Source organism: Pseudomonas sp. NBB (assembly GCF_032701105.1).
In the GTDB taxonomy this organism is placed as follows: Bacteria; Pseudomonadota; Gammaproteobacteria; order Pseudomonadales; family Pseudomonadaceae; genus Aquipseudomonas; species Aquipseudomonas asiatica.
The window spans coordinates 4,546,756-4,603,934 of sequence record NZ_CP103994.1 but is presented as its reverse complement, the minus strand read 5'-3'; the positions used below and the strand labels follow the sequence as shown (position 1 = coordinate 4,603,934).

Sequence of the window (57,179 nt, the reverse complement as noted above, 5' to 3'; positions counted from 1 at the left end):
AGGTGTCTTTTCCTTGTTCAAGGCCGGCCGATGAAGACCACATTTTTACGCTGGCTCCCTAACCTTCTGGTAGGATAACTCCTTGACCAGAAAGACAATCATCCCTAGAAACGCTGAAGTCAAAGTTAGCTAAATCAAGGTACATGGGAAGCTTTGGCACGTTCATCTGATGATTCACAGAGCGCACGGCGCGATCTGCCTGCTCCTGTTGGAGTAGATACTCAAGCAGCCATTTCGAGGATGCCGTCGAAGCTTCTCCCTTCGCCGCCAACTCTTCCCAAGCTTGAGCTATGCCACGTAGACGCAGTTCTTTAAGTTCTGCCATCAATCACGCATTGCGGCTCTCCTCATCTGTTGTACGGAATTGGTCAGATCGGGCCGTGTTGGCAACGGGACTCACCCTGAGTTGCAGGCTGGTTTCTACGGAAGGCGGCTGTGCAGTAGCGGTGAGCCGGACGAGAACATTTAAGATGTGATCGGCGCTCAGACTTCCCGAGTCAAGCACCAGTTCTACGCTACTAGCACCGGATCAAGACCGGCGATGGGCGCGGCAGTGTGCACCTGCGTCATGATTCGTTCACCGTTGCTATGAAGTCTCAGGTCCCGTTTTAAAAGCCGCAACGGCTGGGGCAGATAGGTAAACGGTGCGCCATTGGTAAGCGTCCGCCCAACTCACCTTGCGTAAGTCAGGCCGGTACCCACTGATGCGGCAACAGTTGCCCGATCTCACTGGCTCGCTGTGTTGGCAACCGCGTCAGCACATCTTTGAGATAGGCATACGGATCATGCCCATTCATGCGCGCCGACTGGATCAAACTCATGATCGCCGCCGCCCGTTTGCCGCTGCGCAGCGACCCGGCAAATAACCAGTTCGAGCGCCCGAGTGCCCATGGCCGTATCTGGTTCTCGACCTGGTTGTTGTCGATAGGCACAGCTCCATCGTCCAGATAGCGCGTCAGCGCTACCCAGCGTTTCAGGCTGTAATCGAGGGCTTTGGCCGTGGCTGATCCGTTGGGCACCAAGTCGCGCTGGGCTAGCATCCAGTCATGCAATGTTTTGCTGATCGGTACTGCCATTTCCTGACGTATTCGCCAACGGTCTTCGTTGCTCATGTCCCGAGCCTGGCGTTCAACCTCGTACAAACCGCCAATTGAGTGCAGCGCCTGTTCGGCCAGCTGGCTTTTGTTCGCCACGTGCAGATCGAAAAACTGTAAGGGATCCATCATCCCCACATTCCAACCGTCCACCTGATTCCCGATGCTGTGCTCCCGATTTCTTTCTGGAGCCAGCCCGCCATGATGCGCCCCGACAGCAAAGTCGAAAAAGTCTACCTCTACCCCAAGCCCGTGGACTTTCGAAAGTCCATCGACGGCCTCACTGCCCTGGTCGAACTGGACATCAAGGTCGCCGTGTTCGACCCGGTACTTTTCGTCTTCCTCAATAAAGCCCGTAACCGCATCAAGGTGTTGTATTGGGAGCGCAACGGCTTCTGCCTTTGGCTCAAGCGCCTCGAAGCCGAGCGTTTCAAAACTTCACCCGACGCGACCGACGAAGCTATCGTACTGACCGTCCAGGAACTGAATTGGCTACTCGACGGTTTCGATCTCTGGCGCAACCGTCCGCATCAGGTTTTGACTCCTCGTTTCGTCGCCTGACCGGGTATAATCCGGGCCATGATTTCAGTGCCCGATAACCTTCCTGACGACCCTGCCGCGCTCAAACTACTGCTTGCGCAGTTGTTGGCCGAGCGCACGGTCGACAAAGGTCAGATCGTCGACCTTAAAGAACAGGTCAAGCTGCTGCGTGACCGATTATTCAATCGCAAGTCCGAGCAAACCGTCGAGTCCAACACGCCCCAACTGGCGTTGTTCAATGAACCCGAAAGTCAGTGGGTACCTACCGCTGATGATGCCGACGAAGAAGTTGTTGCGCCAAGCAAGCAGCGCGGCAAACGCAAGCCACTGTCGGCTGACCTGCCACGCATTGAAGTCATTCATGACTTGCCCGAGCACGAACTGACTTGCGCCTGTGGTTGCCGCAAACACGTGGTTGGCGAGCAAACCAGCGAACAACTCGACATCGTGCCGATGCAGATCCGTGTGCTTAAACACGTACGCAAAATCTATGGCTGCCGTGGCTGCGAAACCGCGCCGGTCACCGCTGACAAGCCGGCCCAATTGATTGAAAAGAGCATGGCCAGTCCCAGCGTGCTGGCGATGTTGCTAACCACCAAGTACGTCGATGGCCTGCCGCTGCACCGCTTCGAAACGGTGCTGAACCGACATGGTATCGAGATCCCCCGGCAAACCCTGGCCCGCTGGGTCATCCAGTGCAGCGAACACTTTCAGCCACTGCTGAACCTGATGCGTGACCGCCTGCTGGAAAGCCCGGTGATCCATTGCGATGAAACTCGCGTGCAGGTGCTCAAAGAGCCGGATCGTGATCCGACCAGTCAATCCTGGATGTGGGTGCAGGCCAGTGGCCCGCCTGATCGACAAGTCGTGCTGTTCGATTACACCACCAGCCGCGCGCAGGAGGTGCCGCTGCGCCTGCTGGAGGGCTATCGCGGTTACGTGATGACCGATGATTACGCCGGTTACAACGCGTTGGCGCTACAGCCGGGCGTTGAACGACTGGCGTGCATGGCGCATGTCCGGCGTAAATTCGTCGAAGCGCAGAAGGTGCAGCCTAAGGGCAAGACCGGTCGCGCCGATGTTGCGCTGACGATGATCAACAAACTGTATGGCATCGAACGCGACCTCAAGGATGCCAGCGATGAACAGCGATTCATCGGTCGTCAGGAACGAAGCCTGCCGATCCTTGAGCAGTTGAAAAGTTGGCTCGACAAGACGCACTCACAGGTGACACCGCAAAGCGTACTGGGCAAGGCGGTGCTTTACCTGGCAAACAACTGGAACCGCTTGGAGCGGTATGTCGAGGCGGGCCACCTGCCGATCGACAACAACCTGGCAGAGCGGGCCATAAAGCCGTTTGTGATCGGGCGCAAAGCTTGGCTGTTCAGTGACACGCCCAAGGGAGCCACGGCTAGCGCGCAGATCTACAGCTTGGTCGAAACCGCCAAGGTCAACGGCCAAGAGCCCTATACGTGGCTGCGCCACGTCCTGGAGCGACTGCCGCACGCCTCATCGGTAGCAGCCTACGAAGCGCTGCTGCCATGGAACTGTTCGCCAGAGATGCCACGGTAACCTTGGCTTCCACCTTGTGGTAGGTGGGGTTTATGGATCGGTTACGAAAAACTTGCGACGGGCGTGAGCCATGCAGCCGATTTCAGTGATGCCTTGTTCAAAACCGGCCTTGTATCCTGCGAAGTCGTCGCAGACCAGCTTGCCGTTCCAGTCGCCCAGGAAGTTGCGTGCATGTTCTCCGGCACGGCTTGGGCTGAAGTCGTAAACCACCGCTTTGAGTGCCGAAAACGGCGTGGTGCTGTAGGCCCAGACATAGGCCCGGTGGGTTTTCTTCTCGCCTGGTGCAAGCATTTGCACCGGTGTTTCATCGGCGTGGATCACGTCCTGGTTCAGCACGGCTTCACGCAGTGCATCGACCAGTGGCTGAAGCCGCACGCCAGTTTGTCCGACCCACTGCGCCAGGGTCGAGCGGGCAATTGGCAGCCCGGCGCGGCCAAAGATTTTTTCCTGTCTGTACAGCGGCAAGTGATCGGCAAACTTGGCCACCATCACGTGGGCCAACAAACCTGCGGTCGGGATGCCTTTATCAATAACCTGGGCTGGTACCGGCGCCTGGATCAGGGTTTCGCACTGACGGCAGGCCCATTTTCCCCGCACATGTTGCTCGACGGTAAACAGGCCCGGCGTGTAATCCAGCTTCTCGCTGACGTCTTCGCCGATGCGTTGAAGTTGGCAGCCACAGGCGCACTGAGTATTTTCAGGCTCGTGGCGAATCACCGTGCGCGGGAACTGCGGCGGCAATGGCGAACGTTTCGGGGATTGCCGTGGCTCGGCTTGTGGCGAAGCTGGAAGGAGTTGTTTCAGCTCGGCCTCGATAGCTTCAAGGTCGGTGTCGAGCAGGTCATCCAGCAAGCTGCCTTGCGCCGGACTGATTTGCTCGCTGCGCTTGGCAAACTTGTGGCGTTTGAGCAGAGCGATCTCGTAAGTGAGCTGCTCGATGATGGTTTCATTGTTGTGGATTTTCCTGCTCATCGCCTCGACCTGGGATTGTAACTGCAACGCCTGTGCCGCCAAGGCACGAAGCTGTTCCGGGGGCATCTGGTCGAGGTTGGGCGAGGAAGTCATGCCGCCGATTGTGCCAGAGCAGGCGCGATGCGACGACAAGTAGACCGGCCAAATGGCCGACGTTTACAGCATGCTGATCACACCGCCTGTGCCGACGCGCTGCCACGGCAGGCCCAGCACCAAGGCCTGGAGTTGTTCGCTGTCGAGTTCGACCTCGCAGCCATGGCGAATGCCGGGCCAGTGGAACTTGCCTTGGTTCAGTCGACGCGCGGCAAGCCAGATGCCCACGCCATCGTGTACCAGCACTTTCATTCGGTTAGCCCGGCGATTGGCGAACAGGTAAGCGCAGTGCGGCTTCGCCGCACCGAACACCGCAATCACCCGGGCTAATGCGGTTTCGGTGCCGGCGCGCATGTCCATCGGCTCGGTGGCCAGCCAGATCGCATCGATGCGGATCATCGAGCGACAGCCCGGATAAATTGCGCGCAGCCCTCGGGATCCGAGGTTGGCCATTTCACCGTGATCATTTGGCCGGTCATGGGCAATTCAATTGTCACTGACGTTTCGGTGGGCCGTTTAGGTGCAGCCTTCAGCGGGACAAATGCCGGCAGCGAAGGTGTTGCGGGCAGATCTCGATAGAGCGGCAGCCACTTGCGGATAACATTGGCGTTGATGCCGTGGCTGATGGCGACACTGGACACGGTTGCACCAGGTTGCAGGCATTCCTGAACGACCTGGGCTTTGAACGGTTTCGGGTAAGAGCTTCGTTGGCGCATGGAAATCCTGGCGATAAGGGTGATCGCGTCCGCTTAAAAATACGCGGACACCATCGCCCTTATCGTTGGGATTCTGAAGGTGTGTTCGCTGGCCGCTTACCGCCATTGCGCAGTGCACCCGGCTGCGCTCGATGAGTGGGATGTAATGCTGCCAGTCAAAACTGACCTGATCTCGATCAAAGAGACGCTCGTGGCTGGCGATCATCATGTCATCGGCGATGACCACGATCCGGGATGTGTAAAGACGGCTGCTCACTCACTGGCCGACTTGCTCACAAGACACCGAGTGGCGATTTCGTGCGACACTGATGAGGCAGGTGCTGGAGACCCTCACGGTGCGCTCTACGAAGCCATCAAAGGCGGTCGGCATCGGCATCATTTCGACGCGCTCCAGCTCCAAAACTTCCGCCACCGTCAGCCCGTTGTAATGCGGATGCAGCAGCTCTTTCTAGGGCGCACGACAGCGTGGGCCGAGCCAGGCACTCAGTTCCTCAAAGGTGTGGAGCATGCAGTTTTGAGTGTCAAGCCAAATGCGCCGGCGACCGTCTTAAACGTTATTTTCGACAATGCCCTTTTCCCATCCAGAGACTACGTTGCAGAAATCCGGATCGAACAGGTAGTGCGCGGGTATCCCGGAAAACCGAGCATTGACTATGCGGACCTTGCCTTTATAGACGTCATCGACAACCGTTTTCAGGTTGTCGTAGATGCCGCGACGCGGCACGCCACCTAACGCTCCGAACGAGCGTATATGGGCATCGACCAGCATCTCGTGACCTTGGCGGGTACGCAACCAACCGCAATGCGCGATTGGCGCACAGCTTCATGTGGGAGACCTGGTTTCTTTGAAACAGACCACCGATCAGCAGCCCTTCTTCGCTCCAGTCAAATTGAAAGGCTTCACCGAGCGCAAACGTCAGCGGTGCTAATAGCTCGTAAAGACTTGCCTTGCTCACCTCGCCAAGAGCTTACAAACGCCGTGAGCTGCCTATAGCAGCCTTCATAACCCTCGGTGTTGACCTGCTCAAAAAGTGCTTTCGCACTTCTGCGATTGTGCTTTGCTCCGAACGAATCGACTGTCAGCATCTGTTCCAACGTGTCGTGGAAAGGGCTGAGGTTGTTGAAGGTCGAGCACCGCTGGTACGCTGGCCGAGTAGCTTCGGGCGCTTTGATCCATTTTCGGATAGTGTTTCTCGACAACCCGGTACGCTTGGCTATCTAGTGCAGCGAGAGCCCGCCGCGGAAGTACATCCGCCGGGTTTTTTCCAACATTTCCCATGCTGATCACCCCGTATTCTCATACACGGAAAGTGAGCAGGAGCAGTTGAACACCTGGGTCAGTTTTCAGTCGGCAGAAATGCCTTTACTGGGTCAGTTCTCGCTCAGCGGCAACAGCGAAGGCGAAGCGGTGCGCCTGGCACGCGGCTCGGCTACGGCCATTGGTGAAATCGAGGAGTTCTGCGAGGCCCATGGGATATACGCTCACTTCCGACGGGCTGGCTGGTCGTCAACGGCTACCAGCGATGCCCTGCGGGGTGCATGAAGGACGTTTTGCAGACCTGCCAGCGACTCGGCGAAGCCCTGTCCATGCCCTTGTCCAACCGCGAAATCGCCCGTCGCACTCGCCAATGCATCTGGAAGGCGTGTTGGAAATCAGTAATGCCACCGCGCGCCCGGCGCGGTTGGTACGCGGGCTACGCCGTGTGGCGCTGGAGCATGGTGCAAAGATTTCGCGAACACGCCTTAATTGGTCTGGAGCGTGGCGAGCCTGCCGTGCTGCAGGTAACAAGAGGACAGCTCACAACTTAGAACGTCGTGCTGGAGAACAACGTGTTGGCGGCGGCGATCCCCTGCGCTACGCCGCACCGTCTTGCCAGTAACTGGAACGATAATCGATATCGCGCCTATTCCCGAAAGTTTGGAAGCGATTGGCTGGATAGGCGAGGAGGCCATTACCGATTCGCAACTGATGGTCGATTACTACCGCACCACCCAGGACGGGTGAATTGCGTTCGGTAAAGGCACCCGGATGATCGGCTACGGCAGCCGGATATATGCTAGCTACGACGATAATATTCAACTCAGCCAAGACATCAAACAGGATTTTCGACGTCCTTATACGCATCTCAGTAACGTGACGATCACTCATTCGTGGTGCGGTCCCGTCGATCGAACGTTCGATAGCCTTCCGGTGGTTGGTCACCTGAAGGGAGCGACGAACATAGAGTACGGCATTGGTTGGAGCGGCAATGGCGTGGGGCCGAGCCGTCTGGGCGGACGCATTCTCGCCAGCCTGGCGCTAGGGCTGGAGGTGAGTGAGGCCACTGCGGATTGGTCGGTCGTAAACCGAAACTGTTTCCACCCTGCCGGCGGATTGATGGTGCGCAATGCAGCGCAAGGAGGCGGCAGAAGCGGACAGTCGCAGCCTCGTTCGACTGGACCCTGCGGTCGCTGGCCTGGAGTCGGCGGGGCTGGAAGACAAGAATCGTTAGAATAAAGAAAGGGTCATGCTGCAACCGATTGTATTAGCGAGTACCGCCGATTTGGTCCTTCCTGTCGCTGGCCCGGTAAGTGACCATCGACAAACCTGTGATGAGCACCGACACCCATGCTGGAGAGGGGCCAGTCGGCCTGCAGGCCGGTATCTGGGAGTGATCGCCTAAGCGCTGGCTTTGCAAGGTGCTGGCGCGTGAGTTTAGTCATTTTATTGCCAGTCATTGCATTTTCATCCGGGCGGAGGCCAGCCATTGAACGTCACGTGGGTGACGCATTGTTGTTTCCTGTGAACTGTCACGGCGTCTGGGATATCCGCGAAACCGTGCGCAAGAGTTTCGTGATCATGCCCTAAATCTGGTGACTGCCGTTGCGAGTAGAGTTTGAGCAGTGACGATCTCCCCGGGGGGGATCCAGTGCAGCGCCCGTTATGGTTCCTGTAATTTAGCAGAATCGGTGTACCGGTGATGCCGATATCATCTAGCTTGAGTGTTTAAGATGAGTGCGTCTGTGCATAAAAGGATAAGTAGCAGTTAATTGGCGCGCAGAGTCAATGTAAATGACATCTATTGTCAATTCGAGATTCTCATGGTCTGTCATAGTGGTTATCAGCATATTTATCATCCTATTGCGTGCGTTATCTGGTCGAGGTGGTGGCAGCTGTGTTGCCGCGTTGCGAGCGTCGTTGCCGTTTCATGTTGCTTAAATATTTGATTGTTAGCACATGTCTTCCCGCGGAGAGGTAGGGTGGGTATCGAACTGGTAATTTAGTAAGATGGGGCGCAGAGCTATGCAGCATATTGATCTACAGGTTATTGAGCATGCGTTAGCTTGGTCTCTTGCGGGGGAGGTTGTGTGGCTGTGCACTGTCTTGGGTACTTTTGGCTCGTCACCGCGCGAACCCGGATCGATGTTAGTCGCGCGGCGAGATGGCGGGCATATTGGTTCCTTGTCGGGTGGTTGTGTCGAAGAGGATTTTATCGAGCGACTTCAAGCTGGTGAGTTTAATCATCCAACAACTATTCTGCGCTATGGTGACTCTTCAGGACCACAAGGTCCACGGATATCACTGCCATGTGGCGGCATCCTCAAAGTTTTGGTGGAGCGTTTTTCGGCTGTCCCTGAAAGTTGGTCTCAAATGGAGTGTTTACTTGCAACTTTGCGAGGGCAGCTCCGCGTGACTCGCCACGTTGATTTGCGCGACGGTAAAGTACACTTGAGTGAGGATGTTGGTTTGGGTCCTCGCGTGATTGAGGGGCCGGATGGTATGTCTCTGCAGATCCGATTCGGTCCATCTATTCGTCTTATAATTGCCGGTATCTCGCCTGTTTCTGTGGTCTGCGCAGACTTTGCGCGTACTCTAGGTTTTGAGGTTATAGTCTGTGATCCGCGAGAGGAGGCTCACATAGGTTTCAACGTGTCTGGCATTGAGGTTCGCAAACAACTGCCCTCACAATTCATTGCTGCCAACGGTTGTCATCAAGCCACAGCCGTCGTGGCATTAACCCACGACCCCCGTATTGACGACCTTGCCATTATCGAAGCGGTACGTACGCCAGCATTTTATATCGGTGTTATGGGATCTGTACGCACTTCAGCAGTCCGAGCTCAGCGACTGCGACGCTCTGGGGGGTTGAGTGAGGCGGATATCGCCCGCTTGCATATGCCTATTGGTTTGGCGCTGGGTAGCAAGACCCCTGCTGAAATTGCGTTGGCTGCGATGGCCGATATTATTCGCGTATACCGGGCACGGCCGCGCGATGAGCTCTGAGGCTTCCTATCGGATTGTAGATATACGAGGCAGGCGATTTCGCAGCCTCCAGCTAAGTTCGATCAGTGCCTGCAATTGCGCGCGCTTGCGTTCTGAAAACGGTGCTCTGCCGCTTGAAAAATTTTTGACAGCAGTGGAGTACCTTAAGCAGGTTCATGACCTACGTACCTTGCGTCTCGCTGGGGGTAAGCCTTCGATCAGTCCGCTGTTTGATCGCTTGGAAGTGGCACTCGGGTCTCTTGACTTTGAGGGCGTGTCACTGACCAATAATGATCAATTACTGTCTCGTAAGGTTGGCATGTTGCGCGACGCCGCAATTAAGCGCATCAACGTCTCGCTGGAGACCCTCAATCCACGAGACTTTCGTCGTATCGCCCGTGGAGGGGATTTGAGTGAGGTGCTCAGTGGCATCGAAAAGGCACTCGGCGCTGGACTGCAGTTAAAGATTAACATTGTCCCCATGCGTGGACATAACTACGAGCAAATTCTGCTTGACTTCTGCCTCGCCCTGGGAGCTGGGCTACGTTTTATCGAGCTAATACGGATGGGGCATCTAGCGAGCGATTGCGAGTCCTTTTCGCAGCAATTCATTGGTATGCAAAAGATCCTTGCTCTTGTATCGCAGAGGCATTTCTTCGCACCATTAGCAGGTACGACGGATGCCACTACGCAGCGTTCCGAGATCCCTGGTCGAGGTTGCTTTGGCATAATCGCAAATGAGAGCGCTCCGTTCTGCGTCAGTTGCACTTGCCTACGACTTACCTCAACAGGCTGGCTTTATAGATGCCTTTCGTTTAGTCGCAGCCGTTATTTTTGCAGCCTACTGGATCTACCCAAGAATGAGGCGTTGACGGCGATTAGAGAGTCATCTAAACGTGCCTTGGCGGATAAGCAGAGGCAGGAGCTTACTGGCGATGTTCTGTTGATGAAATTAATCGGTGGTTGATCGACATAGCGACAGAAGGAATCTTGCGGGACCGGTTTGTGGTGTAACTTACTCTAGTTTAAGTCTTTTCAACCGCTCGCGACAACACGCGCACTGCAAACGAGCGAAAGTTATAATGTGCATTGTTTCTATCAACGGCAACGTCGTATTCAATACAGCAGGCCCCGTCAGTTCTTAGCGATTAAAACGTATCTGAATCACAATGATTTGAATGACCAATTTTTACAGGCGTTTGCTATAGATAAACAGTTGATGGCGTCGGAACTTCTCGCTTCTGGTCTCCTTCACAAGTGGTTATTTCAAAGCTTTAGACTTGGATGGTTGGTGCTTCGATTGCGGTTCTATTGCTCTGTAGAGTCTATCGTAAGAATGGATTGCCTATTTATTTTAATGGGTTCATCTACATTGCTAGAGAGGTTACTCCTTGTTCTTCGGTGTCGACAAAAAAATTCCGTATCCGATAGGTAATGATTTGTAGAAGAAGTGATCGGCTAACATAAGCGATGGCTACCATAAAGGTGCGGGGGTGAAGGGTGATAAAGTTTAGATCAGTTCAGACTTTTTTTGTCGCTCAGTCGGGAGTGGCAATGGTGTTAATTATAGCAACCTTGTTAGGCTTAAGTTTTTTGTTTGGCAAAACCAATACCGAGGAGATTAAAAAGGCTACAAACATTTTGGCTGCGGACAAGGCTCAGGCGGAACTCACCAATCTTGCAAAATCCAAAGCGACCGAAATAAGCGCCAAACTTAAATCATCACTACAAGTGGCAAAAGATCTCGCCGTAACTAACTCTTTGCTAGGAAAGAAAAATCCCTCAGGCGATCCTCTTGCAACCTTATCTAGGGAGCATCTTTCCAACTTGATTAAAGAGATGCTGATTGCGAACTCGGACCTGTCAAGTGTCTACCTTGCTTGGGAACCTGGAGCATTTGACAATGAAGATGCGCTTTATTCAGGCGAAGTATCAAATGGTTACGATGGCTCAGGTAGATTTCTAACCACTTGGTACCGTGACGCCAAACAACAGGTGAAAATTATGGCCGCCCCCTCTGTTGATAGTCGCACCAAGACGGGGACTGGGGATCGGGAAGGTGAATATTATCTTTGCGCTAAAGAAAGAAAGTTGCCATGTGTTACTGATCCAGCTGTATATGACATGGGGTCAGGTAAAAAAGAATTACTTTCCTCTTTTACGGTTCCGATTATCATAGATAATGCTTTCTTTGGTGTGGCGGGAGTCGACGTACCGTTATCGTTTATTCAGCGTCTGTTGGTTGAAAGCAATAGTGCTCTTTATAAGGGCGTAGGAACCATGACCTTGCTGTCAGCAAACAATCGTATTGTGGCAAGCACAGCTAATGAGGAAGAAATGGGGAAGCTCGCCTCTAATATTCTTTCTCCAGATGATATCTCTTTATTACAAACTGCTAAAAACCAATTTGTACGTTACGAGGTTGATGAAAAAGCTGGGGTTGTCAAGTTGTCTATGCCCTTAGAGGTCACTGATTCGGGATTATCTTGGACGTTATTTGTGAAAATTCCGCTTGAAGTTGTCATGAAGCAGGCGTGGGATTTGCAGCAGGAACTGGTGAGTAATAGCGTGCGGGATCTTCGAGCAATGGCGTCGATTAGTACATTTGTCGCAGTGGCAGGCGTTTGCCTGTTGTGGTTCATCAGCTTAGGAGTTGGGCGCCCGCTTAAGCAAGCAGCAAATCGACTTTCAGATATCGCTGATGGTGAGGGGGACCTGACACGCTCTCTGAACATTGATCGTCGTGATGAACTAGGTGCAATCGGTGCTGGATTCAATAATTTCTTAGTCAAGCTTAGGCTTTTGATAGGTCAAGTTGCTTCGCTTACTGCGGATATCGCTGATACTGCGAACACTATGCGCGCAAACTCTGACGTAACTGTGACCAAAGTAGAAAAGCAACTGGAAGCAGTCGAGCTTATCGCGGCGGCGGCCCAGGAAATGGCTGCTACTGCTCACGAAGTATCTCAAAGTGCAGGTAGGGCCGCCGATGCAGCAAACAATGCTGACCAATCTGTAAGGTCAGGTCAGGCTGTTGTGTTAGCAAGCGCTCTAGCTACGCAAAAGCTTCAAGAGGATCTGGTTCATGCTTCTGACATGGTCCAAGCACTGGCTGCGGGAAGTTCTGAGATCAACAAAATACTCCACAGTATTCAGACTATAGCAGGGCAAACAAACTTGTTGGCGTTAAATGCTGCAATCGAAGCAGCTCGGGCCGGAGAGCAAGGTCGGGGTTTTGCTGTCGTTGCGGACGAAGTTAGAAGTCTTGCAATGAAGACTCAAAGTTCTACGTTGGAAATCAACGCTATGGTTGAGAAGCTAAATATAGGTATTCGAGAGGTTGTAGTGGCTATGGAGCATAGCGGTAGTCGAATGAATGAGAGCATTCGCCACTCCGACGATACGACTACGGCGTTAAGTAGTATAGCGGTTGCTGTATCGCTTATTAATGATATGAATTTACAAATCGCTAGTGCGGCTGAAGAACAAAGTATGGTCGCTGAAGATATTAGCAGGAACATTGAGAGTATTAATAGTGCTGCTGCAGAGGTGGCGCGAGAGGCGCAGAACAGTGCCTCTGTGAGTGCGGGGCTTACCAAGCTGAGTACTCAGCAAAGGCTATTAATAAAGCAGTTTAAATATTAAGTGGCGTTGGGCAGTAACGATGGTGGTGTGTTGCCGATTTATCTATTCGATACGAGATCGAAGCCCTAAGGGCGTGCAAACGAAACCGCCAGTCGAAACTGGGAGGGTGATAGGTGCATTAGACGTTCTTCAAAATCTTGCAGGTATAAGTGGGTGGCCAGCACCCCCTAGGTGATTATTTGCTACATCCGGGACCGTCGTGTGACCGGCGTCACTGCGATTACTCTTCTTGTCGCTGATCAAGAGCGTGTCACGTCGGTTGCCTTCATAGCTTCGCCAGAGGCGCTCGACGCGAGGCCTAGCAAGGTGGGTTTGAAGTCGCGCTACCGCTCCATCTTTCGGTCAAGGCTGCGCCCGGATCGGCGCGCTGGTCATGCCGTGAGGTAAGGCGGTGAGCGCACCGATGACTACATCAGTTTTGAGTTGACAACTATATGTACAGCCATATAATTGTTTTTGTATCGTCTGGAGCCCAAGGTGTCGGCGCCCTTAAGTGCCCACGCCTAAGCGCATAACAAGGCATTCGCCCAAAAAATGAGGAAGCACAATGAGCATGAAACAGCGCGTAATTATCGTAGGAGGGGGGCCGGTAGGGCTGCTGACTGCCTTGGGCCTAGCAAAGGCGGGGACAAATGTGGTGGTGCTGGAAGCTGAGAGCCAACCCAGCGATAGTCCGCGCGCGCTCGTTTATCATTTTCCGGTACTGCCACACCTGAAGCGGTTGGGCGTGCTTGATGACTGCGTCGCGGCTGGTTTAATGAGGCAGAATTTTGCATGGCGCGTTCACTCTACCAGTGAAATGATCTTCTGGGACCTCAGTTGTCTTGAGGGCGATGTTGAATTGCCTTACGCGCTGCATTTGGGTCAGGACAAGCTTTCCAGGATACTAATCGAGCATCTCAAAGCCTTGCCGAATGTTGAAGTGCGATACTCATCGCCAGTCGTTGATTGCGAAGTGGGCCCGCGGTCTGTTCGGGTAGTTCTTGGGGGCGAGTCGCCGGGCGTGATTGTCGAAGGGGATTGGTTAATCGGAGCTGATGGCGCTAATAGCTTCGTGCGTCGAGAGGTTTTGAATCAAAATTTCTTTGGCATAACTTGGCCGCAACGATATGTAGCTACAAATACCAGGTTCGACTTTGACAAGCTTGGTTTTGGAAAAACTACTATGCAAGTGGACGACGTGTATGGATCTGTAATATGCAATATCGATGCTGATTCTCTATGGCGGGTCACTTTCATGGAAGATCCGAACTTGCCTATGGAAGGCATTCGTGGGCGCATCGATCAAGTGTTTAAAGAGTTGTTGCCGACGAACGATCCATACGAAGTAGTCGCCTTCTCACCATATAGAATGCACCAGCGCGTTACGGATAGAATGCGCAATGGTCGTGTGATCCTTATAGGTGATGCTGCACACGTAACCAACCCAACTGGAGGGCTTGGTTTGACGGGGGGCATGTTCGACGCCTTTGCACTAACATCGGTGTTGAATCAGGTCATACACGACGGTCGTAGTGAAGACATTCTCGACGTGTTCGAAGCCGACCGCCGACGGAAATTTATTGAACTGGTATCACCTAGAGCAAGCGACAATTTGCGTAATTTATATCATCAGAAGCCTGGTGAAGGAAAAAATGACTGGGTAAACAACACTAGAAGCATTTCAAAGGATATAGATAGGATGCGCGATGCTTTACGTTTTCCAGAGACTATGGAAACCTTTCTGTAGACGGCTGATTAGTTGGTGGGATTCTGATTGCTATAGTTCAATAATAAAATTTTGCGAGCCTGTCATCTGTTGATGAAGCAAGGTTTTCAATGGTTGTTTAGTGGTCTGTTTTATTAATTGTTCTATACGTTATTGGGTCCCGCCCAACAGGCGTGAGTAAGTGTCACTCTGGTATCCGGTCGGCACGGACAACGTCTTCTTGCTCAGTGGTGGTGGCAATATGTACTACAAACTTACCGATTTTGGCGGAAAGTTTCTGACTAGTCCTCCGCACTTTAGTGCGGGTAAAAGCTATCCAGGTGTAAGCGCCTATGTTCAATGGTTTATGCCTGCTAATCCCCTGCCAGTATCGGTGACATTTATACATGGTGGTGGAGGGCAGGGTTCAGAGTTTTTAACTACTCCAGATGGGCGTCCAGGATGGGTTCATAATTTCCTGCAAGCAGGTTTTCCAGTATTTATATTAGATAGGCCTGGTCATGGACGAAATAGTTGGAACAGTGAGATTTTAGGGGCTCACGTACCGCATCCAGACTATGAAACGCTTTATCCAAGGTTCGTAGAGCCCAAAATCAAGAATCTCTGGCCGGAGTCGAGGCATCATGATCAGTGGCCGGATCATGAGCCAATCGCTGGAGACAGATTCATGGCAAGCCAAGGAGTAATGGCAACAACGCTGGCCGCAGCTCAAAAGCATGTAGAAGCGATTGCACCTCAGTTGTTTGAAGTAACTGGAGACACGATTTTAGTCTCGCACTCGGCAGGTGGGCCATGTGGCTGGGCATTGGCAGCAATAGGGGGGGCGAGGGTAAAAGCTGTAGTCGCGGTCGAGCCGTTAGGCTATCCGGGCCTTCAACACTCACTAGGAGATTTTGAAAATGGTTTATGTGCAGTTGAATTCTCTGGCTCGCATGATCCTTATGAGCGTCCAGTCGCATTGGTGACCGGGCATGCTAGTTGGATGCGAGAAGCAAATTTGAAAGCCGCAAAGTATTTACAAGACCAAAATTACGACGTCACTCATTTTCTCCTTGAGGATTACGGGGTTTTAGGTAATGGGCATATGATGATGTCTGAGAAAAATAGTAGCGATATCGCAGCAATTATAATTGATTGGGTCAATGAGTCGGTTTTTTGAGTTATATAACTGCGTGGTATATGTGAGTGCTGGTAGGGCCACACTCATAAGACCTTTATGTTCGTGGTCAAGGTGATTCTATCCATGCATAGGATGGATTATCTAGGAGGGCTGCGGCGGGCGGTAGTCTGGTACAAATGGCTTTGGAAGGTAAATAAATAATTCAAATCTTGGTTTATGCGCGGTACTGAATATTAACTTCGTCTAAAGGTGGAAGCTATGAAGGTTGTACGCGTTGGTCAAATTGTCCCAAGCTCTAATATCACTATGGAAACGGAGATCCCGGCGCTGCTTAAGGCGCGGGAGCTGGTAGCTCCTGAGCGATTCACTTTCCATTCATCTCGTATGCGTATGAAACATGTAACGAAGGAGGAACTAGCTCGAATGGATGGCGACAGTGATCGTTGTGCACTCGAACTATCAGACGCTCGCGTCGACGTGATGGGATACGCTTGCCTGGTCGCGATTATGTCCATGGGGCATGGTTATCACCGAGTATCGGCGGAGCGCTTACGAAATGTGACCGAGAATAATGATGCAGCAACACCAATTATTACCTCGGCGGGGGCGCTTATAGATGGCATCCGTGCTCTTGGTGCGAAGCGCGTGGCTGTGGTTACTCCTTACATGAAACCGTTAACAGAATTGGTAGTTGATTACATTCGACATGAAGGTATCGAAGTAGGTGACTATCGAGCACTAGAAATCTCGGATAATCTTGCGGTTGCGGCCCATGATCCAATGAATTTGCCTGGAATAATTGCGAGCATGCGCACGGACGACGTTGATGCAATTGTTATTTCTGCATGTGTCCAGATGCCATCATTAAATGCCATCACAATGGTTGAGGCGCAAACCAGAAAGCCAGTTATTTCAGCCGCAGTTGCTACTACTTGGGCGATGTTAACTGCATTAGATCTCCCTACACGAGTTCCTGGTGGTGGAACTCTTCTTTCAGGTGCCTACTAATGAAAGGGTACAACGTTTATGCAAATGGCATTCGTCAGCACATCATTCATTTTCCGGGAACGGGTTCACCGCTGCTGTTAATCCCAGGTATCACCTCTCCTGCAGTAACATGGGGGTTTGTGGCCGAGCGTCTTGCCAAATATTTTGATGTCCACGTGGTAGACGTTCGAGGCAGAGGTTTGAGTGAATCGGGTGATTTAGATTACTCATTGGACGCAATGGCTGATGATTTAGTTGCGTTAGCCCAGCGGATGGAAGGAGTGGTAGTTTTAGGACATTCAATGGGTGCGCGAATTGCCATTCGAGCAGCTAGGAAAGATTCTCAGGTGTTTTCTCGATTGATCTTAGTTGATCCACCTGTTTCTGGCCCAGGTAGACGTCCTTATCCTGCAAAGTGGTCATGGTATGCGGAGTCCATTCGTTTAGCACAAAGAGGCTGTACGGCGATGGAAATGCGGTCTTACTGCCCGACTTGGACGGACGAACAGATCGAGCTCCGGGCTGAGTGGCTACATACCTGCCAGTACACAGCGGTCAAAACCGCATTCGATGGCTTCCACACAGATGATATTCATACCGACTTGGCGCAATTGACGCTTCCTATTCAACTCGTTGTAGCTGGTGGAGCAGAAGTTATTCAGCCTGATGATATCGCGGAGATTATTAGTTTAGCTCCTCAAACTACGACGTATGTTGTTGAAGAAGCTGGGCACATGATTCCGTGGGATAATTTAGAAGGCTTCATAACTGCAGTCAGCAATCGATAGAGAGGCGCGATATGGACCATGTGAGTTTTACCGAGATATGCCTACGTCAGTTGAAAATGTCAGGTGTACATGAAGGGGAGCGACTGATCGTTCTAACCCAGGGGCATGAACGTCTAGCGTACGCCGACGCATTTATGGCCGCAGGCCAGCGACTTGGAGCCGAGATGTATCATATGAGGCTACCTTCGCCATTGCCTTCTAATGGCTGGGCTGTCGGGGTTACGGGACTTGCCGATTTACCCGGTGCTGTGGAGGCGCTTAAGAACTGCGACATGTTGATTGACTGCGTATTCCTTTTGTTTTCTGCTGAACAGTTTGAAATCCAAGCGGCAGGTACGCGTATTTTAACTGCGGTGGAACCTCCTGAGCTTCTGGCCCGTATGCTGCCATTTCCAGAGCTGCGAGAGAAAGTTTCTATTGCAGCGGAGTTAGTTGAAAACGCTAAGGATATGCGGATCACATCCCCGCATGGGACAGATATTACATACAAGCTGAATACCTATCCTACTATAGCAGAGTACGCTTGTACAGATACACCAGGTCGTTGGGATCATTGGCCTTCGGGGTTTGTATTCACTGGCGGTGACGATGACGGTGTGGATGGAACCATAGTTGTCGCCCCAGGTGATGTTCTTTTACCGCAAAATCTCATGGTTAGGGAGCCAATAACTTACACTATAGAAAAAGGTTGGATAGTCGATATTCGCGGCGGTCTTGAAGCTCAGATCGTTAATTCCTATATGGACTCATTTAATGATCCCCGTGGTAAAGGAATGAGTCATGTAGGCTGGGGAATGAATCCACATGCTAAATGGCACAACTTTGTTCCGGGGCAATTTACAGGTGGAATGGGAATGGAGCTCAGAAGTTTTTACGGCAATGTAATGTTTTCAACCGGTCCAAACAATGAGCTTGGCGGATCGAATGATACCGCCTGTCATCTTGATATTCCAATGCGTAACTGTTCATTGTTCCTTGATGATACGCCAGTGGTCATTGATGGCGACATTGTTGTTAAAGAAATTCAGCTAGTGCAAAGGTAGACGTGCTGCTAAATTGTGCGGACGCAAGGAGTATTATATGTCACAAAAAGAAGTATATGACGCTGCAGGTTTCGGTAATCCGGTGTCTAGAGGCGTGCACCCAGCTATCATTGTTGTTGATTTTTCGTATGGATTTACTGATCTTCAATATCCAACTGCCTCTGATGCCTCACTCCAGATGTCCCGCACAAAAGAAATTTGTGACTTGGCAAGGGCATTAGAATTTCCGGTGATATTTACCACAATCGCATATCATCCAGGGGAGATTCCGATGCTTCCGTGGTTGGAGAAATCTTCTGGTATGGCTGCATTGCTCTATGGGTCCCGATTAGTTGAAATAGATATGGCAACAGGTATTCAGCCAAACGATGTAGTTGTTGTAAAAAAAGGAGCCTCGTCTTTTTTTGGGTCGACGTTATCCAGCCTGCTGGCAGGGACAAATACTGATACAGTTGTGGTGACAGGTGCAACGACCTCGGGTTGCGTCCGCGCTACTGTTGTAGACGCTGTACAATCCGGGTTCAAAGTGCTTGTGCCAGCGGACTGCTGTGCGGATCGTGCGAAAGGGCCACATGAAGCGAGTCTGTACGACATACAGCAAAAGTATGGTGATGTAACCGATTCCGACGACATTTTAAAATGGCTGCGATCGGTTGCGGGCTAGTCGATTTATTAATTGTAGTCCTTAATTTGGTGCGTCTCGGCACATATAATGGGCGCCGAACGCACATTTCTACTTTTTAAGTACGCATGTAATTTCAGATGCTTCGCTGAGTCAATTATTTAAGTCATAGTGTTATCGCGATTTCTGTTTTATTTGTCTCGATGACGCAGTTTTTGATTCTGTATTCGGTTGAGAATTTTGGTGATCTGTCCGTGAGTTAATTGAATTTTAGGTTTGGTGTGTGATGGATAGAGTACTTTGCAAATAAGTGTGGCAAGTAAGGCTTATATGCGTGTTCGGGGGGTATTTAATCTCATCGCTTTCAGGGCTGATCCATAATTAGACGATCCTAATTTCTTGTCGCGGGTTCATTGAGCAGCCGACTCCCTAGTCTTCTATATCGTTGGAAGCTAACACATTGAAGAGCTTCCATTTCTTCTGTAATGCCGTTCTGGTGGCAAGTTTGGGCGAGCCGCAACTGTGATGGAAATAGCAATGATCTGGACCTGGTTTCATAAGCTCGGCTCACCCAAGTGGTTCTACGGCATCAGCGGCAGACTGTTGCCCTGGCTGAGCGTCGCGGCCCTGTTGCTGATCGGCATCGGCCTGGTCTGGGGCCTGGCTTTCGCGCCGCCGGACTATCAGCAGGGCAACAGTTTTCGCATCATCTATATCCATGTCCCCGCGGCGATGCTGGCCCAGTCGGTCTACGTGATGCTGGCGATCTGCGGTGTGGTCGGCCTGGTGTGGAAGATGAAACTGGCCGATATCGCCCTGCAATGCGCAGCGCCCATCGGTGCCTGGATGACCGCCGTGGCGCTGGTCACCGGGGCGATTTGGGGCAAGCCGACCTGGGGTTCGTGGTGGGTCTGGGACGCACGACTGACGTCGATGCTGATCCTGCTGTTCCTGTACTTCGGTCTTATTGCGTTGGGCAACGCCATCAGCAATCGTGACAGCGCCGCCAAGGCCTGCGCGGTATTGGCGATTGTCGGCGTGATCAACATCCCGATCATCAAGTATTCGGTGCAATGGTGGAACACCCTGCACCAGGGCGCGACCTTCACCCTCACCGAAAAACCGGCGATGCCGGTCGAGATGTGGCTGCCGCTGCTACTGACCGTGTTGGGTTTCTACTGCTTCTTCGGCGCAGTGCTGCTGCTGCGCATGCGCCTCGAAGTGCTCAAGCGCGAAGCCCGGGCCAGCTGGGTGAAAGCCGAAGTACAGAACAGCCTGGAGGCCGCTCGATGAGTTTCGCGTCATTCGGCGACTTCCTCGCCATGGGCCATCACGGCCTGTATGTCTGGTCAGCCTATGGCATCTGCCTGGCGGTGCTGGCCCTCAACGTGGCGGCGCCGATCCTGGCTCGCAAGCGGTATCTGCAACAAGAGGCGCGTCGTCTGCGCCGGGAGAACGGTCAGTGAATCCGCTGCGCAAAAAACGTCTTGTCATCATCCTGGCGATCCTGGTCGGCGTCGGCGCGGCGGTCGGCCTCGCCCTCAGCGCCTTGCAACAGAACATCAACCTGTTCTACACCCCGACCCAGATCGCCAATGGCGAAGCACCCATGGACACGCGCATCCGTGCCGGCGGCATGGTGGAGCAGGGTTCGCTGGTGCGTTCCGGCGATTCGCTGGATGTGAAGTTCAACGTCACCGACTTCAACAAGACCGTGACCATCACCTATCGCGGCATCCTCCCCGACCTGTTCCGCGAAGGGCAGGGCATTGTCGCCCTGGGCAAGCTCAACGCCGATGGCGTGGTGGTGGCCGACGAGGTGCTGGCCAAGCACGATGAGAAATACATGCCGCCGGAAGTGACCAAGGCCCTGAAAGACAGCGGCCAGTCGGCGCCCGCTCCCGCTCCCGTGAAGGAGGGTTGATCGATGAATGCCGGTCTGTTTATTCCTGAGCTGGGCCATCTGGCGATGATCCTGGCGCTGTGTTTTTCCCTGGTCCAGGCCGTTGTGCCGTTGCTCGGTGCCTGGCGTGGCGACCGCTTGTGGATGAGCCTCGCCCAGCCTGCGGCATGGGGGCAGTTTGCATTCATGCTGTTCGCGTTCGGTTGCCTGACCTATGCGTTCATGGCCGACGACTTTTCCGTGGCCTATGTTGCCAGCAACTCCAACAGCGCCTTGCCCTGGTACTACAAGTTCAGCGCGGTGTGGGGCGCGCACGAAGGTTCGTTGCTGCTCTGGGCGTTGATTCTTGCCGGCTGGACCTTCGCGGTATCGGTGTTCTCCCGACAGTTGCCGCAAGTGATGCTGGCCCGGGTGCTGGCGGTGATGGGCATGATCAGCATCGGTTTCCTGCTGTTCCTGATCCTCACGTCAAACCCGTTCGAGCGCATCCTGCCGCAAGTGCCGATGGACGGCCGCGACCTCAACCCGCTGCTCCAGGACATCGGCCTGATCGTCCATCCGCCGATGCTCTACATGGGCTACGTCGGCTTTTCCGTGGCCTTCGCGTTCGCCATCGCCGCGTTGCTCGGTGGTCGCCTCGACGCCGCGTGGGCGCGCTGGTCGCGGCCATGGACCATTGTCGCCTGGGCCTTCCTCGGCATCGGCATCACCCTCGGGTCGTGGTGGGCCTATTACGAACTCGGCTGGGGTGGCTGGTGGTTCTGGGACCCGGTGGAGAACGCCTCCTTCATGCCATGGCTGGTCGGCACCGCGTTGATCCACTCCCTGGCCGTCACCGAAAAACGTGGGGTGTTCAAGAGCTGGACCGTGCTGCTGGCGATCGCGGCGTTCTCGCTGAGCCTGCTCGGGACCTTCCTGGTGCGCTCCGGCGTGCTCACCTCGGTGCATGCCTTCGCCTCGGATCCCGAGCGTGGCGTGTTCATCCTGATATTCCTGCTGTTCGTGGTCGGCGGCTCGCTGACGCTGTTCGCCCTGCGTGCACCCGTGGTGAAAAGTCAGGTCGGCTTCAACCTCTGGTCCCGGGAAACCCTTCTGCTGGGCAATAACCTGGTGCTGGTGGTGGCGGCGTCGATGATTCTCCTCGGGACGCTGTATCCACTGGTGCTTGATGCGTTGTCCGGCGCCAAGCTGTCGGTCGGCCCGCCATATTTCAACGCACTGTTCATTCCGCTGATGGCGATTCTGATGGTGGTGATGGCGATCGGTGTGCTGGTGCGCTGGAAGGACACGCCGGTCAAATGGCTGCTGGGCATGCTCACGCCGGTGCTGCTTGGCACCGCCGCCCTGGCCGTGGTGGCGGGCATCGCTTATGGCGATTTCAATTGGGCGGTGCTGGCGACGTTCGTGCTGGCGGCGTGGGTGTTGCTGGCGGGCGTGCGGGACATCTTCGACAAGACTCGCCATAAAGGTCTGGTCAAAGGCCTGCCGACCCTGACCCGCAGTTACTGGGGCATGCAGCTCGCCCACCTGGGGATCGCCGTCTGCGCCCTCGGTGTGGTGCTGTCCAGCCAGAACAGCGCCGAGCGCGACCTGCGCCTGGCGCCCGGCGAGTCTATGGACCTGGGCGGCTACCAATTCTTTTTCGAGGGCGCTAGGCATTTCGAAGGTCCGAACTTCACGTCCGACAAAGGCACCGTGCGGGTCATTCGCGACGGCCGGGAGATCACCGTGCTGCACCCGGAAAAACGCCTCTACACCGTACAGAACTCGGTGATGACCGAACCCGGGATCGACGCCGGTTTCACCCGCGACCTCTACGTGGCGCTGGGCGAACCCCTCGGTGATGGCGCCTGGGCGGTACGCGTCCACGTCAAGCCGTTCGTACGCTGGATCTGGTTCGGTGGCTTGCTCACCGGCCTGGGCGGCGTCCTCGCGGCGCTGGATCGGCGTTATCGGGTCAAAGTGAAAACCCGGGTGCGCGAAGCCCTGGGCGTGACGGGAGCCACTGCATGAAACGTTGGTTGATGGTGTTACCGCTGGCGCTGTTTTTGGTGATGGCAGTGTTCTTGTACCGCGGGCTTTACCTGAACCCGTCCGAATTGCCCTCGGCGATGATCGGCAAACCGTTCCCGGAATTCTCCCTGCCCTCGGTGCAAGGTGACAAGACCCTGACCCGCGCCGACCTGCTGGGCAAGCCGGCGCTGGTCAATGTGTGGGGCACCTGGTGCATCTCTTGCCGGGTCGAGCACCCGGTGCTGAACAAGCTGGCGCAGAACGGCGTGGTGATCTACGGCGTCAATTACAAGGACGTCAACGCCGACGCGCTGAAATGGCTCGCCGAGTTCCATAACCCTTACCAGTTGGATATTCGCGACGAGGAGGGCTCCCTGGGCCTGAACCTGGGGGTCTATGGGGCGCCGGAAACCTTCTTCATCGATGCCAAGGGCATCATCCGCGACAAGTTTGTCGGGGTGATCGACGAACAGGTCTGGCGCGAGAAGCTGGCCGCCAAATACCAGGCACTGGTTGACGAGGCCAAGCCATGAGGCGCTGGCTGGCAGCCGCCATGCTCGGATTGAGCCTGGTGGGAGTGGCCCATGCCGCCATCGACACGTACGAATTCGCCAACGAGGGCGAGCGCGAGCGGTTTCGCGAGCTGACCAAGGAACTGCGCTGCCCCAAGTGCCAGAACCAGGACATCGCCGACTCCAACGCACCGATTGCCGCTGACCTGCGCAAGGAAATCTTCCGCATGCTCGGCGAGGGCAAGGACAACCAGCAGATCATCGACTTCATGGTGGACCGCTACGGTGAGTTCGTGCGCTACAACCCCGCCTTGTCCTCCAAGACCGCGCTGCTCTGGTTCGGCCCCGCCGGGCTGTTGCTCGGTGGCTTCGTGGTCATCGCCGTGATCGTGCGTCGTCGTCGGGTGCAACGTACGGCTGCTCCGGACACGCTTTCCGTCGAAGAGCGCCAGCGCCTCGACCAACTGTTGGATACAACCAAGCATGATTGATTTCTGGCTCGCCGCAGGTCTGCTGCTCCTGATTGCCCTGAGTTTTCTGTTGATTCCTGTGTTGCGTGGTCGCCGTGCCCAGCGCGAAGAGGACCGTACCGCGCTCAACGTGGCGCTGTACCAGGAGCGCGTCGCTCAACTGCAGGCCGAGCGGGAGGAGGGCGTGCTCAACGCCGCGCAGTTGGACACCGGCCGCGCCGAAGCCGCCCGTGAGCTGCTGGCCGACACCGAGGGCGCCGAGGCGCCGCGCGAGTCGCGCCTGGGCAAGCCCTTGCCGTTGCTCGCCGCCGTGCTGGTGCCGTTGCTGGGCTTGGGGCTGTACCTGCATTTCGGTGCCAGCGACAAGGTCGAACTGACCCGTGAGTTCGCCCAGGCGCCGCAGTCGATGGAAGAAATGACCCAACGCCTGGAGCGGGCGGTGGCGGCGCAACCGGACAACGCCGAGGGCCTGTATTTCCTTGGCCGTACGTACATGGCCCAGGACCGGCCCGCGGATGCAGCGAAGATCTTCCAGCGCACCGTGGCGGTGGCGGGCCGCCAACCCGAACTGCTGGGCCAGTGGGCCCAGGCGCAGTACTTCGCCGATGGCAAGAAATGGTCGGACCAGGTCCAGGCCCTGACCGACGAAGCGCTGAAGCTCGATCCCAAGGAGGTCACCAGCCTCGGCCTGCTGGGCATCGCCGCGTTCGAAGGCGAACGCTACCAGGACGCGATTGATTACTGGAGCCGCCTGTTGGTGGAGCTGCCGGAGGGTGACAAGTCCCGCGAGGCGTTGCAGGGCGGTATCGCCCGCGCCACCGAGAAGCTCCAGGCTGCTGGCGGCCAGGTTGCGCCGGTGCAGGCCCAGGCACCCGCCGCCAAGACGGCCGCCGTGCTCAAGGTGCGTGTCGAGCTGGCGCCGGCGCTCAAGGCCAAGGTGCAGCCAGGCGACAGCGTGTTCATTTTCGCCCGCGCCGCGTCCGGCCCGCCGGCCCCGCTGGCGGCCAAGCGCCTGACCGTCGCCGACCTGCCGGTGACCGTAGAGCTGGGGGATGCGGACGCGATGATGCCGCAACTGAAACTGTCGAACTTCCCTGAAGTCCAACTGGTGGCGCGGATCTCCCGTGCCGGTCAACCCACCGCCGGTGAATGGATCGGCCGCAGCCAACCCCTGGCGAGCAGCACCACCGCGCCGCAGCACCTGACCATCGACAGCCCGGACCAATAACAGGAATTCGCACAATGACCGCCATCGCTCGTATCACTTTGCTCACGCTCGTCCTGGGCCTGAGCGCTTATGCGGTCCAGCGCTACCCTCGCCGTCATTCTTTCAACTTATGATCGTCAGGGGGGGGCGCCAATCATAGCCGGTTAGTCTCGATACATAGCACGTTCGTCGGGATTCACGCTTGGGTGGCTGGAGGTTGAGCATCTTGGTCGCATATGGGCTCGTCGTCCAGATTGTTATTTCGACTGCGCACTAAGCCTCCAAAGAGGAGACCTATCTCGAACAGGAGCCACATCGGTACCGCCAGCAGGGTCTGGGAGAAAATGTCCGGCGGAGTCAGGATCATGCCGACCACGAAGCAACCGATGATCACGTAGGGGCGGATCCTCTTTAGGTAGGCCACGTCGACCACGCCGATCCACACCAGCAACACCACGGCCACGGGGATTTCGAACGCCACGCCGAAGGCGAAGAACAGCGTCATGACGAAATCCAGGTAGCTGCTGATGTCGGTCATCATCTCCACGCCCGCCGGGGTGGCGGCGGCGAAGAACTTGAAGATCAGCGGGAACACCAGGTAATAGGCGAAGGCCATGCCGGTGTAGAACAGCAGGATGCTGGACACCAACAGCGGCACGGCGATGCGCTTTTCATGCTTGTACAGGCCCGGTGCGATGAAGCCCCAGATCTGGTGCAGGATCACCGGGATCGCCAGGAACAGCGAGACCGTCATCGTCAGCTTCAATGGTGTCAGGAACGGCGACGACACGTCGGTGGCGATCATTGTCGCGCCTACCGGCAGGTACTGGCGCAGTGGTGTGGAGACGAATGTGTAGATCTGCTGGGTGAAGGAAAACAACCCGGCGAAAATGGTGAAGACCGCTGCCACGCAGACCAGCAGTCGTGAGCGCAGCTCGGTGAGGTGCGATACCAGCGGCATTGGTTGGTCGTTCTCTGGGGTTTCGCTCATGAGGCTCGCGGTAGCAAATTAGGGAGATTTGAATTGTTAGGCGCTGGAGTCGCTGGAGGCGGCGTATCGACCGCAGATGCAGATTCATCCACCGCAGGCGTCTGAGGCACGATCTTTTGATCGGTAACGTGCGCCACCAAGGTCAGTTCCTGGTTGGTTGGTGCGAAGATTTTTCGCGCCTCATCCTCTAGGGAAATAATGCGTCCGCTGTGTAGCCGCCGACGAATTTCGTCAGCGCCGATTTCACGTGCAAGTTCCTCTTTGATGGCATTAAAGCTGCGTTTGAGGCGGCCTACCCACATACCGGCCGCACGTGCAGCACCTGGCAAGCGCTCGGGGCCCAGCACTAACAGGGAGACTAGGGCAACGAGCAACAATTCAGTGAAGCTGATCCCAAACATTAGTCAGTGCTCACGCGTTGTTACGAGTTGGCTCTTCAACTCTTTGCGCCTGCACGTCTAAGGTGCTTGGCCCATTCACAGGCTGGGTGGTCTTCGGTGATATCGATTCGGTCGGTTGCTCCGCAGACATGTTGGGGGCGGATGGTGGTTCATCATCGTTCATGGCTTTGCGAAAGCCTTTAATCGATTCGCCGACATCGGTGCCGAGGTTTTTCAATTTCTTGGTGCCAAACACCAGCACCACAACGACTAATATAACAATCCAATGTTTCCAGTCAAAAATACCCATATGCCTGTTCTCTTTAAGTTGAATTAGCTAAATTTTTAATTGTATTAAAACAGATCCAATAGTTCTGCGATCGGCTATCTGAGCTATTACATCGTCATCACTATGACTTGGCCTTTCAAACTCCAATTATTTCTGAGTATTCTCCCCGTAAGCTGACGGCTCGAGGCGAACCGCCATTCCTTACGAACTGCCAGTGTCTCATTTTTGATACCATATAAACTATAAGGCTCAACCTTGAGATACTTTAAATTCAAAAAAATTCAAATGGGTAGGAGATAATCAGTCGAGTTCGAGTGATCCTACCGCCTGTACTGATGTCGCCTGAGTGCCAAGATTGTATTAATTTAGTCGTCAATGCCTTAGCCGGACCGCTCGGGATGATATACTGAGCAATCAAATCGGTCTCCCGCTCTTCTTCAGACTTCCCATAAAGTCCAAAATAAGCTGAGTCTGCGTTAACTTTACTGCCGTCGATGTCCGTCCCACGAATATGCTTGGCTGTTAAAGTCGAACCCGGTACTCCAAACGATTGCATGTCCAGCTCATAGCGAAGCTGAACTGACTGCTCATTTGGTGCATTAAAGTCTGACAATTCAGCGGCGTTTGCTAGGTATAGACCGTCGCTAAAAACACCTGCTGCCACTCCGGGACTGACGCTTCCTATCGCTGCGTAATCGTGGGGCTGGTCACCATCATTGCGCTGAAACGCCAGTGCGAATGTGTGAGGACCCGTTGCAAGTGCTGCTGAAATTGACGCTGCTGTGACATTAATATCACCTGCCTTTGCTTCTCCCGAGTTGAGGCTGCGGTATAAGTTAAAGTCAAGCGTTAATGATTGTGATTCGGATAATGCGATAGCTTGGTTGATATTGGTATAATACTGATCCATGAGGTTCTCATACCGAGAGCCATAAAACGATATAGATGTCTGATCACTGAGCGCGTACGTACCACCAATATATCCCACCTGTGGGGTGCTGACCCTTGCGAAAGCCAGTCCGAGATCGCCGCTTCGATTGGTAGAAAGGTAACTTGTACCTGAGGTGAAAAGTCCAGCGGATAGGACGATATCCTTTAGCTCTCCGCTATCGAGCATCCAGCCAGTTGCGGTCTGGTTCAGTAACTTAGAGCTGCCGGTAGCGAACACAGGAACTTTTGGTTGTAAGTCACCGTATCTTAGTGTGGTATTGGACAGTTGAACCTTGATGCTGCCCCCCGCTTTACTATAGCTATCCGCCGGCTGACCGTTGTCGCGAACAGGGAGCGTCACAGAGCCTGTCCGTTTGCCGCTTCCGTCGAGCTTTATGGCTCCATAGGCGAAAGCATCGATGCCGAAGCCCACCACACCCTGGGTAAATCCAGAGTTGAAATCAAGCATTTCACCCTGTGTCCAATCACGCTGTGTACCCAAATCGCCAGTCTGATGCCAATAGTGATTGCGGGAAAGGAGGTTGAGATGACTGTCTTCTAAAAATCCAGCAGACTCCGATTGGGAGTTTGCATAACAAATGCCTGTAGGCATTAGTACTAGTACGGCCCCTGCAGCTAAACCTTTATGGTAGATTTTGTTATTCATTAGCTGATCTCGAGAGGAGAGTTTAGTTGGGTGTAGCGTAAAATTCGCTTGCTGGTTATATTTATTTAAATAAAGAGTTGGTTGTTATTCTGGTTGGATAATTTGCAGGGTGCAGCCAGCATGATCGGATTTCATAGCATGTTAGCTTCCAGTTGGGTATAAAATCATTATACTTTTGGAGCTGTTATCCTATCTTAATTTTTTTGGCTTGTTTTACTTGCTAGGCGATATTGCGCTGGCGACTATTGCTGGATTTAGTCGCGTCCTTATGTATTATTTTTTTGATGAGGATAATGAGTGTTCCTGGTTATTAGTGTCAGGCCGAATTAAGCGGTCACTTCCCCAGGTACGCCACTGCCGTTATTTCAATGAGCGCACTATCGCTGGCAAAGTCAACTACTCTCACGCCGGACGCACTTGGCGCTACCAATCCTTTATAAACGGCTGCTCTGGTCTCTAGGGCCTTAAAGTAAATGTCATTGTCTGTTTTATAGTAAATAGTTTCGCTTACAACATTGCTAAAGTCCGCGCCATGGGCTTTTAGGATAGCTGCCATTCGCTCGTAAATTAGCTGCATCTGCTTTGTAGCATCGCCGGCATAGACCTCTTTTCCGTCCTTGTCAACGGAGGTGACGCCTCCAATGCGTAGAAAATCCCCAGCTTTGACTGCAATTGAAAAGCTGTACTGCTTCTCAAATTCAGCATTCAAATGAAACGCTGCTTTGGGCTCCATTGCAAACAATTGCGTGGATAAGAATGGCAATAGAGCTAGTAATAGAATTTTACGCGTTCTGAACTTGTTGAAATGAGATGGATGCGGGGTAGGTGTTGTTAGAGTGGTCATACATGTGCTCCTTTTTGTTTTTTCTTAAGCTACTCTAGCTTGTGCTTCAGGTGTTAGACATGAGCCGCCATATGCTTATACATTTTGCGCCACGGGGCCAGCCATCGCCGGGATTCTGAATTTTAAGGTGCCTTCTTGAGGAAATTGCAAAACCTGGGTTGGAAAGAGGTTTGCGCGTGCTCTCGGGGCGAGTTAAATTTATATTTCTTTTTACTGGTTGCATGTGCGATGACTCAATGCTGCAGAGCAATCCTCCCGTTGGAAATGCCGGTGTTCTCGCTCGATGCAACTGATCAAGCGTCCTTGAAGATAGTCCAGAGCCGTGAACAAGGTGACGGTGCCGTGGCGCGCATAATTGTGTGACTACGTACGGATGTGACCGATCGTCAGGGCAAACCCCGGTTGGGTCCGCTCAAGTGCTTGAACTTGGCTATTTTCATCGCAACAGAGCACCAGCGCTTTGTCCGGCGGATCCAGGTAGAGGCCGATGACGTCCCAAAACTTCTCTTCGAAATGCGGGTCATTGGGCCGTTTGAAGGTGCGGGTTAGGTGCGGCTCCAAATCGTTGGCAGCCCAGATCTTGTCCACACTGGTGGCTGAAATTCCAGCCGCCCGGGCCATGCTTCGGCGGCTCCAGCGACGTTCACGGATCCGGGGTTGTGTGACTTGCTCAAGCACGCGTTGTACAGTGTCAAGGGGCAGGAAGGGTTTACGACCGCGACCTGGCTTATCGATCAAACCGTCTAGCCGCTGATCCTGAAAACGTCGACACCAACACGTGACGACAGGAAGCGAGAACCCGGTCAGCCGGGCAATTTCTACCCGCGTGCAACCTTGGGCCGCCAACAGAATCACTCGTGCCCGACGACCGTCGCGCTGGCTGATGGTGGCCGAACGGACACGCCGGCTCAGTTCGGTGTGCTAAGCTATGCAGTTGCTGTCCCAGGTCGACGCGATGGGCCTCACTGATTCTGTTTCCCATAGAAATGGGCCAGATGGGCGGCCTCTGTACCCCTCAAGGTATGCCAATGAGCGCTGCACTGACAGAGTCAGGGGTTGAGCTGGAAGGGTGTTGTAGGATTTTAGGCGTGGCGGAGCTTGGAGCGACGATGAATACCAGATTCAGAATAACCATTGAGGATTGGGACGGAGACGGAGCAATCCGCATACCCGACCAAGCCTTGCAAGAGCTTGGCGTTGACGTCGGGGACTCCCTCTATCTGATTGAAGAGTTCGCCGGAACAAGTCGCTGTTTGGTCCTCTCCACAACGCCGAAAATTCCTGATCGGGTGGACGAGCTGTTTGGTTCTTAAGTACTTTACATATTCCGGCGTGGTCGGGTGCTCCTGATAGGCTAGTGGATTCGACAAAGCAGATTGTTAGTTGTTTATCCAGGAGGTAAGGAATGAGCAATGAAGAACTTTATATTTCTGTAGACATCGAAGCTTCAGGGCCGATCCCTGGAGAGTACAGCATGCTCTCACTTGGGGCATGTGTTGTCGGGCAGCCCAAACAAGCTATCTACCTGGAGCTAAAGCCAGACAGCCCCAAACATGATCCTGAAGCGGTAGCTGTAACGGGATTCGATCTGCAGGAACTGGCAGTTACAGGGGTTGTCCCCTTACAAGCGATGCAGAGCCTTGCGGAGTGGCTGGAAAATGTCAGCTCGCCCGGCCAAAGAATCGTATTTGTCGGTCTGAATGCACCTTTTGATTGGTCGTTCGTGAACTATTACTTTCATAAGTATATGGGTGAAAACCCCTTCGGGTTTGCGGCTCTCGATATAAAGGCGTATTACATGGGGGCTTTCAATCTCGATTGGAAGCAAACCAAGTCATCACACATGAGTGAAAGTTTACTGCCGCAGTCATCTGCCACACATAACGCGCTGGACGATGCACGCTACCAGGCAGAGCTTTTCCAATTGATGCTGCAGCGCAGGGCTGCGCTGGTCTGATCAGTTGGCGAAGGCGGCCTCCACGCACTTACCATCGCGGAACAACCACGCCTTAATGCCGTCGGGGTTTGGGGATAGGCCTACGATCACGGCGATCGGGTGGGGGAGTTCCTGCCTATAGCGTGCTGCGAAACGAGAGAAGCTTGCTATGTCTGTGGGTGAAATAGCCGGTACGGTTTGTGGGTGAGTATGCCAATACCCCACTAGCCTGAGCCCTCGTGCGTTGGCCGATTCGATTTCCTTCCGACAGCGGTCAGCGTCGAGTTCCAGCCAAGTCCATCCAGCGCGGTCTCTTGCATGTGGTGGTGTGGCGAGGCTCATGATCAAACCATCGGGGTTGGCGAGGTCGACAAACAGTTGACCACCGCGTTCAGTTTTCCACGTCCGTTGCCTGTACTGATCCAGCACATCGGCAACAGCTTGCGAAACAGACAAGCGAACATCGATGCCAGCCCATTGCCATGTCCACGCGATGGCACTCACTGCTTACCACTCCCTACATTCGGCCACTCGCGCTCCAGCACGATGTGTTGGACGCCATCTGCTAAAGCTGGCCCGCTGTAAATGCCGTCATGTTTAGCAATGTCCTGAGGCCGATAGATACTTGTGCTCCACACAGGTATGTCTATCTGCCCAGTCAGCCCCCTCAATGCTAGTTGCGTAACCATGGACGCCACGTTCGCCATCCCTGAGGCGCCTCCAGGGATGAATGTCTGGCCACACGCCGGCAGTGGAACTACTCCGCCACCGTTCGGCCATTCGCTGTATTTGAAGTCGAAATTCCCAGTGTCATCGAACAAAGGGCGTCCATCATGCCCCCCTTTGGGTGCTAAGAGCGCATGCCCTACAAACGAGTGCGGTTCACTCCACGCTTGCAGGAGATTCCAGCCTGCACCTAGCGCTTTGCGCAACCAGAGGGCTGCTTCCGATGACCAATCTGCAGTGGTGACAATCACCATGTCTGCATTTTTGAAAGTTTCCGGTATCTCGAGCAGCATGAGCTCGGCGAAATCCATGAAGGCCGTAACTGTCGGCGCTGATTGAAAACTGACCCACCCTGCCGATTGAAAAATGACCCAGGGCTGCTTGCCGATTTAGACCCCGGCAATTGTGGATAAGCCTAGCAGTCGACAGCGTCGTGAAAGTGCTGACCCTGCACTCAGCAAGGCCAGCCCAAAGAGGTCAAAACGGGTCGTCCTCCGATTCCTCGACATCCTGCCGTCTGCGCTCCCTCGCCTGGATCTTGGTCTTGGCCACCAAGGTGCTGTTTTGCAGGCGGTATGATTCATTCCCCGTCTCGACGATGTGGCAGTGGTGTGTCAATCGGTCGAGCAAGGCCGTGGTCATCTTGGCGTCGCCAAATACGCTCGACCACTCGGCGAAGCTGAGGTTGGTGGTGATGATCACGCTGGTGTGCTCGTAAAGCTTCGAAAGCAGGTGGAACAGCAGGGCTCCGCCGCTCTGACTGAAAGGTAGGTAGCCAAGCTCATCAAGGATTACCAGATCTGCACGCAGTAGTCCTCGGGCGATACGCCCTGTCTTGCCCTCATGTTTTTCACGCTCCAGCAGGTTGACCAGATCGACTGTGGAGTGAAAACGCACACGCTTGTTATGTTGGGTGATGCCGGCCACTGCCAAGGCAGTAGCGAGGTGCGTTTTACCGGTGCCAGGGCCACCGATGAACACCACATTTTGCGCTGTGTCGGTGAAGGCCAGAGTGGACAGTTCCCTGATCAATCGGACATCGGCGCTGGATACACCGAAGTCGAAGCCAGCCAGGTCACGGTGCATGGGCAGTTTCGCCATGCTCATCTGATGATGCACCGAGCGTACTGCTCGGTCGGCGTGCTCTTGATCAAGGAGATGCTCGATCAGCCATTTCGATGACGCAGTGGAAGATTCGCCTTGTGCGGCCAGCTCTGCCCAGGCATCGGCCATGCCGTGCAGGCGTAAGTCTTTGAGTTCCTCTGTGAGATCACGCATTGCGCACCTCCTCATCCGTGCTGCGCAACCGGTCATAGCGTGCGGTATTGGCAACAGGGGTAACGTTCAGTTGCAGGTTGGTTTCGACCGAGGGTGGTGCTTCACGAGCGGTCAGACGGGCCACGATGTTGAGGATGTGGTCAGCGCTCAGGCTGCCAGACTCCAAAACCAGCTCAACCGCTACGAGAACAGCATCCAGGCCAGCGATGGGCACGGCGGCCAAGACCTGGGTCATAACCCGGTCACCCTGTAGATTCCGCAGCAGCCCGCGCCTGAGCAGGCGTAGTGGCTTAGGCAGATCGGCAAACGGGGCACCATTGCGTAGGGCCCCCGGTTTGCGTTCAATGAGGGGGATGTAGTGTTGCCAGTCGTAGCTGACCTGATCGCGATCAAACAGGCGCTCATGGCTAGCAATCACACCCTCATCGGCAATCACGACGATTCGCGAGGGATAGAGCCGACTGCTGACCCACTGGCCAACACGCTCACAGGGTACTGAATAGCGGTTGCGAGCCACGTTGATCAGACAGGTGCTGGAAACGCGAACCGTGCGTTCTACATATCCGTCGAAAGGCGTCGGCATCGGCATCATTTCGACGCGCTCCAATTCCAAGACTTCTGCGACGGTAAGGCCGTTGTACTGCGGATGAATCAGCTCATGCCAGAGAGCCCGGCAGCGCTGGGCAAGCCAGGCATTCAACTCTTCGAAGCTATGGAAAGTATTGTCGCGGGCGGACAGCCAGATGCGGCGCCGACTGTCTTGGACATTCTTTTCGACGATACCTTTTTCCCAGCCGGACGCTACGTTGCAGAAGTCCGGGTCGAACAGGTAGTGCGAGCACATCACCATGAAGCGAGCATTGACCGTGCGGCCTTTACCCTTGGAGACCTTGTCGACCGCAGTTTTCATGTTGTCGTAGATGCCGCGACGCGGCACGCCACCTAAGGCGGCGAATGAGCGGGTATGGGCATCGAACAGCATTTCATGCCCTTGGCTGGGATAGGCCACTAGCCAGAAAGCTCGGCTGGCACATAGCTTCATGTGCGCGACCTGGACGCGCCTGAAAACACCGCCAACCAGCAGGCCTTCCTCGCTCCAATCGAACTGGAAGGCCTCGCCCAAGGCGAATGCCAACGGCACAAATGCCCGTACCGCCTTGCCTTGCTCTCCGCGCCAATGACGAACGAAGGCAGTGAGCTGGCTGTAGCCGCCGTCATAGCCTTCAGCGCGGATCATGGCCAGCAGCGCCTTGGCACTGCGACGATGTTGCTTGGCCCTTAAGGCATCAGCCCGCAGCGCTTGCTCCAACATCTCGTGAAAGGGACTGAGCTTGTTGAACACGGCTCGACGCTGATAAACCGGCTGTTTGGACTCCGGCGCTCTGACCCATTTTCGGATGGTGTTGCGCGACAGTCCGGTGCGCTTGGCTATCTCATGCAACGACAGCTTGTCGCGGAAATACATCCGCCGAATTTTGCCCATCATTTCCATGCTGATCACCCTGTGTTCTCCTGCTCAAAAATTGAGCAGGTGCAGTGGAACACCTGGGTCAGTTTTCAGTCAGCACAACGGGCGAAACTGGGTCAGTTTTCGGTCAGCGGCAACACCGTTCATCCTCGATGAGTTGGGCGATCTCTCCGGCAAGAGCTTCGCACTGTTGATCGACGAGGCGCATTCCAGCCAAGGCGGCAAGACCACAGCACGGATGCACGAAGCCCTTGGCGGCAAGGTGGCCGAGGAGGAGTTCGAGGAGGACAGTACGCAGGACGCGGTAAACACGGAAATCGAGAAGCGAATCGCCTCGCGCAAGCTGCTGGTCAACGCCAGCTACTTCGCCTTCACTGCCACGCCCAAGAGCAAGACGCTGGAGTTGTTTGGCGAGAAGACCCTCGTTGGCGACAAGGTACAGTTCCGCTCGCCCGAAGAACTGACCTACACCACCAAGCAGGCCATCCAAGAGGGGTTCATCCTCAATGTGGTGGAGAACTACACCACCTACGACAGCTTTTACCAAGTGGCCAAGACGGTGGCGGACGATCCGGAATTCGACAAGGTGAAGGCGCTGAAGAAGATCCGCCACTACGTCGAGTCGCACGACAAGGCTATCAGCCGCAAGGCCGAGATCATGGTCGATCACTTCATCACACAGGTCGCGGGCAAGCAGAAGATCGGCGGTAAGGCGCGGGCGATGATCGTGTGCAACGGCATCGCGCGAGCCATCGACTACTGGCGCGAGGTGTCGGACTACCTCACGCAGATCAAGAGTCCGTACAAGGCCATCGTGGCGTACTCGGGTGACTTCGAAATTGGCGGCCAGAAGAAGACCGAGGCTGATCTCAACGGGTTTCCGAGCAAGGATATTCCGGCCAATCTCAAGCAAGACCCATATCGCTTCCTGATCGTAGCCAACAAGTTCGTTACCGGCTTCGATGAGCCATTGTTGCACACGATGTACGTGGACAAGCCGCTGGCGGGCGTGCTGGCAGTCCAGACGCTTTCACGCCTGAACCGGGCCCATCCGCAGAAGCACGACACTTTCGTGCTCGACTTTGCCGACAACGCCGAGGCGGTGAAGGCGGCGTTTCAGGGCTACTACCGCGCCATCATCCAGAACGGCGAAACCGATGCCAACAAGCTGCACGACCTAAAGGCCGAACTCGACGAGCAGCAGGTGTATAGCTGGCAGCAGGTGGTAGATTTGGTGGCGTTGTACTTGAGCGGCGCAGACCGGGACAAACTCGACCCCATCCTCGATGCTTGCGTGGTCGAATACACGGACAAGCTCGGCGAGGACGATCAGGTTAAGTTCAAGGGTAAAGCTAAGGCCTTCGTGCGCAGTTACGGCTTTCTTGCGGCGATCCTGAGCTACGGCCACCCGACGTGGGAGAAACTGTCGATCTTCTTGAACTTCCTCATCCCCAAGTTGCCCGCTCCCAAAGAGGAAGACCTCTCCAAGGGGGTGCTGGAGACCATCGACATGGACAGCTACAGGGTGGAGGCCAAAGCGGCGCTGAAGATGGCGATGGCCGATGCCGACGCCACGGTCGATCCAGTACCGCCTAGCGGCGGTGGCGGCAAGGGCGAGGCAGACATCGACAAGCTCTCCGCGATCATTAAGACCTTCAACGACCTATTCGGCAACATCGAGTGGAAGGACGAGGATAAGATCCGCAAGGTTATCGCGGAGGAAATCCCGGCGCGGGTGGCGCAGGATAAGGCCTACCAGAACGCGCAGGCGAACTCCGACAAGCAAAACGCCAAGCTGGAGCATGACAAGGCTCTCAACCGCGTGGTGCTGGAGCTGCTGTCCGACCACACCGAGCTGTTCAAGCAGTTCAGCGACAACCCTAACTTCAAACGTTGGCTGACAGATATGGTTTTCAACGCTACATATCAGACTCCACCTAAAGTCACTTCACAACCCTCTGTTGGTTTGTAACCGTCTTACAGGAAAGCAAAAAGGCCCGAAAAAATTCTCGGGCCTTTTTTCTATTACAACACCGTCAAGTCACTTAACCCTGGTTCAACCACTCAACTTCGGCCGAAAGGGCAAATAACTTTGTCCTCCTACATCTACGCGGTAGGCTGCCAAGCTATTGGGGCTCCGTTTGTTCGATGAGCACACGGGAGGGCATCATTGACTCGCCCATCAGGCGAGGGGAAGACTTCCAAAGCTACCCGTGCGAACGCTCACTTTCCCACCAGGGCTAGAAAAAAAGGCTGCCAATTGGCAACCCTTTTTTGCAAAAGCTCTTTCGCGCTTCGCGAGAGCGAAGAGGGCTGCCTAAGGGCAGTCCTCTTCAGTGTATCCATTTCACGTTTAGTGAGAAGGTTACGCGGATTAGCGATTATGAGCGCTCGGATTATCAATCCCAGCTCAACGCCCCACCAGTCTGATACTCGATCACACGGGTCTCGAAGAAGTTCTTCTCTTTCTTCAAGTCCATGATCTCGCTCATCCACGGGAACGGGTTGGTAGTCCCTGGGTACTCTTCCTTCAGACCAATCTGGGTCAGGCGACGGTTGGCGATGAACTTGAGGTAGTCTTCCATCATCGCTGCGTTCATGCCCAGCACGCCGCGTGGCATGGTGTCACGGGCGTATTCGATCTCCAGCTGGGTCCCTTGCAGGATCATCTGGGTCGCTTCTTCCTTCATCGCCGCGTCCCACAGGTGCGGGTTCTCGATCTTGATCTGGTTGATCACGTCGATACCGAAGTTCAGGTGCATCGACTCGTCACGCAGGATGTACTGGAACTGCTCGGCCACGCCGGTCATCTTGTTGCGGCGGCCCATGGACAGGATCTGGGTGAAGCCGCAGTAGAAGAAGATGCCTTCCAGTACGCAGTAGTAGGCGATCAGGTTGCGCAGCAGCTCTTTGTCGGTTTCGACGGTGCCGGTGTTGAATTCCGGATCGGAGATGGCGCGGGTGTACTTCAGGCCCCAGGCGGCTTTCTTCGCTACCGACGGGATCTCGTGGTACATGTTGAAGATCTCGCCTTCATCCATGCCCAGCGACTCGATGCAGTACTGGTAGGCGTGGGTGTGGATCGCCTCTTCGAAGGCCTGGCGCAGGATGTACTGGCGGCACTCCGGGTTGGTGATCAGGCGGTACACGGCCAGGGCCAGGTTGTTGGCTACCAGCGAGTCGGCAGTGGAGAAGAAGCCGAGGTTGCGCATGACGATGCGACGCTCGTCTTCGGTCAGGCCGTCCATGCTCTTCCACAGGGCGATGTCGGCGGTCATGTTGACCTCTTGCGGCATCCAGTGGTTGGCGCAGCCGTCCAGGTACTTCTGCCAGGCCCAATCGTACTTGAACGGTACCAGCTGGTTGAGGTCGGCGCGGCAGTTGATCATGCGCTTTTCGTCAACACGCACGCGGGCGCCGGAGCCTTCCAGCTCGGCCAGGCCTTCGGCGATGTCGAGGTCGTTCAGGGCAGCCTTGGCGCGCTTGACGGCGTCGGAGTCGTCGGCGGTGGCGGCACGGGCTTCCAGGGCGGCGGCACCACCGGCGCTGTCGAGCTTGTCGAGGGTGGCGGCAGCAGCGGCCTGCGCAGGGGTGTTGCCTTTGGCGGCTACTTCGCCGTCTTCTTTATCGAATTCGTCCCAACTCAGCATGGTGAGATTCTCCTGCTTGAGGGCCATCTATCAAGTATGGCCGGTGGATCTTGGTTGCGGTGCGGTGCACGCAAATCTGAGGTGCCCGAAAAGGGCTGGCCGCGGCTTTGCAGCCACGGCTTGTTGTGTCTGGCTGTGGAGAGGCGGCGGGAGTGCCGGCCTCATCGCGGGTGAACCCGCTCCCACAGGGTCCGCAGTGATGCGGAAAACGCATCGAGGCTTCCCGCAGGAAGCCTCGGCCTGGCCTTACTGGCAGGCTTCGCAGTCAGGCTCGTCGATCGCGCAGGCCTTCGGCACTGGCGCAGGGCCGGCTGCCTGGACCGGGGCGCTGTCGCCACCGCTGGAAACGGCGTTGAGCTTGCCGGTGTTGATGGTCGACTTCTCGGTGCTGGTCGCGGCCAGGGCACGGAGGTAGTAGGTGGTCTTCAGACCACGGTACCAGGCCATGCGGTAGGTCACGTCCAGCTTCTTGCCCGAGGCGCCGGCGATGTACAGGTTCAGCGACTGGGCCTGGTCGATCCACTTCTGGCGACGCGAGGCGGCATCGACGATCCACTTGGTCTCGACTTCGAACGCGGTGGCGTACAGGTCCTTCAGCTCTTGCGGGATACGCTCGATCTGCTGCACCGAACCGTCGTAGTACTTCAGGTCGTTGATCATCACCGAGTCCCACAGGCCACGGGCCTTCAGGTCGCGGACCAGGTACGGGTTGATCACGGTGAACTCGCCCGACAGGTTCGATTTCACGTACAGGTTCTGGTAGGTCGGCTCGATGGACTGCGACACGCCGGTGATGTTGGCGATGGTCGCGGTCGGCGCGATGGCCATGATGTTCGAGTTACGAATACCTTTCTTGACGCGCTCGCGCACCGGGGCCCAGTCCAGGGACTCTTCCAGGTTGACGTCGATGTACTTGGCGCCACGGGCCTCGATCAGGATCTGTTGCGAATCCAGCGGCAGGATGCCCTTGGACCACAGCGAACCCTGGAAGGTCTCGTACGCACCGCGCTCGTCGGCCAGGTCGCAGGACGCCTGGATGGCGTAGAAGCTGACCGCTTCCATCGACTTGTCGGCGAACTCGACGGCAGCATCGGAGCCGTACGGAATGTGCTGCAGGTACAGCGCATCCTGGAAGCCCATGATGCCCAGGCCGACCGGGCGGTGCTTGAAGTTCGAGTTACGCGCTTGCGGCACCGAGTAGTAGTTGATGTCGATCACGTTGTCGAGCATGCGCACGGCGGTGTTCACGGTGCGTTGCAGCTTGGCGGTATCCAGCTTGCCGTCGACGATGTGGTTCGGCAGGTTGATCGAGCCCAGGTTGCAGACCGCGATCTCGTCCTTGTTGGTGTTCAGGGTGATCTCGGTGCACAGGTTCGAGCTGTGGACCACGCCCACGTGCTGCTGCGGCGAACGCAGGTTGCACGGGTCCTTGAAGGTCAGCCACGGGTGGCCGGTCTCGAACAGCATCGACAGCATCTTGCGCCACAGGTCTTTGGCCTGGATGGTCTTGAACACCTTGATCTTGTTGTACTCGGTCAGGGCTTCGTAGTACTCGTAGCGCTCTTCGAAGGCCTTGCCGGTCAGGTCGTGCAGGTCTGGTACTTCCGAAGGCGAGAACAGGGTCCACTTGCCGTCATCGAAGACACGCTTCATGAACAGGTCAGGGATCCAGTTGGCGGTGTTCATGTCGTGGGTACGACGACGGTCATCACCGGTGTTCTTGCGCAGCTCGATGAATTCTTCGATGTCCAGGTGCCAGGTTTCCAGGTAGGCACACACGGCGCCCTTGCGCTTGCCACCCTGGTTGACGGCAACGGCGGTGTCGTTGACCACTTTCAGGAACGGAACCACGCCCTGGGATTTGCCGTTGGTGCCCTTGATGTAGGAGCCCAGTGCACGCACAGGGGTCCAGTCGTTGCCCAGGCCACCGGCGAATTTCGACAGCATGGCGTTGTCGTGGATCGCGTGGTAGATGCCCGACAGGTCGTCCGGCACGGTGGTCAGGTAGCAGCTGGACAGCTGTGGGCGCAGGGTGCCGGCGTTGAACAGGGTCGGGGTCGAGGCCATGTAGTCGAAGGACGACAACAGGTTGTAGAACTCGATGGCACGGGCTTCTTTGTCTTTCTCTTCCAGCGCCAGGCCCATGGCCACACGCATGAAGAACACCTGTGGCAGCTCGAAGCGCACGCCATCCTTGTGGATGAAGTAGCGGTCGTACAGGGTCTGCAGGCCCAGGTAGGTGAATTGCTGGTCACGCTCGTGGTCGATGGCCTTGCCCAGGCGCTCCAGGTCGTAGCCTTTCAGGGCCGGGTCCAGCAGCTCGAACTCGACGCCTTTCTCGACATAGGCCGGCAGGGCCTTGGCGTACAGGTCGGCCATTTCGTGGTGGGTGGCGCTCTCGGCCACGTTCAGGAAGCCCAGGCCTTCGGCACGCAGGGTGTCCATCAGCAGGCGGGCGGTCACGAACGAGTAGTTCGGCTCGCGCTCCACCAGGGTACGGGCGGTCATCACCAGGGCAGTGTTGACGTCCTTGATGGCCACGCCGTCGTACAGGTTCTTCAGGGTATCGCGCTGGATCAGGTCGCCATCGACTTCGGCCAGGCCTTCGCAGGCTTCGCTGATGATGGTGTTCAGGCGGGCCATGTCGAGCGGCGCCAGGCTGCCGTCGGCCAGGGTGATGCGAATGCTCGGGTGCGGCTCGACCACGGACTCGGTGTTGACGCGGGTGGCACGCTCCTTGGCGCGCTGCTCACGGTAGATCACGTAGTCACGGGCGACCTTCTGCTCGCCGGCGCGCATCAGGGCCAGTTCGACCTGGTCCTGGATTTCTTCGATGTGGATGGTGCCACCCGATGGCATGCGACGTTTGAACGTGGCGGTGACCTGCTCGGTCAGGCGCGCGACGGTGTCGTGGATGCGCGACGAAGCGGCGGCGGTGCCGCCTTCAACTGCGAGGAACGCCTTGGTGATGGCCACGGTGATCTTGTCGTCGGTGTAGGGGACGACAGTGCCGTTACGCTTGATCACGCGCAGTTGGCCGGGAGCGGTGGCGGCCAGATCCTGGTTGGAATCGGCGGCCTGCGGCACCTTGGCCTGCGGGTTCTCGCGAGTTGTGTCGGTTTGCATGGGTGGGTGTCTCCACAGTTTCTATATTGTTCAGGCGCCTTTTGGGCGCCCACCGTTCCGTCCACTTGCTCGATGGCCTGGCGGGGATGGGCAATGCATGCGCATCCGCCCGCGCGGGCGTACCAACTTCGGGACAGACTCAGGAATAAGGGGCAATGGCTCGCCGCTCCCTGGCCGAAGTCAAAGGTTCTGGGCCGGGCCCAAAAACTGTTGCTGATGGATGTCAGGCCTGGCCTGCAACACCCATACCCGAACAAGGCCCTGGAGGGGCTTGCCTCGGTCGCCCTCCGCAGGAGCGGTTTGGCTGCTGGAATCACTTGAAGTTCACCCGAAAAATCGCCTGATTTTGCGGGTTGACTTTTGTGTGTGATTTTGCACGAAACCCTATATCTAGTGGTTCGCTGCGATCGGGATACAAGATAATGCGGTATCGGGGGCTTTGCAAGGCGAGCGCCTGTGGATAACTTGTGCGTACTTTGTGAGTGAATGGTGGGTATTCGCTGTAGGCCTTGTGCCAAGTGGTTTGCAGTATTTTTCTGCGTCTTGCTGCCCCGGGGCAGAATTTTTCGGGCGCGAACCCTATCACAAAAAACGGTTCAGTCGAGGGGCTGCTGGCAGGTTGGCAGTACCGGATGGCAGCCGTAGTATTCCGAGGGGATGTTGCTTTTTGGTTAAAGGGTTATGTTGCCTGTGCTGGCCCTTTTGCGGGTGAACCCGCTCCCACAGGTACTGCACAGGGTTCGAAAGCGGTGCGGTCCTTGTGGGAGCGGGTTCACCCGCGAATAGGCCGGCACAGGCCATAGAAAAACAACAAACATAGGCACAAGCCATGGACCACCCCGCACCCCGCATTCTCATTGTCGAAGACGACCAGCGCCTGGCCGAGCTCACCGCCGAGTATCTGCAGGCCAACGGCTACGAAATCAGCGTCGAGGGCGATGGCGCTCGCGCCGCGCGGCGCATCGTCGACAGCCAGCCTGACCTGGTCATTCTCGACCTGATGCTGCCCGGCGAGGACGGTCTGAGCATCTGTCGTCGGGTGCGCAGCCAGTACCCCGGCCCGATCCTCATGCTGACCGCCCGCAGCGATGAACTCGACCAGGTCCAGGGCCTGGACCTTGGGGCCGATGACTATGTCTGCAAACCCGTACGCCCACGGCTCCTCCTGGCGCGTATCCAGGCACTGCTGCGCCGCAGCGAAGCACCGGACAGCAAGCGCCAGGACCTGGCCTTCGGCGCGCTGCGCATCGACAATCGCCTGCGCGAGGCGCGCCTGGGCGAACAGCTGATAGAGCTGACCGGCGCCGAATTCGACCTGCTCTGGCTGCTGGCCAGCAACGCCGGCCGGGTGCTGACGCGCGAGCAGATCTTCACCGCGCTACGTGGGGTCGGCTACGACGGGCAGGACCGCTCCATCGACATACGCATTTCCAAGATCCGCCCAAAGATCGGCGACGACCCGCTCCAGCCAAGGCTGATCAAGACCCTTCGCAGCAAGGGCTACCTGTTCGTCGGCGAGGCTTCATGAACAATTCGATCTTCCTGCGCATCTATGGCGGCATGCTGGCCGTGCTGGTGCTGGTAGCCCTGCTCGGTGTACTCAGCCTGCACCTGGTCAACGAAGTACGTGCCGCCCAGCACCGCGAAGGCCTGGCCCAGGGCACCTTCAGCCTGATGGCCGACAACCTGGCGCTGCAGAACGATACCGAGCGCAAGCGCTCGCTGCTGATCTGGGAGCGCCTGCTCGGCGTGCCACTGGCGCTGCAGCCCATGACCGCGCGCACACTCGATGGCGGCCAGCGGGCGCGCCTGTACCGCGGCCTGGTGGTGGTCGAGAAGACCGGCCCGCATGCGGCCCAGGTGTTGCGCAAGGTCGGCCAGGAAGACTTGATGCTGGTAGCGCAGATCAAACAGATCAGCGAGCAACTGGCGCGGGCCACCCTCTATCTGCTGGCCGACGAACTGGTGCGCTACCCGGTGACTGAACAGCAGCAGCGCCTGGCACAGATCAAGAAAGAAAAGGGCTTCGGCTTTGGCGTGGCCCTGCAGCGCATCGAGCGGGTGAGCCTGGACGATGACCAGCGGCGCCGGGTCGAGGAGGGCGATACGGTCATGGCCCTGGGCAAGGATGGCGACTCGATCCGTGTGTTCGCCGGGCTGGCGGGTTCGCCCTGGGTGCTGGAAATCGGCCCGCTGTACCAGCTCAACCCCTATCCGCCGCAGTTGCTGATCCTGATAACCTTTCTTGGTCTGTGCCTGATCGGCCTGGTGGTCTACCTGCTGGTACGCCAACTGGAGCGGCGCGTGTCGGGCCTGGAGATTGCCGCCACGCGCATCGCCCAAGGCAGCCTGGACACCCGCGTGCCCGCCGGCGGCGCCGACTCGGTGGGGCGTCTGGCTGCGGCCTTCAACGGCATGGCCGAGCACCTGCAGCGCTCGCTGACCATGCAGCGCGAACTGGTGCGGGCAGTTTCCCACGAGCTGCGCACGCCAGTGGCACGTCTGCGCTTTGGCCTGGAGATGATCGAAAGTGCCACCACCGAGCAGGCCCGGGCCAAGCACCTGGCGGGCATGGACGGCGATATCCAGGACCTCGACAAGTTGGTCGACGAGATGCTCACCTACGCCCGCCTGGAGCAGGGCGCACCGGCGCTGAAGTTCGAGCGGGTAGACCTGGATGCCTTGCTCGACCGGGTGATCGAAGAACTCGCGCCGTTGCGTGCCGAGGTAAGGGTGGTGCGCGGTGAGTGCCAGGGTGCCGATGGCGGAGGCGCCTGGGTCGAAGCCGAACCGCGCTACCTGCACCGGGCGCTGCAGAACCTGGTGGGCAACGCCATGCGCCACGCCGAGGCCGAGGTGCGCCTGAGCTACCAGTTGGGGCAGCAACGCTGCCGCATCGATGTGGAGGATGACGGCCCGGGGATCCCCGAGGGCGTCTGGGACCGTATCTTCACACCGTTCACCCGCCTCGACGACAGCCGTACCCGCGCTTCGGGCGGGCATGGCCTGGGCTTGTCGATCGTGCGGCGGATCATCTACTGGCACGCGGGCCGAGCCACAGTGGGGCGCAGCGCCGCGCTGGGTGGCGCCTGCTTCAGCCTGAACTGGCCACGGCAGCAGGCACCGCTGTGAGGTCAGACGCTGACCAGGCTGAGCAGATGGCCGTCCTGCAGGCAGAACTGGCCCTGCAGCTCGGCGCCATGCCGCCACTGCGGCGACAGGTTGGTGAGCAGGCGCAGGCGGGCCAGGCCGTCGGCGGACCAGTCCAGCACTTCGGCGTGCTCGAAGTAGAAGCGCTGGCGGGTCAGCGGGTAGAGCGTCTTGAACAGGCTTTCCTTCAGCGAGAAGGTCAGGGTGACGGCAAGGCCGAGCTGGCTGCGGTCGAGGCGTTCGAGCTCGGGCGGGGTGAGGATTTCGCCCATCAGCCGCTCGGCACGCTGGTCATCCAGTAACGCTTCCTGATCCAGGCCCAGGCCCCGGCAACTGGCCTCGGCAGCAACCACGGCGGCAGCCCAGCCTTTACCGTGGGTGATCGAGCCGTGGATGCCGGCGGGCCAGATGGGTGAGCGGTCCTCGTGGGTGCCGGGCACGTAGTCACGGCCGTCCAGGCGCTGCAGCGCGGCGCGGGCACATACCCGGCCGGCCAGGTACTCGGCCTGGCGCTTGGCCACCGAGCGCTGCAGGCTGGCGCCTGGCACGACGCCGGCGCGCTGAAAGTCGTCGGGTGCCAGATGGGCGGGGTCGAAGGCACAACTGACCAGCACCGCGCCGGGTAGGGGGTGGGGCAGGGGCCAGTGGTGCTGGAGCGGGGCGCAGCAGGCGGGGAGTGTGTTCATGGGGGTATTGTGCCAGCTGTACGGGCACTAAGGGAGCCAGCGTGGCAATGCATCCTTGTGGGAGCGGCCTTGCGTCGCGAAAGGGGCGCGCAGCGCCCCCGGCTATCTTGCAGAACGGCTGAGATCCTGGGGCCGCTTCGCGCCCCTTTCGCGACGCAAGGCCGCTCCCACATCGGCCCCGGCAATCCTTACTTGAACACCTTCTTGAAGAACGCCTGCATATCCGCCCAGGAGCTCTCGTCCGCCGCCTTGTTGTAGGCAATATCCGGCCCACCATGTTCGCCGTGCCCCATGCGGTCCGAATCCGGGTTGCTGAACCCGTGCTTGGCCCCGGGAATACTGACGAACTGGTAGTTGACCTTGGCTGCATCCATCTCCGCCTTGAACGCTTCCACCTGCTGCTCGGTCACCAGCGTGTCCGCCGCACCATGCTCCACCAGGATATCGGCCCGCACCACGCCCGGCCTGGCCGGTGTCTGCGTACCCAGCGGGGCGTGGAAGCTCACCACGCCATCGAGCTTTTCCCCTCGCCGCGCGGCATCCAGCGCCACCTTGCCGCCAAAGCAGTAACCCACTGCCCCCAACTGGTGCTTGTTGGTATTGGGCTGCAGCTTGAGCAGCTCCAGACCGGCATCGAAGCGCCGCTCCGCGGCCTTGGGGTCTTTCATCGCTGCTGTCATGAATGCCTTGGCGTCGGCAGGGTGCTCGGTTTGCTTGCCGTCGCCATACATATCGATGGCCAGGGCGTTGTAGCCCAGTGCTGCCAAGTCGCGGGCGCGGCGCTTGGCATAGTCGTTCAGCCCCCACCATTCATGCACCACGACAATGCCGGGGCGCTTGCCTTCGATGGCGTCGTCATAGGCGTAGTAGCCGACCAGGCGATTGCCGTCGGCGTCCTGGTAGGGGATCTCGCGGGTTTGTACCGCCGCTTGGGCGAGGGCGGCGCTGCACATCAGGGTCAAGGCCAGCAGGGCGCGCATGGTCACTACTCCTTGTTCTTCAAACGGTTCGTTCAGCCGGGGTTCAGCCAGGGTTCAGTCGCGGTTCAGGGTGCCCTGCTTACTCTAGCTTCCAGACCGAAACAGCGCACTCAACTGGAGTATCCAGCCATGAAAACCTTCAACACCCTGCTTGCCGCCATGGCCGTCTGCGCCGCTGGCATCACCACCGCACAGGCCGCTGACGACAACTTCGCCAGCCTGACCTACGGCCAGACCAGCGACAAGGTTCGCAAGTCCGGCCTGCTGCAGCGCAACACCGACCACCTCAACGCCGACGGCATCATTGGCAAGGACGACACCTGGGGCGTGCGAGTGGGCAAGATCAATGACCAGGGCCGCTACTACATGACTTACGACAATGTCTCGGGCGACCACAGCGGCCTGAAGCTGCGCCAGGAAAACCTGCTGGGCAGCTACGACCTGTTCCTGCCGGTGGGCGATACCACCAAGCTGTTCGGCGGCGGCAGCCTGGGCGTGACCAAGCTGACCCAGGACTCGCCGGGGGCCAGCCGGGATACCGACTACGGTTACGCCTATGGCCTGCAGGCCGGCGTGATCCAGGACATCACCGACAAGGCTTCTGTGGAACTGGGCTACCGTTACCTGCGTACCAATGCTGCTACCGAAGTGGGTGCGCACGGCGGGCCGAAGGACGGCACCCTGCGCCTGACCAGCAGCGCGCAGACCTACCTGGCTGCAAGCTACAAGTTCTGACGGGCGAGCCGGGTTATCCTGTACCGGCCTCTTCGCGGGTAAACCCGCTCCCACAGGGATCGCGCAGTTCTTCAAACCTGTGCAGTACCTGTGGGAGCGGGTTTACCCGCGAAAGGGCCGGTACAGGCAATACATATCAAGGAGCTGCACATGAAACTGCTGGTGGTCGAGGACGAAGCCCTGCTTCGCCATCACCTCTACACCCGCCTGGGCGAAGGCGGCCATGTGGTCGAGGCGGTCGCCGATGCCGAGGAGGCGCTGTACCAGGCCGGGCAATACCACTTCGACCTGGCCATCATCGACCTGGGCCTGCCCGGCATCAGCGGGCTGGAACTGATTACGCGCCTGCGCAGCCAGGACAAGACCTTCCCCATTCTCATCCTCACCGCCCGCGGCAACTGGCAGGACAAGGTCGAGGGCCTGGCCGCCGGTGCCGACGACTACCTGGTCAAGCCGTTCCAGTTCGAAGAGCTCGAGGCACGCCTGAACGCCCTGCTGCGCCGCTCCAGCGGCTTCACCCAGTCGACCATTGCCGCCGGCCCGCTGGTGCTCGACCTCAACCGCAAGCAGGCGACGCTGGACGAGCAGCCCCTGGCCCTGACCGCCTACGAATACCGCATCCTCGAATACCTCATGCGCCATCACCAGCAGGTGGTGGCCAAGGACCGCCTGATGGAGCAGCTGTACCCAGGTGACGAGGAACGCGACCCCAATGTCATCGAAGTGCTGGTCGGCCGCTTGCGGCGCAAGCTCGAGGGCGAGCACGGCTTCAAACCGATCGACACCGTGCGTGGCCTGGGCTACCTGTTCACCGAGCGCTGCCGATGATCCGTTCGCTGCGGGTGCGCCTGATGCTGGCGGCCGCGGTGCTGGCGCTGCTGTTCATGCTGGCGTTGCTGCCGGCCTTGCAGAAGGCCTTCAGCCTGGCCCTGCAGGAGTCGATCGAACAACGCCTGGCCTCGGATGTGACCACGCTGATTTCCGCAGCGCGTATCGAACACGGCCAACTGCAGATGCCGACGCTGCTGCCGGACGAGCGCTACAACCTGCCGTACACCGGCCTGCTCGGCTATATCTTCGACCGCGACGGCAAGCTGGTCTGGCAGTCGCGGGCAACCGCCGCGCAAAACATCAACTACCGCCCGCGCTACGACGGCCGCGGCAACGAATTCGCCCGCATTCACCAGGCCGACGGCGAAGAGTTCTTTGTGTACGACGTCGAGATCAAGCTGCTGGGTGGCCAGAGCGCCGCCTACAGCATCGTTGCCTTGCAACCTGTGCGCGAGTACCAGCACACCCTTGATGGCCTGCGCGAAAAGCTCTACCTGGGCTTTGGCGCGGCCTTGCTGGCGCTGCTGGTGCTGCTGTGGGCCGGTTTGACCTGGGGCTTGCGGTCGTTGCGCCGGCTCAGCCGCGAGCTGGACGATGTGGAGTCGGGAGTGCGGGATGGCCTGAGCGGCGAACACCCACGGGAGCTGCTGCGCCTGACCGGCTCGCTGAACCGCCTGTTGCGCAGCGAGCGCGAGCAGCGTCAGCGCTACCGTGATTCGCTCGATGACCTGGCGCACAGCCTGAAGACGCCGCTGGCGGTGTTGCAAGGGGTGGGCGAAAGCCTGCAGCAGCGTAGCGGCGAGCGCGAGCAGGCGCGCGTGCTGCAGAGCCAGATCGAGCGCATGAGCCAGCAGATCGACTACCAGTTGCAACGCGCCAGCCTGCGCAAGAGCGGCCTGGTACGTCACAGCGTGTTGCTGCGGCCGTTGCTCGAAAGCCTGTGCAGCACCTTGGCCAAGGTGTACCGGGACAAGCGGGTGGACGTGACCCTGCAACTGCCCGATGCGGCGCAGGTGCCGATGGAGCAGGGCGCGTTGCTGGAGCTGCTGGGCAACCTGCTGGAGAACGCCTACCGCCTGAGCCTGGGCCAGGTGCGCGTGAGCCTGGAGCAGGCGCCTGGGCGGTTGACCTTGTGCATCGAGGACGACGGGCCGGGGGTGCCGGCGCACCAGCGCGAGCGGATTCTGGAGCGTGGGGAGCGGCTGGACAGTCAGCACCCGGGGCAGGGGATCGGGCTGGCGGTGGTCAAGGATATCGTCGACAGCTATGACGCCGAGCTGAGCCTGGGGGATTCTCCTCTGGGGGGCGCGGCGTTCAGGATCACCTTCAACCTCGAGTGATTTGCTGGCTTGGCCGGCCTCTTCGCGGGTAAACCCGCTCCCACAGGGGGGCACTGCACTCGAGCCCTGTGCGGTTCCTGTGGGAGCGGGTTTACCCGCGAAGAGGCCGGCACAGGCAAACCACAATGGGCGGATTCCCGCCAATGCCCCTGTACAAATCCCGCCACCGGGCGGAAATCCGCCAGCCTTCCTCAGGCAATTCGCCCCGTCGTTGGGCGTTTATCCCTCGCAAATACGGCACTTGCACCCTTCGTGGGCATTTTGGCACCACCCTTGCTATTGATCCTCGCAGAGGCCTGCCCAGGCAGCTCGAACACAACGACAAATCCCTCCGGGTGCAGGAGGGTTAGCGATTCAGGTGCCCCATCGCCCTGGGAAGGGTGAACCGGCACACTTGAGGAAAATTAGCCATGACGACACGTCAGCCGCTGTACAAATCCCTGTATGTCCAGGTGTTGGTCGCCATCACCATCGGTATCCTGCTCGGCCACTACTATCCGGAGACGGGCGTCGCCCTCAAACCCTTGGGAGACGGCTTCGTCAAACTGATCAAGATGGTCATCGCCCCGATCATCTTCTGCACCGTGGTCAGCGGCATCGCCGGCATGCAGAGCATGAAGTCGGTCGGCAAGACCGGCGGCTACGCGCTGCTGTACTTCGAAATCGTCTCCACGGTCGCCCTGATCATCGGCCTCGTCGTTGTCAACGTGGTCAAGCCGGGCGCTGGCATGCACATCGATGTCAGCACCTTGAACGCCAGCAGCGTGGCTGCCTACGCCGCCGCCGGCGCGCAGCAGACCACTGTCGGCTTCCTGCTTAACGTCATCCCGAACACCGTGGTCGGCGCCTTCGCCAACGGCGACATCCTGCAAGTGCTGATGTTCTCCGTGCTGTTCGGCTTCGCCCTGCACCGCCTGGGCAGCTATGGCAAGCCGGTGTTGGACATGATCGACCGCTTCGCCCATGTCATGTTCAACATCATCAACATGATCATGAAACTGGCCCCGGTCGGTGCCTTCGGTGCAATGGCCTTCACCATCGGCCAGTACGGCGTTGGCTCGCTGGTGCAACTGGGCTACCTGATGGCCTGCTTCTACATCACCTGCCTGCTGTTCGTGCTGGTGGTGCTGGGCGGTATCTGCCGCGCCCACGGCTTCAGTGTCCTCAAGCTGATCCGCTACATCCGTGAAGAACTGCTGATCGTGCTGGGCACTTCGTCCTCGGAGTCGGCCCTGCCACGCATGCTGGCCAAGATGGAGCGCCTGGGTGCGAAGAAGTCGGTGGTTGGCCTGGTGATCCCGACCGGTTACTCGTTCAACCTCGATGGCACCTCGATCTACCTGACCATGGCTGCGGTGTTCATCGCCCAGGCCACTGACACCACCATGGACATCACTCACCAGATCACCTTGCTGCTGGTGCTGTTGGTGGCTTCCAAAGGTGCTGCCGGTGTTACCGGTTCGGGCTTCATCGTCCTGGCCGCCACCCTGTCGGCCGTTGGCCACCTGCCGGTTGCCGGCCTGGCGCTGATCCTCGGCATCGACCGCTTCATGTCCGAAGCCCGCGCGCTGACCAACCTGGTTGGCAACGCCGTTGCCACCGTGGTCGTGGCCAAGTGGGTGAAGGAAATGGACAACGACAAGCTGGCATCGGAGCTGGCCTCCGGTGGTGCGCCGCTGGTCGATACCCGTCCGACCGACGACCTGGGCGTGGCTGAAGGCCCGGCTCGCTGATCGCGGGATGGTGAAAAGAAAAAGGCGACCTCAGGGTCGCCTTTTTCATGTCTGTGCGGCGCACGGTTCCTTGTGGGAGCGGCCTTGTGTCGCGAAAGGGGCGCGCAGCGGCCCCGGGATATCAGCCATCCTGCAAGATTGCCGGGGCTGCTGCGCAGCCCTTTCGCGACACAAGGCCGCTCCCACAAGGCCTGCGCACAGCCTTCAGGCCAGCACCACCTCCAGCACCCGGATCACGTCCGGTTGCGGGTAGTGCCAGCGCACCTGCACATCCCAGAACTTCACCCCATACACCCGCTCGGCCGGCGGCACCTGGTAGGCCGGCCGTGGGTCCTGCGCCAGGCATTGCTCGATCAGCTCCACCAGCGGTTCACCCAGGCGCAGTGCATGTTCGCGGGCCTGGGGCAGGGCGTTGTCGCCCCACTGCACGGCGATCGCGGCAGGCGCTTGGCTGGCCATCTGGTTGTTGGCGCCAGCGATGCTATCGGCGTAAGGCACATACGGTTTGATATCCAGCACCGGCGTACCGTCGAGCAGGTCGATACCAGACAGCAGCAGGCGCCCTGGCTCCACGCCTTCCAGGCGCACCACCGACTGGCCGATACCATTGGGCCGGTGGGTGGCGCGGGTGGCGAACACACCCATGCTCTTGTTGCCACCCAGGCGTGGTGGCCGCACCTTCAGGCGGGGTTTGTCTTCCAGTGCCTGGTGGAACAGGAACAGCAGCCAGACATGGCTGACCTGTTCCAGCCCCTCGACCGCATCGCCCTGGTCGAACGGCGGCAGCAGCTCGAGCACGCCGCGTGCGGCGGGCGCCAGTTGCGGCTGGCGCGGGATGGCGAACTTCTCCTTGAAACAGGAGCGGATGATGCCGACCGGGGTAACCGAATGCTGCATGGCCAATCAGCCGCGCACGCGCAGGGTCAGGCCCTTGAGGAAGTTGCGCAGCAACTGGTCGCCGCACGGGCGGTAGTTGTCATGGCCGGCCTTGCGGAACAGTGCGCTGAGTTCGGGCTTGCTGACCGGGAAGTTGACCGACTTGAGGATCGCATGCAGGTCGTCTTCCTTGAGCTCGAAGGCCACCCGCAGCTTCTTGAGGATGAGGTTGTTGGTCACCGGCAGCTCGATCGGCTGCGGCGGGCGGCTGTCATCCTTGCCGCGGCGGTGGATCACCAGGCCGTCGAGAAAGTGCGCCATGACCCGTTCCGGGCAGCGCACGAAGCCTTCCTCGTCTTCCTTCTTCAGGTAGGTGGCCAGCACCAGGGGATGCACGTCGAGGCCGGATAGCCCGATGATTTCGGCCATCTTGGCGTCATTCACCTTGAGCATGTAGCGCAGGCTGCGCAGGACGTCGTTGTGGTTCATTGTTGCAGAATCCTGTTCAGGTGCCGCACCTGTGGCGCGGCGTATTGCTTAGAAACGTTCGGTAGTGGCCAGGTAGCGCCACTGGCCCAGGGGCAACTTGCCCATCGATACGCCACCCAGGCGAATGCGGCGCATGCCTACCAGCTCCAGGCGCAGGTAGGCGCACAGCTCGGCGATCTGCCCTGGCTGCGGGTTTTTCAGGGCCATGCGCAGGTGGGTTTCGTTCTGCCAGCTGGCCTTGGCTTTAGGCAGCTCGCGGTCATTGCGGGTGGCACCGCGCGCCAGGCGTTCCAGCGCCTGGGGCGTGGTCTCGCCGCGCACTTCAACGATGAATTCCTGTTCCAGGCGGCGCAGGTCGGCGTCGATCTTGCGGGTTACCCGCCAGTCCTGGGTGAATACCTGCAGGCCGCTGGCACCGCGCTCCAGCGGCGCCACGCAGGCCTGCCGGGCAAAATGCCCGTGCAGTGCGCGCACGCCTTCGCGGTGGGCTTCGCTGAGGTTGCTCATGTTCATGCTGGCGCGGGCGGTCTCGCTGTCCACGCTGGCCGGCTGGTTCAGCAGCAGGGTTACCGGTTCCAGCGTTTCGGCACGGGCACCCGGCAGCAGTTCGACGCGCTGCTGCTCGACCTTGAACTGCGGTTGCTCGACCACCACGCCATCGACCGTGACCCAGCCGCCCTCGATATACAGCTCGGCCTCGCGGCGGGAGCAGCCAAGCTGCTCGATAAGGCGTTTGGACAGGCGGACGGGTTCGGACATGAGGGCAATTCGCAAAGGCAGGGAAAGACCTGCATTGTACCTGCCCGCGCGGCAGAGGGGCTGGGAATCTGTGTCATTTACGCCGTTTTGCGCAGGCGCATGTGCAGCAGCGGGTAGGGTTGCCCCAGGCCGTCGGTTTCCGAACGGCCGATCACCTCGAAGCCCTCATGCAGGTAGAAGCCCAAGGCTTGCGGGTTCTGTTCATTGACGTCCAGGCGCTCGGCATTCAGTTCGTCGATCGCATAGTGCAGCAGGCGCTTGCCAACCCCTTTGCCACGGTACTCCGGTGCGACGAACAGCATGTCCATGCGCCCGTTGGCGACCCCGGCGAAGCCGCAGATGCGCTGGCGGTCCTTGCAGCAGATCAGCATCACTGCATCGAGGTAGCGACGCAGCACCTGGTCGCGCAGCAAGACGATGTAGCAATCCGGCAGGAAGTCGTGGGTGGCGCGTACAGAGTCCTCCCACACCTGTACCAGTTCGCCGTAGTCACTCAAGCGCGGGGTTTGCAGCGTCAGTACCGAATGCATGCCGGTGTTCCTCCATGACGATAAGGCAAACATAGCAGGCCAACCACCGGTCGGCTTCTCCGTGCGCTGCTTGAATCTCGGGGTTTGGCGGTCTATTAATTTTCTGTGGGAAAAATTCCCACATAATGAAAAGCAAGAACCTGACACAGGATTCCCGGCTTGATTTGGCGTTTCTCACGGCGACGACCTGGAGACGAAATATGCAAATCCATGTGCTGTTCAAAAAAGCGATATTGGCGGCTGCCGTTGCTGGCGTGCTGTCGACTTCCATCGTTCTGGTCCCTGACTCGATTTCCAATGGCTCCAGCGCCTACGCCAAGGATGGTGGTGGTGGAGGCGGTCACGGAGGTGGCGGCGGTGGCCATGGTGGGGGTGGTGGTGGCCATGGCGGCGGCGGTGGTCACGGTGGCGGCGGTGGAGGCCATGGTGGTGGCGGCGGTGGCCACGGTGGTGGCGGTGGAGGCCATGGCGGTGGCGGTGGCGGTGGTGGCCACGGTGGTGGCGGTGGTGGTCACGGCGGTGGTGGTGGCGGCCATGGCGGTGAGGGCGGCGGCCACGGCGCTGGTGGGGATGGAGATGGCCATGCCGGCAACAGTGGGCGCGGCCATGACGGCTCCTCGAACTCTGGGCGCAGCGGCAACCACGCTGAAGCGGGTGACGATCATGGCAATCACGTTGGCGGTGAGCCTGGGGACGATCACGGCAATCACGTTGGCGGTGAGCCCGGTGACGATCATGGCAATCACGTTGGCGGTGAGCCCGGGGACGATCATGGCAATCATGTTGGCGGTGAGCCTGGCGATGACCACGGCAATCACGTTGGTGGTGAACCTGGTGATGATCGTGGCGACCATCTGGGTGGCGAACCGGGTGATGACAACAGCAGGAGCTGACTGGCTCTGAACGGTCTCATGCAGCGCCCACGGGGCGGGCCTGTATGAGGCCAGGTTCGGATACACGGCAGCCCCACTCAACGCGAATGCAATGAGCGCCGACGACTATCCCTCATCTCGTCAGGGATATGGTCACAGTTGGTGTGGGATCTTTTCCCGCGTCGTATACTGGGTTCATCTGTCAAGGAATGCGCTCAATGCAATCGCCTACCATCCCCCCTTCGATGTTAAGCGCACTGCGGCGTGTCATGCGTCCTCTGGTGCGCCTGATGCTGCGCAAAGGGGTCACCTACACGATGTTCGCCGACCTGCTCAAGGAAGTGTTCGTCGATGTAGCGCATCGCGAGTTTCGCCTGGACGGTACAGTGCCGACCGACAGCCGCATCAGCCTGCTCACGGGCGTGCATCGCAAGGATGTCCGGCGTTTGCGTAGCGAGGGGGGGGCGTCGCTCGCCGCGCTGCCGGAAAACATTACATTAGGTGCACAGTTGGTCAATATGTGGACCACTGGCAAGCCGTTCTGCTCGGAGCCTGGCCAGGCGCTGCCGTTGCCGCGTCTGGCGAGCGTTGGCGGCGATCGTTCCTTCGATGCGCTGGTGGCGAAGATCAGCACCGACATCCGCGGGCGGGTGGTGCTGGATGAGTGGTTGCGCCTGGGTATCGTCCGGCTCGACGACCAGGACTGTGTCCACCTGGAAGCCCAGGCATTCGTGCCGCAGAAGGGCTTCGACGAAAAGGCCGCGTACTTTGGGCACAACCTGCATGACCATGCCTGCGCAGCAGTGCACAACCTGAGTGGGGACGGCCAGCCGTTCTTTGAACGCAGTGTGCACTACGACGCCTTGAGCTCGGCCAGCGTCGACCATTTGCGTGCAGCGGTGGACAAGGACGGTATGCAGATGCTGCTTGCCTTCAGCCGGCTTGCATCAGACCTGGAAGATGCCGATGTGCCCAGCGCCGAGCAACGTCACCGTATCACGGTAGGGCTTTATTTCTACACTGAAACTACCGACCCCGATTTGTCGAAGACACCCGACCCATGACTTCCCTCGCGCGCTGCCTCAGTGTGGTCACACTGGTCCTGGGTTTCGGGCTGAACCTGGTGGCGCCTGCCGAGGTGGCCGCAGCACCGGTATGTGTCAGCCGTGACGAAGTGGGTATGGCGGGGGCGGCGGGCTTGCAGTTTCCCGGCGGTATTGGTGGTACCGGGGCCAGGACGGGCGGTGTCGGTGGTACCGGTGTACGCAGCGAAAACGGCGGAGTGGGTGGCACCGGTGCGCCGCTGCCGCAGCGTCCCGGCGGCACGGGTGGGACCGGTGCGGTGGCCGACGGTGTGGACGGCACCTTCATCGATCACGGCGGGGCAGGCGGTACCGGCGCACCGATCCTGCGCCCGGGCGGTACCGGTGGCACGGGCATCGTCGGCACCATCACCGGGTTCGCCTCGATTTGCGTCAATGGCCTGGAAGTGCACTTTGGCAAGGACGTACCGGTGAGTGAAAACGGTGCGCCTGCCAGTAGCGCTCACCTGGCAATCGGCCAGGTTGTCGCGGTTGAGGCATTTGCCGGCAAACGCGGCCTGCAAGCAGGGCGCATCTCGATCCTCAACGTTTACGAAGGGCCGCTGACGGCACTGCCCAATGCATCGGCCCCCCTGCGGGTCATGGGCCAACCCGTGCGGCTTGCTGCAGGGGCGCGGGTGGCTGAAGGGTTGCGCCCGGGCGAGCCGGTCAGGGTCAGTGGCCTGCGCGATGCCAAGGGTGAAGTGGTAGCCAGCCGTATCGAGCGGGCGCCGGGGCTCAGGGAGGCCAGTGCCATCGGTGCGGTAGACCGTGCTGGCAGCCTCCAGGGGCTGAAGCTGGGAACCCGTGTGGCACCTGCGAGGGAAGTGCTGGTACGTGGGCAGTGGACCGGACGCCAGCTGGAAGTGGCGCAAACCCGCCCAGACCCGAGCCTGCCTTTTGCTGGCCGTGTGCAGACGGCGGTGATCGAGGGGCTGGTACAGCGCAGCCACGCTCAACAACTGGTGGTGGCAGGCATCAAGGTGACGCTGGGGCAGGGTACCGTGATCGTCGGCAAGCAGCCCGCGGCATTGGCGCTCGATCAACGTGTGCGGGTGAGCGGGGTGTTCAATGGCAAGCACGAGCTGCGGGCAACCCGCGTGGAGTTCGATGACGGCCGTGCCGACAACCCGGACAGAGGGCATTCGGGGCGTGGCAGCGGGCACGGCACCCGTGACGCTGAAGGTTCCAGCAATAGCGGGCATGGCGGACGCGATGCGACCAGTGATCGCATTGAAAGCAGTGATGACCACAGCGGGCACGGCGGTGTTGACGATTCCAGTGGTCGGGACGGTACTGAACGCGTGGACAAGTCCGGAAAGTCGGAACATGTCGACACCATGGAGCGACCCGAGAGCAGCAATAGCGGAAGCTCTGACCGGGTAGAGAAGGTCGAGCTCGAAAAGGTGGAAAAAATTGAAAAAGCAGAGAAGGTTGAAAAGGTAGAGAAGGTAGAAAAAGTAGAGAAGATCGAGAAAGCCGAGAAGATCGAAAAGCCTGAGAAAGTCGAGAAGGTCGAGAAGATCGAAAAGCCTGAGAAAGTCGAGAAGGTCGAGAAGGTCGAGAAGGTCGAGAAGGTCGAG

Annotated in this window: 51 protein-coding genes and 7 pseudogenes (2 of these 58 only partly in view); 32 read left to right on the top strand and 26 right to left on the bottom strand. The window is 57.7% G+C overall.

Annotation, left to right across the window (positions count from 1 at the left end):
• From istB (NY023_RS21375) to NY023_RS21365, 3 pseudogenes are all read right to left on the bottom strand, one after another.
• Positions 1-325 (bottom strand): annotated as a pseudogene (gene istB / locus NY023_RS21375) (IS21-like element helper ATPase IstB) (it extends 466 nt beyond the left edge of the window).
• 3 nt (positions 326-328) lie between these two features.
• A pseudogene (locus NY023_RS21370) lies at positions 329-660 on the bottom strand (IS21 family transposase); the annotation flags it as partial.
• A gap of 26 nt (positions 661-686) precedes the next feature.
• Positions 687-1,211, bottom strand: a pseudogene (locus tag NY023_RS21365) (IS66 family transposase); the annotation flags it as partial.
• Positions 1,212-1,295: 84 nt separating this feature from the next.
• Here NY023_RS21365 and tnpB (NY023_RS21360) point away from each other — a divergent pair.
• Positions 1,296-1,655: an IS66 family insertion sequence element accessory protein TnpB gene (gene tnpB, locus NY023_RS21360; protein WP_009687920.1), complete on the top strand. Its 360-nt coding sequence runs from the start codon at positions 1,296-1,298 to the stop codon at positions 1,653-1,655.
• An 18-nt stretch (positions 1,656-1,673) separates the two neighbouring features.
• Positions 1,674-3,206: an IS66-like element ISPpu15 family transposase gene (locus NY023_RS21355; RefSeq protein ID WP_013971142.1), complete on the top strand. Its 1,533-nt coding sequence runs from the start codon at positions 1,674-1,676 to the stop codon at positions 3,204-3,206.
• Between the two features lie 45 nt (positions 3,207-3,251).
• Here the strand turns inward: NY023_RS21355 and tnpC are convergent.
• The 4 genes and pseudogenes from tnpC to istA (NY023_RS21335) form a co-directional block, all read right to left on the bottom strand.
• Positions 3,252-4,271 (bottom strand): annotated as a pseudogene (tnpC, locus tag NY023_RS21350) (IS66 family transposase); the annotation flags it as partial.
• A gap of 63 nt (positions 4,272-4,334) precedes the next feature.
• Positions 4,335-4,670, bottom strand: a complete 336-nt coding sequence (gene tnpB / locus NY023_RS21345; RefSeq protein WP_003141461.1) for an IS66 family insertion sequence element accessory protein TnpB — start codon at positions 4,668-4,670, stop codon at positions 4,335-4,337.
• Positions 4,667-4,987: an IS66-like element accessory protein TnpA gene (gene tnpA, locus NY023_RS21340; RefSeq protein ID WP_013973870.1), complete on the bottom strand. Its 321-nt coding sequence runs from the start codon at positions 4,985-4,987 to the stop codon at positions 4,667-4,669. The genes tnpB (NY023_RS21345) and tnpA overlap by 4 nt, the downstream gene beginning before the upstream one ends.
• A gap of 101 nt (positions 4,988-5,088) precedes the next feature.
• A pseudogene (gene istA / locus NY023_RS21335) lies at positions 5,089-6,205 on the bottom strand (IS21 family transposase); the annotation flags it as partial.
• A 139-nt stretch (positions 6,206-6,344) separates the two neighbouring features.
• Between istA (NY023_RS21335) and NY023_RS21330 the strand changes: the two are divergent.
• On the top strand, positions 6,345-6,530 hold the full coding sequence (locus tag NY023_RS21330; RefSeq protein ID WP_196304911.1) for a hypothetical protein: 186 nt from the start codon (positions 6,345-6,347) through the stop codon (positions 6,528-6,530).
• A 312-nt stretch (positions 6,531-6,842) separates the two neighbouring features.
• Here the strand turns inward: NY023_RS21330 and NY023_RS21325 are convergent, their stop codons facing one another.
• A complete protein-coding gene (locus tag NY023_RS21325; RefSeq protein WP_135846678.1) occupies positions 6,843-7,136 on the bottom strand; it encodes a hypothetical protein in 294 nt (97 codons plus the stop codon).
• Between NY023_RS21325 and NY023_RS27815 the strand changes: the two genes are divergently transcribed.
• From NY023_RS27815 to ccmI, 17 genes are all read left to right on the top strand, one after another.
• The gene (locus NY023_RS27815; protein WP_327127016.1) at positions 7,017-7,484 is read left to right on the top strand and encodes an FAD-dependent oxidoreductase; all 468 of its coding nucleotides are present in this window, start codon (positions 7,017-7,019) and stop codon (positions 7,482-7,484) included. The two genes, NY023_RS21325 and NY023_RS27815, sit on opposite strands and share 120 nt — an antisense overlap.
• A gap of 786 nt (positions 7,485-8,270) precedes the next feature.
• Positions 8,271-9,251 carry an XdhC family protein gene (locus NY023_RS21320; RefSeq protein WP_024087615.1) on the top strand — a complete coding sequence of 327 codons (981 nt, stop codon included), beginning with the start codon at positions 8,271-8,273 and terminating at the stop codon, positions 9,249-9,251.
• An 85-nt stretch (positions 9,252-9,336) separates the two neighbouring features.
• Positions 9,337-10,197 (top strand): radical SAM protein, encoded by an 861-nt coding sequence (locus NY023_RS21315; protein ID WP_230491484.1) that lies wholly within the window; start codon positions 9,337-9,339, stop codon positions 10,195-10,197.
• Positions 10,198-10,784: 587 nt separating this feature from the next.
• Entirely contained in the window at positions 10,785-12,875 is a 2,091-nt protein-coding gene (locus NY023_RS21310) for a methyl-accepting chemotaxis protein (protein ID WP_080563816.1), read from the top strand.
• 547 nt (positions 12,876-13,422) lie between these two features.
• Positions 13,423-14,604, top strand: a complete 1,182-nt coding sequence (gene hspB / locus NY023_RS21305) for a 6-hydroxy-3-succinoylpyridine 3-monooxygenase HspB (RefSeq protein ID WP_013973865.1) — start codon at positions 13,423-13,425, stop codon at positions 14,602-14,604.
• Between the two features lie 220 nt (positions 14,605-14,824).
• Positions 14,825-15,742, top strand: a complete 918-nt coding sequence (locus tag NY023_RS21300; protein WP_046816067.1) for an alpha/beta hydrolase — start codon at positions 14,825-14,827, stop codon at positions 15,740-15,742.
• 267 nt (positions 15,743-16,009) lie between these two features.
• Positions 16,010-16,711, top strand: coding sequence for an Asp/Glu racemase (locus NY023_RS21295; protein WP_135848050.1), 702 nt, complete (start codon positions 16,010-16,012; stop codon positions 16,709-16,711).
• Positions 16,711-17,478 (top strand): alpha/beta fold hydrolase, encoded by a 768-nt coding sequence (locus NY023_RS21290; RefSeq protein ID WP_013973863.1) that lies wholly within the window; start codon positions 16,711-16,713, stop codon positions 17,476-17,478. Before NY023_RS21295 ends, NY023_RS21290 begins: the two co-directional genes overlap by 1 nt.
• Positions 17,479-17,489: 11 nt before the next feature.
• Entirely contained in the window at positions 17,490-18,521 is a 1,032-nt protein-coding gene (locus NY023_RS21285) for a dioxygenase (RefSeq protein ID WP_013973862.1), read from the top strand.
• Positions 18,522-18,558: 37 nt separating this feature from the next.
• The gene (locus NY023_RS21280; protein WP_013973861.1) at positions 18,559-19,185 is read left to right on the top strand and encodes an isochorismatase family protein; all 627 of its coding nucleotides are present in this window, start codon (positions 18,559-18,561) and stop codon (positions 19,183-19,185) included.
• A gap of 495 nt (positions 19,186-19,680) precedes the next feature.
• On the top strand, positions 19,681-20,436 hold the full coding sequence (locus tag NY023_RS21275) for a heme ABC transporter permease (RefSeq protein WP_024087611.1): 756 nt from the start codon (positions 19,681-19,683) through the stop codon (positions 20,434-20,436).
• On the top strand, positions 20,433-20,609 hold the full coding sequence (gene ccmD, locus NY023_RS21270) for a heme exporter protein CcmD (RefSeq protein WP_007939192.1): 177 nt from the start codon (positions 20,433-20,435) through the stop codon (positions 20,607-20,609). Before NY023_RS21275 ends, ccmD begins: the two co-directional genes overlap by 4 nt.
• Complete coding sequence (ccmE, locus tag NY023_RS21265; protein WP_013973859.1) at positions 20,606-21,067, top strand: cytochrome c maturation protein CcmE; 462 nt, start codon at positions 20,606-20,608, stop codon at positions 21,065-21,067. Before ccmD ends, ccmE begins: the two co-directional genes overlap by 4 nt.
• Before the next feature lie 3 nt (positions 21,068-21,070).
• Positions 21,071-23,059 (top strand): heme lyase CcmF/NrfE family subunit, encoded by a 1,989-nt coding sequence (locus tag NY023_RS21260; RefSeq protein ID WP_013973858.1) that lies wholly within the window; start codon positions 21,071-21,073, stop codon positions 23,057-23,059.
• On the top strand, positions 23,056-23,592 hold the full coding sequence (locus NY023_RS21255) for a DsbE family thiol:disulfide interchange protein (protein ID WP_024087610.1): 537 nt from the start codon (positions 23,056-23,058) through the stop codon (positions 23,590-23,592). Before NY023_RS21260 ends, NY023_RS21255 begins: the two co-directional genes overlap by 4 nt.
• Positions 23,589-24,062, top strand: a complete 474-nt coding sequence (locus tag NY023_RS21250; protein WP_013973856.1) for a cytochrome c-type biogenesis protein — start codon at positions 23,589-23,591, stop codon at positions 24,060-24,062. The genes NY023_RS21255 and NY023_RS21250 overlap by 4 nt, the downstream gene beginning before the upstream one ends.
• Positions 24,055-25,269 (top strand): c-type cytochrome biogenesis protein CcmI, encoded by a 1,215-nt coding sequence (ccmI, locus tag NY023_RS21245; RefSeq protein ID WP_013973855.1) that lies wholly within the window; start codon positions 24,055-24,057, stop codon positions 25,267-25,269. The genes NY023_RS21250 and ccmI overlap by 8 nt, the downstream gene beginning before the upstream one ends.
• 175 nt (positions 25,270-25,444) lie before the next feature.
• Here ccmI and tatC read toward each other — a convergent pair whose 3' ends face one another.
• The 6 genes and pseudogenes from tatC to NY023_RS21215 all read right to left on the bottom strand — a co-directional run.
• Positions 25,445-26,239 carry a twin-arginine translocase subunit TatC gene (gene tatC / locus NY023_RS21240; RefSeq protein ID WP_013973854.1) on the bottom strand — a complete coding sequence of 265 codons (795 nt, stop codon included), beginning with the start codon at positions 26,237-26,239 and terminating at the stop codon, positions 25,445-25,447.
• Entirely contained in the window at positions 26,236-26,640 is a 405-nt protein-coding gene (gene tatB / locus NY023_RS21235; RefSeq protein ID WP_013973853.1) for a Sec-independent protein translocase protein TatB, read from the bottom strand. The genes tatC and tatB overlap by 4 nt, the downstream gene beginning before the upstream one ends.
• 10 nt (positions 26,641-26,650) lie before the next feature.
• Entirely contained in the window at positions 26,651-26,929 is a 279-nt protein-coding gene (locus NY023_RS21230) for a twin-arginine translocase TatA/TatE family subunit (RefSeq protein WP_024087607.1), read from the bottom strand.
• Between the two features lie 250 nt (positions 26,930-27,179).
• The gene (locus tag NY023_RS21225) at positions 27,180-28,505 is read right to left on the bottom strand and encodes an OprD family outer membrane porin (RefSeq protein ID WP_013973851.1); all 1,326 of its coding nucleotides are present in this window, start codon (positions 28,503-28,505) and stop codon (positions 27,180-27,182) included.
• 334 nt (positions 28,506-28,839) lie between these two features.
• A complete protein-coding gene (locus tag NY023_RS21220) occupies positions 28,840-29,349 on the bottom strand; it encodes a RidA family protein (RefSeq protein ID WP_013973850.1) in 510 nt (169 codons plus the stop codon).
• Between the two features lie 264 nt (positions 29,350-29,613).
• Positions 29,614-30,261: pseudogene (locus tag NY023_RS21215) on the bottom strand (IS630 family transposase); the annotation flags it as partial.
• A 197-nt stretch (positions 30,262-30,458) separates the two neighbouring features.
• Here NY023_RS21215 and NY023_RS21210 point away from each other — a divergent pair.
• Positions 30,459-30,662, top strand: coding sequence for an AbrB/MazE/SpoVT family DNA-binding domain-containing protein (locus NY023_RS21210; RefSeq protein WP_024087605.1), 204 nt, complete (start codon positions 30,459-30,461; stop codon positions 30,660-30,662).
• A 92-nt stretch (positions 30,663-30,754) separates the two neighbouring features.
• Positions 30,755-31,306 (top strand): 3'-5' exonuclease, encoded by a 552-nt coding sequence (locus NY023_RS21205; RefSeq protein ID WP_024087604.1) that lies wholly within the window; start codon positions 30,755-30,757, stop codon positions 31,304-31,306.
• Here NY023_RS21205 and NY023_RS21200 read toward each other — a convergent pair whose 3' ends face one another.
• The 4 genes from NY023_RS21200 to istA (NY023_RS21185) form a co-directional block, all read right to left on the bottom strand.
• Positions 31,307-31,789 carry a Mov34/MPN/PAD-1 family protein gene (locus NY023_RS21200; protein ID WP_024087603.1) on the bottom strand — a complete coding sequence of 161 codons (483 nt, stop codon included), beginning with the start codon at positions 31,787-31,789 and terminating at the stop codon, positions 31,307-31,309. It lies immediately after the preceding gene.
• Positions 31,786-32,322: a hypothetical protein gene (locus tag NY023_RS21195; protein ID WP_193384121.1), complete on the bottom strand. Its 537-nt coding sequence runs from the start codon at positions 32,320-32,322 to the stop codon at positions 31,786-31,788. The genes NY023_RS21200 and NY023_RS21195 overlap by 4 nt, the downstream gene beginning before the upstream one ends.
• Positions 32,323-32,488: 166 nt before the next feature.
• Complete coding sequence (gene istB, locus NY023_RS21190; protein ID WP_013970780.1) at positions 32,489-33,289, bottom strand: IS21-like element helper ATPase IstB; 801 nt, start codon at positions 33,287-33,289, stop codon at positions 32,489-32,491.
• Positions 33,282-34,781: an IS21 family transposase gene (gene istA, locus NY023_RS21185; protein WP_169725187.1), complete on the bottom strand. Its 1,500-nt coding sequence runs from the start codon at positions 34,779-34,781 to the stop codon at positions 33,282-33,284. The genes istB (NY023_RS21190) and istA (NY023_RS21185) overlap by 8 nt, the downstream gene beginning before the upstream one ends.
• Before the next feature lie 115 nt (positions 34,782-34,896).
• On the opposite strand from istA (NY023_RS21185), the pseudogene NY023_RS21180 reads away from it, so the two are divergent.
• A pseudogene (locus NY023_RS21180) lies at positions 34,897-36,696 on the top strand (UvrB domain 3-containing protein); the annotation flags it as partial.
• Between the two features lie 460 nt (positions 36,697-37,156).
• Here NY023_RS21180 and NY023_RS21175 read toward each other — a convergent pair.
• Together NY023_RS21175 and NY023_RS21170 are read right to left on the bottom strand one after the other, a co-directional pair.
• Complete coding sequence (locus NY023_RS21175; RefSeq protein ID WP_024087598.1) at positions 37,157-38,407, bottom strand: ribonucleotide-diphosphate reductase subunit beta; 1,251 nt, start codon at positions 38,405-38,407, stop codon at positions 37,157-37,159.
• 246 nt (positions 38,408-38,653) lie between these two features.
• Entirely contained in the window at positions 38,654-41,533 is a 2,880-nt protein-coding gene (locus NY023_RS21170) for a ribonucleoside-diphosphate reductase subunit alpha (RefSeq protein ID WP_013973842.1), read from the bottom strand.
• 829 nt (positions 41,534-42,362) lie between these two features.
• Here NY023_RS21170 and NY023_RS21165 point away from each other — a divergent pair.
• Both NY023_RS21165 and NY023_RS21160 read left to right on the top strand, forming a co-directional pair.
• Entirely contained in the window at positions 42,363-43,061 is a 699-nt protein-coding gene (locus NY023_RS21165) for a response regulator transcription factor (protein WP_013973841.1), read from the top strand.
• Positions 43,058-44,665 carry an ATP-binding protein gene (locus NY023_RS21160; protein WP_013973840.1) on the top strand — a complete coding sequence of 536 codons (1,608 nt, stop codon included), beginning with the start codon at positions 43,058-43,060 and terminating at the stop codon, positions 44,663-44,665. Before NY023_RS21165 ends, NY023_RS21160 begins: the two co-directional genes overlap by 4 nt.
• A gap of 2 nt (positions 44,666-44,667) precedes the next feature.
• Here the strand turns inward: NY023_RS21160 and NY023_RS21155 are convergent, their stop codons facing one another.
• Both NY023_RS21155 and NY023_RS21150 read right to left on the bottom strand, forming a co-directional pair.
• The gene (locus NY023_RS21155) at positions 44,668-45,369 is read right to left on the bottom strand and encodes a 4'-phosphopantetheinyl transferase (protein WP_038409800.1); all 702 of its coding nucleotides are present in this window, start codon (positions 45,367-45,369) and stop codon (positions 44,668-44,670) included.
• A gap of 188 nt (positions 45,370-45,557) precedes the next feature.
• On the bottom strand, positions 45,558-46,349 hold the full coding sequence (locus NY023_RS21150; RefSeq protein WP_031324533.1) for a dienelactone hydrolase family protein: 792 nt from the start codon (positions 46,347-46,349) through the stop codon (positions 45,558-45,560).
• A 129-nt stretch (positions 46,350-46,478) separates the two neighbouring features.
• Between NY023_RS21150 and NY023_RS21145 the strand changes: the two genes are divergently transcribed.
• From NY023_RS21145 to NY023_RS21130, 4 genes are all read left to right on the top strand, one after another.
• Positions 46,479-47,084, top strand: coding sequence for an outer membrane beta-barrel protein (locus NY023_RS21145; RefSeq protein WP_013973837.1), 606 nt, complete (start codon positions 46,479-46,481; stop codon positions 47,082-47,084).
• A 150-nt stretch (positions 47,085-47,234) separates the two neighbouring features.
• On the top strand, positions 47,235-47,912 hold the full coding sequence (locus NY023_RS21140) for a response regulator (protein ID WP_004375868.1): 678 nt from the start codon (positions 47,235-47,237) through the stop codon (positions 47,910-47,912).
• Complete coding sequence (locus NY023_RS21135; RefSeq protein ID WP_013973835.1) at positions 47,909-49,255, top strand: ATP-binding protein; 1,347 nt, start codon at positions 47,909-47,911, stop codon at positions 49,253-49,255. Before NY023_RS21140 ends, NY023_RS21135 begins: the two co-directional genes overlap by 4 nt.
• Before the next feature lie 410 nt (positions 49,256-49,665).
• Entirely contained in the window at positions 49,666-50,988 is a 1,323-nt protein-coding gene (locus tag NY023_RS21130) for a dicarboxylate/amino acid:cation symporter (protein WP_013973834.1), read from the top strand.
• 204 nt (positions 50,989-51,192) lie between these two features.
• On the opposite strand, the gene tsaA is transcribed toward NY023_RS21130, so the two are convergent.
• From tsaA to NY023_RS21110, 4 genes are all read right to left on the bottom strand, one after another.
• Positions 51,193-51,885, bottom strand: coding sequence for a tRNA (N6-threonylcarbamoyladenosine(37)-N6)-methyltransferase TrmO (tsaA, locus tag NY023_RS21125; RefSeq protein WP_013973833.1), 693 nt, complete (start codon positions 51,883-51,885; stop codon positions 51,193-51,195).
• 6 nt (positions 51,886-51,891) lie between these two features.
• Entirely contained in the window at positions 51,892-52,353 is a 462-nt protein-coding gene (locus NY023_RS21120; protein WP_013973832.1) for a DUF1456 family protein, read from the bottom strand.
• A 48-nt stretch (positions 52,354-52,401) separates the two neighbouring features.
• Complete coding sequence (locus NY023_RS21115) at positions 52,402-53,112, bottom strand: rRNA pseudouridine synthase (protein WP_013973831.1); 711 nt, start codon at positions 53,110-53,112, stop codon at positions 52,402-52,404.
• A 77-nt stretch (positions 53,113-53,189) separates the two neighbouring features.
• A complete protein-coding gene (locus tag NY023_RS21110; RefSeq protein ID WP_013973830.1) occupies positions 53,190-53,642 on the bottom strand; it encodes a GNAT family N-acetyltransferase in 453 nt (150 codons plus the stop codon).
• 200 nt (positions 53,643-53,842) lie between these two features.
• Between NY023_RS21110 and NY023_RS21105 the strand changes: the two genes are divergently transcribed.
• The 3 genes from NY023_RS21105 to NY023_RS21095 all read left to right on the top strand — a co-directional run.
• Positions 53,843-54,535: a hypothetical protein gene (locus NY023_RS21105; RefSeq protein ID WP_230397056.1), complete on the top strand. Its 693-nt coding sequence runs from the start codon at positions 53,843-53,845 to the stop codon at positions 54,533-54,535.
• 197 nt (positions 54,536-54,732) lie between these two features.
• Positions 54,733-55,578: a DUF6502 family protein gene (locus NY023_RS21100; protein ID WP_023663572.1), complete on the top strand. Its 846-nt coding sequence runs from the start codon at positions 54,733-54,735 to the stop codon at positions 55,576-55,578.
• Positions 55,575-57,179: the 5' portion of a DUF5666 domain-containing protein gene (locus NY023_RS21095; protein ID WP_041505644.1), read on the top strand. It continues 87 nt past the right edge of the window; 1,605 of the gene's 1,692 nt are visible here — the first part of the coding sequence; it begins with the start codon at positions 55,575-55,577; the stop codon falls past the right edge of the window. Before NY023_RS21100 ends, NY023_RS21095 begins: the two co-directional genes overlap by 4 nt.

Coding starts and splice junctions, on each gene's coding strand:
- NY023_RS21145 (WP_013973837.1), top strand. CDS start 46,479: ATGAAAACCTTCAACACCCTGCTTGCCGCCATGGCCGTCTGCGCCGCT.
- NY023_RS21320 (WP_024087615.1), top strand. CDS start 8,271: ATGCAGCATATTGATCTACAGGTTATTGAGCATGCGTTAGCTTGGTCT.
- NY023_RS21170 (WP_013973842.1), bottom strand. CDS start 41,533: ATGCAAACCGACACAACTCGCGAGAACCCGCAGGCCAAGGTGCCGCAG.
- tnpB (WP_009687920.1), top strand. CDS start 1,296: ATGATGCGCCCCGACAGCAAAGTCGAAAAAGTCTACCTCTACCCCAAG.
- NY023_RS21325 (WP_135846678.1), bottom strand. CDS start 7,136: ATGAGTGATCGTCACGTTACTGAGATGCGTATAAGGACGTCGAAAATC.
- NY023_RS21140 (WP_004375868.1), top strand. CDS start 47,235: ATGAAACTGCTGGTGGTCGAGGACGAAGCCCTGCTTCGCCATCACCTC.
- NY023_RS21195 (WP_193384121.1), bottom strand. CDS start 32,322: ATGGATTTCGCCGAGCTCATGCTGCTCGAGATACCGGAAACTTTCAAA.
- NY023_RS21220 (WP_013973850.1), bottom strand. CDS start 29,349: ATGACCACTCTAACAACACCTACCCCGCATCCATCTCATTTCAACAAG.
- NY023_RS21110 (WP_013973830.1), bottom strand. CDS start 53,642: ATGCATTCGGTACTGACGCTGCAAACCCCGCGCTTGAGTGACTACGGC.
- NY023_RS21160 (WP_013973840.1), top strand. CDS start 43,058: ATGAACAATTCGATCTTCCTGCGCATCTATGGCGGCATGCTGGCCGTG.
- NY023_RS21135 (WP_013973835.1), top strand. CDS start 47,909: ATGATCCGTTCGCTGCGGGTGCGCCTGATGCTGGCGGCCGCGGTGCTG.
- NY023_RS21205 (WP_024087604.1), top strand. CDS start 30,755: ATGAGCAATGAAGAACTTTATATTTCTGTAGACATCGAAGCTTCAGGG.
- NY023_RS21280 (WP_013973861.1), top strand. CDS start 18,559: ATGTCACAAAAAGAAGTATATGACGCTGCAGGTTTCGGTAATCCGGTG.
- istA (WP_169725187.1), bottom strand. CDS start 34,781: ATGGAAATGATGGGCAAAATTCGGCGGATGTATTTCCGCGACAAGCTG.
- NY023_RS21300 (WP_046816067.1), top strand. CDS start 14,825: ATGTACTACAAACTTACCGATTTTGGCGGAAAGTTTCTGACTAGTCCT.
- tnpA (WP_013973870.1), bottom strand. CDS start 4,987: ATGCGCCAACGAAGCTCTTACCCGAAACCGTTCAAAGCCCAGGTCGTT.
- NY023_RS21105 (WP_230397056.1), top strand. CDS start 53,843: ATGCAAATCCATGTGCTGTTCAAAAAAGCGATATTGGCGGCTGCCGTT.
- NY023_RS21225 (WP_013973851.1), bottom strand. CDS start 28,505: ATGAATAACAAAATCTACCATAAAGGTTTAGCTGCAGGGGCCGTACTA.
- NY023_RS21155 (WP_038409800.1), bottom strand. CDS start 45,369: ATGAACACACTCCCCGCCTGCTGCGCCCCGCTCCAGCACCACTGGCCC.
- hspB (WP_013973865.1), top strand. CDS start 13,423: ATGAGCATGAAACAGCGCGTAATTATCGTAGGAGGGGGGCCGGTAGGG.
- NY023_RS21165 (WP_013973841.1), top strand. CDS start 42,363: ATGGACCACCCCGCACCCCGCATTCTCATTGTCGAAGACGACCAGCGC.
- NY023_RS27815 (WP_327127016.1), top strand. CDS start 7,017: ATGATCGGCTACGGCAGCCGGATATATGCTAGCTACGACGATAATATT.
- NY023_RS21285 (WP_013973862.1), top strand. CDS start 17,490: ATGGACCATGTGAGTTTTACCGAGATATGCCTACGTCAGTTGAAAATG.
- NY023_RS21130 (WP_013973834.1), top strand. CDS start 49,666: ATGACGACACGTCAGCCGCTGTACAAATCCCTGTATGTCCAGGTGTTG.
- NY023_RS21230 (WP_024087607.1), bottom strand. CDS start 26,929: ATGGGTATTTTTGACTGGAAACATTGGATTGTTATATTAGTCGTTGTG.
- NY023_RS21120 (WP_013973832.1), bottom strand. CDS start 52,353: ATGAACCACAACGACGTCCTGCGCAGCCTGCGCTACATGCTCAAGGTG.
- NY023_RS21355 (WP_013971142.1), top strand. CDS start 1,674: ATGATTTCAGTGCCCGATAACCTTCCTGACGACCCTGCCGCGCTCAAA.
- tatC (WP_013973854.1), bottom strand. CDS start 26,239: ATGAGCGAAACCCCAGAGAACGACCAACCAATGCCGCTGGTATCGCAC.
- NY023_RS21275 (WP_024087611.1), top strand. CDS start 19,681: ATGATCTGGACCTGGTTTCATAAGCTCGGCTCACCCAAGTGGTTCTAC.
- tatB (WP_013973853.1), bottom strand. CDS start 26,640: ATGTTTGGGATCAGCTTCACTGAATTGTTGCTCGTTGCCCTAGTCTCC.
- NY023_RS21150 (WP_031324533.1), bottom strand. CDS start 46,349: ATGCGCGCCCTGCTGGCCTTGACCCTGATGTGCAGCGCCGCCCTCGCC.
- NY023_RS21330 (WP_196304911.1), top strand. CDS start 6,345: ATGCCTTTACTGGGTCAGTTCTCGCTCAGCGGCAACAGCGAAGGCGAA.
- tnpB (WP_003141461.1), bottom strand. CDS start 4,670: ATGATCCGCATCGATGCGATCTGGCTGGCCACCGAGCCGATGGACATG.
- NY023_RS21175 (WP_024087598.1), bottom strand. CDS start 38,407: ATGCTGAGTTGGGACGAATTCGATAAAGAAGACGGCGAAGTAGCCGCC.
- NY023_RS21255 (WP_024087610.1), top strand. CDS start 23,056: ATGAAACGTTGGTTGATGGTGTTACCGCTGGCGCTGTTTTTGGTGATG.
- NY023_RS21250 (WP_013973856.1), top strand. CDS start 23,589: ATGAGGCGCTGGCTGGCAGCCGCCATGCTCGGATTGAGCCTGGTGGGA.
- NY023_RS21295 (WP_135848050.1), top strand. CDS start 16,010: ATGGAAACGGAGATCCCGGCGCTGCTTAAGGCGCGGGAGCTGGTAGCT.
- NY023_RS21290 (WP_013973863.1), top strand. CDS start 16,711: ATGAAAGGGTACAACGTTTATGCAAATGGCATTCGTCAGCACATCATT.
- NY023_RS21115 (WP_013973831.1), bottom strand. CDS start 53,112: ATGTCCGAACCCGTCCGCCTGTCCAAACGCCTTATCGAGCAGCTTGGC.
- NY023_RS21260 (WP_013973858.1), top strand. CDS start 21,071: ATGAATGCCGGTCTGTTTATTCCTGAGCTGGGCCATCTGGCGATGATC.
- NY023_RS21100 (WP_023663572.1), top strand. CDS start 54,733: ATGCAATCGCCTACCATCCCCCCTTCGATGTTAAGCGCACTGCGGCGT.
- tsaA (WP_013973833.1), bottom strand. CDS start 51,885: ATGCAGCATTCGGTTACCCCGGTCGGCATCATCCGCTCCTGTTTCAAG.
- istB (WP_013970780.1), bottom strand. CDS start 33,289: ATGCGTGATCTCACAGAGGAACTCAAAGACTTACGCCTGCACGGCATG.
- NY023_RS21310 (WP_080563816.1), top strand. CDS start 10,785: ATGGTGTTAATTATAGCAACCTTGTTAGGCTTAAGTTTTTTGTTTGGC.
- ccmI (WP_013973855.1), top strand. CDS start 24,055: ATGATTGATTTCTGGCTCGCCGCAGGTCTGCTGCTCCTGATTGCCCTG.
- NY023_RS21210 (WP_024087605.1), top strand. CDS start 30,459: ATGAATACCAGATTCAGAATAACCATTGAGGATTGGGACGGAGACGGA.
- ccmD (WP_007939192.1), top strand. CDS start 20,433: ATGAGTTTCGCGTCATTCGGCGACTTCCTCGCCATGGGCCATCACGGC.